This is a genomic window from Pseudomonas sp. NY15435, from assembly GCF_048068295.1.
Taxonomy (GTDB): Bacteria; Pseudomonadota; Gammaproteobacteria; order Pseudomonadales; family Pseudomonadaceae; genus Pseudomonas.
Map to the genome: position 1 here is coordinate 1 of NZ_JBLUQA010000017.1, position 55,550 is coordinate 55,550.

Below are 55,550 nucleotides of genomic sequence, written 5' to 3' on the forward strand. Positions count from 1 at the left end.
CGCCTCCAAGGTCGAAGTTGCTGGCGACAAGGTCAACGTCACCCGTGAAATCGACGGCGGCCTGCAGACCGTTGCCCTGAACCTGCCGGCAATCGTCACCACCGACCTGCGTCTGAACGAGCCGCGCTACGCGTCGCTGCCCAACATCATGAAGGCGAAGAAGAAGCCGCTGGAATTCCTTCCCCCTGACGCGCTGGGCATCTCCACGGCCTCAACCGTGAAGACCCTCAAGGTGGAAGCGCCCGCCGCACGTAGCGCCGGCGTCAAGGTGAAGTCGGTGGCTGAACTGGTCGAGAAACTGAAGAACGAAGCGAAGGTGGTCTGATGACTGTGCTGGTTGTTGCAGAACATTCCAATGGTGCGCTCAGCGCCGCGACGCTGAATACCGTCGCTGCCGCGCAAAAGATCGGCGGTGACATCGCTGTCCTGGTCGCTGGCCAGAACGTCGGTGGCGTAGCCGAAGCCGCTGCCAGGATCGCTGGTGTGGCCAAGGTGCTGGTCGCCGATAACGCTGCCTACGCTCACCAACTGCCGGAGAATGTGGCTCCGCTGATCGCCGCTGTCGTGAAAGAAAGTGGGTTCGGCCACGTGCTGGCCGCCGCCACCACCAACGGCAAGAACTTCCTGCCGCGCGTTGCCGCCCTGCTGGACGTCGACCAGATCTCCGAGATCATCGAAGTGGTCAGCGCCGACACCTTCAAGCGCCCGATCTACGCCGGTAACGCCATCGCTACCGTGCAGTCCTCGGCTGCCGTGAAAGTGATCACCGTGCGTGGCACCGGCTTCGACGCCGTCGCTGCCGAAGGTGGTTCCGCCGCTGTTGAAGCCGTTTCCGGCCCGGCCGATGCCGGCAAGTCCGCCTTTGTCGGTGAAGAACTGGCCAAGTCCGACCGTCCGGAACTGACCGCTGCCAAGATCGTCGTTTCCGGCGGCCGTGGCATGGGCAATGGCGACAACTTCAGCATCCTCTATTCCCTGGCTGACAAGCTGGGCGCTGCCGTCGGCGCTTCCCGCGCTGCCGTTGACGCCGGCTTCGTGCCGAACGACATGCAGGTCGGCCAGACCGGCAAGATCGTCGCTCCGCAGCTGTACGTGGCCGTCGGTATCTCCGGCGCCATCCAGCACCTGGCGGGCATGAAGGATTCGAAAGTGATCGTGGCGATCAACAAGGACGAAGAGGCGCCGATCTTCCAGGTCGCCGACTACGGTCTGGTTGGCGATCTGTTCGAAGCCGTACCGGAGCTGGAAAAGACTCTCTGACCCAGTTCTTCCCCTGGCCGGGCCTGCCTCATCGGCCCGGCGTTTTGCCAACACCCCAGTAGAAAGAAACAAGAACAATGAAAAATCGTCGTACCCCTGTGCTGGTCTCCGGACTGGCGCTGCTGCCCTCGTTCGCCCACGCGGATTTCCTCGCCGACAGCAAGGCCAGCATTGAAGCACGCAACTTCTACTTCAACCGCGACTACCGCCAGAGCGGCGCCGCCCAGTCGAAATCCGAAGAGTGGGCGCAGGGCTTCCTGCTGCGCTATGAATCGGGCTACACCGACGGCACCGTTGGCGTGGGCGTCGATGCCCTCGGCCTGCTGGGCCTGAAGCTGGACTCCAGCCCGGATCGTTCCGGTTCCGGCCTGCTGCCGTACTCGGCCAGCGACAAGCGCGCCGCCGACGACTACAGCGACCTCGGCCTGACCGCCAAGCTGCGCGTGTCCAAGAGCACGCTGAAGGTCGGCACGCTGCTGCCCAAGCTGCCGGTGGTGCAGTACAACGACACCCGCCTGCTGCCGCAGACCTTCCAGGGCGCGCTGGTGGAGTCCAAGGAGCTCGACGACCTCGACCTGCAGCTCGGCCAGCTGCGCGAGGTGAAGCAGCGCGATTCGTCCAACAACGAAGACCTGTCGATGACCCGCGGCAACAAGCGCAACATCGTCGCCGGCAGCCACCTCACCAGCGATCGCTTCAACATCGCCGGCGGCACCTACCGCTGGAACAGCCAGCTGAGCACCAGCTACCACTACGCGAACCTGGAAGACCTCTATCGCCAGCACTACGTGAGCCTGGTGCACACGCTGCCGATTGCCGAGGGCCAGTCGCTGAAGTCCGACATCCGCTGGGCACGCTCCACCGACGATGGCGGCAGCAACGTCGACAACCGTGCGCTCAACGCCATGTTCACCTACAAGCTGGGCAACCAGGCGTTCGGCCTTGGCCTGCAGCGCATGTCCGGCGACACCGGCTTCGCCTACCTGTCCGGCACCGACCCGTACCTGGTCAACTACGTGCAGATCGGCGACTTCGCCAACAAGGACGAACGCTCCTGGCAACTGCGCTACGACTTCAACTTCGCCTCCTATGGGCTGCCCGGCCTGAGCCTGATGACCCGCTACCTGCGCGGCGACAACATCGACCTGCTCAATGGCCAGGGCGACGGCAAGGAATGGGAGCGCGACACCGACGTTGGCTACGTGGTGCAGAGCGGCCCGATGAAGAACGTCGGCTTCAAGCTGCGCAACAGCACCTTCCGCAGCAGCTTCGGCAACGACATGGACGAGACCCGCTTCATCGTCAGCTACACCTTGCCGATCTGGTAAAGGGAGAGGAAGCCTTCCCGGTGCATGGCGCCTGGGGAGGCTTCGCTGCAAGGCTGTCGGGCGATTGGATAACCGGGCAGGAACCCATGTCAGCAGGTTCCTGGGACGAACGGCGCGAAAGCCCGTGCTTGAGCGAGTGAGGAGACATTTCCTACGTGCTGGCTGTCTCATCGGGCGAGGAAAAGTCTGGTCAGGGCCTGTGCCCTCGGCTTATAAAACCCCTTCGCCGCTGTAGACCCGCAGGGATGGCGGCCCCACGAGATCAAGGAACGATGATGCGACGAGTCACGATGATTCTGCTCGCTGCCGCCCTGTTGCAGGGCTGTGCGCACCAGAAGACCGGCAACCAGTGCGAAGACAACTTCAACACCGAAGGCGGCTTCATCGCCGGCAAGACCTTCACGTCCAATGTCCAGCTGGACATGCCTGTGTCCAAGGTCTTCGACCGGGCACAGAAGACGCTGGTGAAGGAAGGTTTCACCATCCAGAACGCCGACGAGAAGAGCGGCACCATCTCCGCCTACCAGGGCGTAATCCTGAGCAGCCGAAACGCACCGCTGAACGTCGTGGTGGAAAAGTCAGGCTCCGGCTCCAAGGTAAGCTATGTCTTCGTCACCCTGGGTGGCATGTACACCACCGAAAGCGCGGTGCGTGACGGCTTCTGCCGGTTCACCGACGGGATTCGGCAGTAAGTCGGCGGGGATTCCTGCCTGGACCACTGCGGGCGGATGGCGATCGCGGACGGAGTCCGCTCCTACCCAGGTATCAGGTTTCGTAGGAGCGGACTCCGTCCGCGATGTCCTATCGGCCGCTCCGTGGATGAGTTTGGCGCGTGGATCAGCCGATGGCGGAGGGATTCCGCTCCTACGCCTGAGTCAGCTTCTCGACGAGGCGGCGAGTGAGCGGGGCGATGACCAGCACCAGCGGGAAGCCGATGCTCCAGCTGGTGAGCCAGGCGCCGAGCCATAGCTGGACGAAGTCCGGCACCAGGCCGATGGCACGCCCGGTGGAAAGGCCGGAGACCAGCAAGGTCATCACGCCGGACAGAATCAGCGCGAACAATAGCGGAGCGTAGCGGCGCGGGATCATGCGTGGGCCTCCTGCGCGGGCTCGAGCTGTGGCTGCTGAAGGCGCCTGAGGGTTTCGGCGAAATGCTGGCCGAACACAAGCGCGGTCTTCAGGTCGCCGGAGCAGAAGTCCGGGGAGGTCTTGTCTGCCTGGGCCATCAGCCCGGACCAGGAGCCGAGGCGGTTGGCGGCTTCGTCGTAGGGCACGCCCAGGTGCTGTTCGGGGAGGATCGGGTTGCCGGCCCAGAGCATCCCGTGCTGCATGCAGAAGGTGAACAGCGAGATCAGCGTGGACTGCTTGTCGCCTGCCGGCAGCGCCGAGACGGTGAAGCCCGCGGCAAGTCGGCCGTGCAGCTTCTGCTGGCGCCACAATGGGCCGGTGCTGTCCATCAGGGCTTTCAGCGGCGCCGAAACGCCGCCCAGGTAGGTGGGTGAGCCGAGAATCAGGCCGTGGAAGGCGAGCAGTGCCTGTGGCCGTTCGATCAACGCCTGGGCCTGGAGCAGCTGCACATCGCAGCCGGGCACCCGGCGAGCGCCGTTGGCGATGGTCTGGGCGATACGTTCGGTGCGGCCGTTGGCGCTGTGGTAGACGATGGCGATGCTTTTCATGGAGTTCTCCTGTTTCTCACGCAAGGTCAAAGCCGCATCCGGTTGACCGTGAAGGGCTTTGGCGTGAACCTACAAGTTCAAGCGAACTTGAGGTCAAGAGGTGTTCCATGGATATCGCTGACGTGGCCAGGCGCTCCGGCGTGCCGGCATCGACCCTGCGTTTCTACGAGGAGAAGGGACTGATTGTTTCGCTCGCCAAGCCCGGCGCGCGCCGCCAGTTCGCCCCGCAGATTCTCGACCAACTGGCACTGATCACCCTGGGGCAGTCGGCAGGGTTCAGCCTGGAGGATATCCGCTCGATGTTCGCTGGCGACGGCGGGACGAATATCGACCGGCAGATGCTGGCGGCCAAGGCGGACGAGCTGGACGCCACGATCAGGCGCCTGCGGGCGATGAGCCGGGGATTGCGCCATGCGGCAGCCTGCCCGGCGCCCAGCCACGCCGAGTGCCCGACCTTCCAGCGATTGGTGAGGGCTGCGGCGAAGAGTGCGCTGGAGGGGAAGAAGGCGCGGGGTCGGTTGAGGAGGGGCGAGGGCGGTATCGCGGGATGATGGCGTGATCGGCTGGCCCAGCTTTTGTAGGGGCGAGCTTGCTCGCGAACAGTGTCGGCCGGTTAGATCGACGCTGGGCGGTTCGCGAGCAAGCTCGCTCCTACAGGGGCAGTGTGACTGGGGGCTGCCCGCAGAACCTTGACGCCCGACCATCGCGCCCGCGTTGCTGATGCCCCCGCAGCGACCAACTCGCCCGCGCTTCGAGATAGGGGCGTTCTTGTAGGAGCGAGCTTGCTCGCGAACAGTGTCGGCCGGTTACATCAACGTTGGGCGGTTCGCGAGCAAGCTCGCTCCTACAGGGGGAATTCCAGCGTGGCCGAGAGCCACTCGCAGAATCCCAGCGCCTGCGCATTCCGCTCGCTCTGCTGATGTACCAGCAGGGACCAGTTCGGCCCTCGCACGGTCTGCTCGCTGAGGGGCGTCAGCAGGCCATTCTGCCGTGCATCGCCGGCCAGCAGCTGGCTCACCAGTGCAACGCCCAGCCCCTGGCTGGCGGCATCCAGCAGCAGGCCGGGATCGGAGAAGTTCAGCCCTTCGCTGCGCTGGCCAACGTCCGCGCCGCCCTGCAGTTGCCAGTGCGCCCAGTCCATTTCCCGTTCGCCGTGCAGGGTGGTGCGTGCCGGTTCCGGCTGCTGCAGCAGCGCGGGGTGGCAAGCTGGATAGAGACGATCCTCCAGCAGCACGCGGAAGCGGCACTCGGCCTGGGCAGTGAGGTCGTCGCGCACAGCGATGTCGATGGTCTGGCTGGCCATGTCCGGAGTTTCGTCGGTGGTCAGCAGCCAGAGGTCGATCTGCGGGTGACGCGCGTGGAAGTCGCCCAGGCGCGGCACCAGCCAGTGGCGGGCGAAGGCCGGGGTGGTGTTGACCACCAGTTGGTTGGGCTTGCGGTACTGGTCCAGGCGACGGATGCCCACGGCCAGTTGCTGCAGCATGGATTGCGTGGTGCTGAGCAGGTCGGCGCCAGCGTCGGTGAGCGCTACCTTGCGCCCGGAACGATAGAACAGCGGCTGCTCGACGAAGCTTTCCAGGCTGCGGATCTGCTGGCTGATGGCCGACTGGGTGAGGTGCAACTCCTCGGCTGCCTTGTGAAAGCTGCCCAGGCGCGCGGCGGCTTCGAAGCCGCGCAGGGCGTTCAGGGGTGGCCAGTGTTTGAGCATGATCGATAAGTTCGTCTAATCAGATTTACGCAAAATCTATCGTTTGTTGTGACGTTTTTACAGGCCTAGCATTGTCATCAGGCGCCGCTGAACCCTTTCCTTCCGATAAAAATTCCTTACCAAAGGCTTGAGTATGCATCGCAACGACGACATGCAGAACGGCTGGCGCATGCCTGCCGAATGGGTCAACCACGCGGCGACCTGGATGGCTTTCCCGCACAACCGTCCGCTCTGGGAGGGCGGCTGGCGCGTCACGCTGGAGCAGGTGCAGGAAGACTTTGCCCGCGTCGCCAATGCCATCGCCCGTTTCGAGCCGGTGAAGCTGGTGGTGGACCCGTCCGCCGTGGCGCGCGCCGCCGAACTTTGCGGGCCGAATGTCGAGCTGGTGCCGCTGCCCATCGACGACAGCTGGTGCCGTGATTCCGGGCCGACCTTCGTCTGCCATCCGCAGTTTGGCGTGGCCGGCGTGAGCTGGCGCTTCAATGCCTGGGGCGGCAAGTCCGAGCACACTCTGGACGAAGGCCTGGGCCGGCGCATTCTTAACAGCCTCGGGCTCGACTGCTTCGGTACGCCGCTGTCCAATGAGGGCGGGGCGATCCATGTGGACGGCGAGGGCACGCTGATCACCACCGAGTCGGTGCTGCTCAACCCCAACCGCAACCCCGGCGTGAGCAAGCGCGAGATGGAGGAAATCTTCAGCCGCCTGTTGGGGGTAACCAAGACCATCTGGCTGCCGGGCGACCCGCAATATGTCACCGGCGACATGACCGACGGCCACGTCGACGGCGTGTGTGCCTTCGCCCGTCCCGGCGTGCTGCTGGTGGATGCGACCCACGACAGCTCCAGCGTCTACGCCCAGGTCGCGAAGGAAAACCGTCGCGCGCTGGAGCTGGCCACCGATGCCAAGGGCCGCTCCTTCGAGCTGATCGAACTGTTCGAAGCCAGCGCGGCGGTGGACCCGGAGGCCGAAGTCTTCTGCGCGTCCTACACCAACTTCTACCTGGCCAATGGCGCAGTGATCATGCCGGCCTACGGTATTGCCGCCGACGATGAAGCCGCGGCGGTGCTGGCCCGAGCCTTCCCCGGCCGCGAAGTGGTGCCGGTGCGCATCAACAACCTGGCCCACGGCGGTGGCGGTGTGCACTGCATCACCCAGCAGCAGCCGGCCTGGCCGCTCGGAGGCCTGTGATGAGCAAGTTGACCGTTGCTGTCCTGCAGTTTTCCTGCAGCTGGGATCTGCCGCGCAACCTCGCCGAAGCCGAGCGCCACGTGCGCGCGGCGGCGGCAGCGGGTGCCAAGCTGATCCTGCTGCCCGAGCTGTTCGCCACGCCGTATTTCTGCATCGAGCAGGACCATCGCCATCTGGCGCTGGCCCAGCCCTTCGACGACAGCCCGCTGCTGCAGCGCTTCGCCAGCCTGGCGGCAGAGCTCAACGTGGTGCTGCCCATCAGCTGGTTCGAGCGCGCCGGCAATGCCTACTTCAACTCCCTGACCGTGGCCGACGCTGATGGCAGCCTGCTTGGCGTGTACCGCAAGACGCACATCCCCAATGCCATCGGCTACCAGGAAAAGGAATACTTCAGCCCTGGCGATACCGGCTTCCGCGTCTGGGATACCGCCGTCGGACGCGTCGGCGTGGGCATCTGCTGGGACCAGTGGTTCCCCGAGACTGCCCGCTGCCTGGCGCTGCAGGGCGCGGAGATGCTGCTGTTCCCCACCGCCATCGGCTCCGAGCCGGGCGCCGAACAGCTGGATTCCCGCGACCACTGGCAGACCGCCCAGCGCGGCCACGCCGCCGCCAACCTGCTGCCGGTGCTGGCAGCCAACCGTATCGGTGAGGAAGTGGCGCCCAGTGATGACGCGCTGCGCATGCGCTTCTATGGCTCGTCCTTCATCACTGACCACAAGGGCGCGCTGCTGGCAGAAGCCGGCCGCAACGAAGCGGCCATGCTGGTGCAGGAGCTGGACCTGCAACTGGCTCGCGAAGAGCGCCTGACCTGGGGCGTCTACCGCGACCGTCGCCCGGAAATGTACGGCCCGCTGCTCGGCCTCGACGGCCGCCACCTGCACCCGCGCTGGCAAGGAGTCTGACCATGAACAAGCACCTGTTGATCGGCGCGCTGGGGTTGTCCCTGGCGTGCACCCTGCAACCGGCCACGGCCGAGGAGAAGGTCCTGCGCCTGTTCAACTGGGCGGATTACTTCGCCCCCGACACGCTGGCGAACTTCACCAAGGAAACCGGCATCCGCGTCATCTACGACGTGATGGACAGCAGCGAGACGCTGGAAGCCAAGATGATGGCCGGGCACAGCGGCTACGACCTGATCTTCCCCGGTGATACCGTTGCCGAGCGCCTGATGCGCGCCGGCGCCCTGCAGAAGCTTGACGAGAGCAAGCTGGAGCACCTGGGCGATATCGAGCCGGGCCTGCAGAGCCTGCAGACCAAGTACCCGTACTCGCGTCACGCCGTGGTGCCCTACACCTGGGGCAGCATCGGCCTGACCTTCAATCAGCAGAAGATCGAGCAGCGCATGCCCGGCGCGCCGGTGAACAGCCTCGACCTGATGTTCAAGCCGGAACTGGCCAAGCAGTTCGCCGACTGCGGCATCTCGATGATCGACTCGCCGGACGAAGTGCTCGCCGTGGTGCTCAACTACCTGGGCCGCGACCCGCGCAGCGGCAAGCCGCAGGACCTGGCCGAGGCCCTGGCGGTACTCAACGGCATTCGTCCATACATCCGCAAGTTCCAGTCCCAGCCAGTCACCCAACTGGTCAATGGCGACCTTTGCCTGTCGCTGGGCTACAGCGGCGACGTGATCCAGTCGCAACGTGCCGCTGACGAGGCTAAGAAGCCGGAGCGCTTCGAGTACCGCGTGCCACGCGAAGGCACTTCGGTATGGATGGACACCATGGCCATTCCCGCCGACGCGCCTCACCCGGAGTATGCCTATGCGCTGATCAACTACCTGATGCGCCCGGACGTGATGGCGGCCATCAGCAACGCCACCGGCTACCCGACGTCCAACGCCAAGGCGCGTCCGATGGTCGAGGCGAGCATGCGCGACAACCCGGACATCTATCTTGATGAGAAGGCATACGCGCGCTTGTTCCCTGGCAAGGACATCCCGCAGCGTGACATGCGTTCGCGGATGCGCACCTGGACCAGCTTCAAGACTGGCACTGGCGGTTGAGGAGACGAGGATGATGACACGCAGGAACCTGCTCGGCGCCGGCATGACGCTGGCGACGGGCCTCGGGCTCGGCCTGGGCCGCGTCGCCCTGGCGGCGAAGCCCTGGTACATGCCCGACGAGCACCGCAAGCAGGAGCGGGTGTTCGTTGCCTATGCGGCGAGCGCCGACGTGTGGGAAGACATCGCCCCTGACGTCAACGCCACGGTGGCGCGGCTGGCCCGCGCCATCGCCGAGTTCCAGCCGGTGACGGTGCTCTGCCGGCCGGAGCAACAGGCCGAGGCCAAGCGTGCCTGCGGTGGGCAGAACGTCGACTTCCTGCCGGTGCCGGTGGATGACATCTGGGTGCGCGACTACGGCGGCTGCTTCCTGGTCAACGACGCGCCGGGCGGCCTGGCGCTGGCCGACTTCAACTTCAACGGCTGGGGCGGCAAGCAGCACGCCGAGCGCGACCGCGAAGTGTCGGCGGCGCTCGCCGAGGAGCTGGAGGCGAAAGCCATCGTCAGCGAGCTGTGCGGGGAGGGCGGCGGTATCGAGGTGGACGGCCATGGCACGGCGATCTTCACCGAGAGTTGCTGGGTGAACGACAACCGCAATCCGGGCTGGACGCGCCCGCGTATCGAGGCCGAGCTCAAGCACATGCTGGGGCTGCGCAAGGTGATCTGGCTGCCGGGCATTCGCGGCAAGGACATCACCGATGCCCATGTGGATTTCTATGCGCGCTTCGTCGAGCCGGGCGTGGTGGTGGTCAACCTGGACAACGACAAGCGCTCCTATGACTACGAGGTCACTCGCCGGCACCTGGAGATTCTCAAGTCCGCGACCGACGCCGATGGGCGCAAGCTCGAACTGCACAGTCTGCCGCCGCCGATGAAACCCAAGCCCAGCGCCTACAACCGCGACAACCCGGACTTTGCCGCTGGCTACATCAATTACCTGCCGGTGAATGGCGGAGTGATTGCACCGAAGTTCGGCGATGCGGCGGCGGACGAGCATTGCCATGCTCTGCTCGGCGAACTGTACCCGGACCGGGAGATCGTGCAGCTGAATATCGACCCGATCGCCGCCGGCGGTGGTGGCATTCACTGCGTGACGTTGCAGATGCCGGCGGTATAGGGATTCGCCCCGATCGGCTCTTTGCAGGAGCGAGCTTGCTCGCGAACAGCGTTCCCCGATTGCACCGGTGTCAATCAGGTTCGCGAGCAAGCTCGCTCCTACGAAGTCGATGACATCGTGGACCCGGTGTGCAGCCCAGCCAGAAAGTAGGGCGCATAACCCATTCCGGGTTATGCGCCCTGCAGGGTGGCGGAATCAGCGCTCGGCAAAGGCCGCACTCAGCAGCGTCGGCAGTGTGGTGCCTGCCGCACTGGCGAGGGCGAAGTCACGTTCGCCGTGCAGCGGGCCGGGGGCGGGATTGACGTGGAGGACGGTGGCGCGAAGGCGCCAGGCGATCTCGGGAATTTCTGCCGCCGGGTAGACGACCCCGGATGTCCCGACGGAGATCAGCAGGTCGCACTGTTCGGCGGCCTGGAAGGCGTGGGTGATGGCGTCCGTCGGCAGGCTTTCGCCGAACCACACTACGCCGGGGCGCAGCGGGCCGCCGCAATGGACGCAGGCTGGCGGGGTGACGTGGCGCCCGGCTTGCGGCTCGTCCGGTACCGGTAGCGGTGCATCCGGTTCGCGCTGGCATTTGAAGCAGCGCGGGCGCTCCAACTGACCGTGCAGGTGGGTGACGTCCTGGCTGCCGGCGCGCTCGTGGAGGTCGTCGACGTTCTGGGTGACCAGCGTGAGCTTGGGCACCTTGCCCGCCAGGGCGGCAATGGCCAAGTGCGCGGGGTTGGGCTGGGCGCGATGGACGATACTGCGTCGCCATTCATACCAACCCCAGACCAGCGCCGGGTCGGCGCGGAAGGCCTCGGCAGTGGCCAGTGAGGCGGCGTCGAAACGTTCCCACAGTCCGGTAAGACGGTCGCGGAAGGTGGGAATGCCACTCTCGGCGGAAACGCCGGCACCCGTGAATACCACGACGTGGCGGGCACTGCGCAGTGCTTCGAGCAGTGTGGAGTCGAAGATCATTGCGGGGTTTCCTGCACGGTCGGTGCGCATTCCAGACGGTTGCGGCCGGCGGCCTTGGCGCGGTACAGCGCGCGGTCGGCGGACTCGATCAGGGCCTGCGGGCTGCTGTCGTTGCCACCGGGCAGGGTGGCAATGCCGATGCTCGCGGTGATGCGTCCCAGCGGGCTGCCGGCGTGGGTGAGGTTGGCCTGCTGCAGGCGTTGCATGAACTGCTCGGCCACGGCCAGGGCACCGTCGGGACCGGTGTTGGGCAGGATTACCGCCAGTTCCTCACCGCCGTAGCGCGCGGCAAGGTCGGCGGGGCGGCGCACACTGTCGGCGAGTACGCGGCCGATACGGCGCAGGCAATCATCGCCGGCCGGGTGGCCGTAGGTGTCATTGAAGCGCTTGAAGTGGTCCACATCGATCAGCAGCAGCGCCAGCGGCGCGCGCTCGCGATGCGCGCGGCGCAACTCGGCGATCAGGTGGTCGTCGAAGCTGCGGCGGTTCTCAAGCCCCGTGAGCGGGTCGCGCGAGGCGAGCACTTCCAGCTGGCGGTTGGCCTTGAGCAAGTCCTCGCGGGCATCGCGCAACAGGCGCTCGGTGCCGATGCGCCGCTGGATGGCGAGGATCAACAGGCTGCCGATCACCACCACGACCATCAGCAGGCCGAAGGCGATGGCTACCGTGCGCAGGGCGTCGGCGGCCCAGGCGTCGAGGGCTTCATCCTTGCCCAGGGCAACCGAGGTCACCAGCGGGTAGCGCTCGTTCTTGCGGAAGGCATAGATGCGCTCGATGCCGTCCAGCGACGAGGCGAAGGTGGCGCTGCCGACCGTGGCGCTCTCCAGGTACTGGGTGAAGATCGGCGAGCGCGAGAGCACCCGGCCCATGTCGCTCTCGCGGAACGGATAGCGCACCAGCACCTGGCCGTTGCTGGTGGCCACGCCGATGGCGCCGGTCTTGCCGATGTCGATCTTGCCGAACAGGCGCAGGAAGTCCTGCACACCGAGGGCGGCGACTATCACCCCGGCGAAGTTGCCCTGGGCGTCGTTGTAGCGGCGGCTGACGGTGATCACCCACACTCCCGTGGAGCGACTGTGGATCGGGCCGCCGATGTACGCCTCCAGCGATGGATTGTCGCGGTGGTGGATGAAATAGGCGCGGTCGGCGCTGTTGGAGCCTGGCGGGAAGGGCCCGGTGGAGGTCATCAGCCAGTTGCCCTGGGCGTCGTAGATGCCGACGCCATTGAGCTGGGCGAGGAGGTGTTGCTGGCGCTGCACCAGTTCATTGAGGCGTTGCAGTTGTTCAGCGCCGCGGCCTTCGTGCTCCAGGCGCTCGGCGAGGCCGAGCAGGAGCATGGAACTCTGGGTGACGATGCCTTCGACGTAGGTGTCCAGCGCCTGGGTGAGGTTGAGGTTGTGCGTGGTGGTTTCCGCCAGCGTGCGCTCGCGGGCCGACCACAGCTCCCATGCCGTGGCAGCGGCCACGGCGAGGCTGATGATCGACAGCAGGAGGATGGCAAGGCGGATGTCGCGTTTCACACTGGCCTCGTTGGGTCGTTCCCTGTGGCGGTCGCCACGCGCCCTGGGCATCGCCCGGCAGTAGAGCAGGGAGACGCCGGCCGCGCGTGCCGGGTTACGTGTCGTTCGTCAGACGCCAGGCATGCCGCTGAGTTGCACGCGGTTTCGACCTTTTTGCTTGGCGATGTACAGGTGCTGGTCGCAGCGCGCCAGCAGTTCGCGCGGTTCCCGCAGCCCGCTCTCGTTGGCCATCGCCGCACCCAGGCTGATGGTCAGGTGGCGCAGGCTGCCGGGCCGGTAGAGGTGCTCGATATCCAGCCTCGCCACCTGTTCGCGCAGCCGCTCGGCGACGCAGCGCAGGTCTTCGACGCTGGTAGCCTCCAGCAGGATGGCGAACTCCTCACCGCCATAACGATAGACGCTGGCCTGCCCGCCGCGCAGGGTGCCGACCAGGCTTTCGGCTACCTGGCACAGGCAACGGTCGCCGGCCTGGTGGCCGTAATGGTCGTTGTAGGGCTTGAAGTAGTCGATGTCGGCCATCAGCAGGGCAAAGGGGCGGCCATTGGTACGCATGCCGTGCCAGCTCTCGTTGAGCTGCAGGTCCAGGGCGCGGCGGTTGCCCACGCCCGTGAGGCCATCGGTGGCGGCCAGCTCCTGCAGGCGCAGGTTGAGGGCAGCGAGCTCCGTGCGCTGGCGGCGCTCCTCGAGGTCGGCGAGGAAGGCCTGGCGCACGCCCTTGATGTTGGTCCAGCTGATGAACAGGCTGAACAGTGCGATGGGCAGGTAGACCAGGGTGAAGATCAGCAGTGGCTTGGCCGCACCGTCGTGGATCAGCCAGACGTTGTAGAGAATGATCGCCGAGATGATCGCCGAGACCAGCGCGATGCCCTTGAAGGAGTAGCGCACGCCGAGGTTGCCGAGCAGCACGAACACCACTGAGGCATAGAGGAAGAAGGGTACGTCGGGCGAGGCGCTGCGCTTGAGCAGCTCGAACCAGGCGATGGTGGAGATGATGTCGTGCACCGGCATCAGCATATCCATCACCAGCACGCTGCGGCTGAAGCGGAACACCAGGAAGATGTTGAGCAGGCCTATCAGGCTCAGGCCCGTGCGCAGGAACAGCGATTCCCTGGCCATGTCCGGAATCAGCAGGGCATCAGCCAGTACGTAGGAATCATAGGCGGCCATGGCAATGAAGTTGATCGCCAACAGGAAGCGCCGGTAATGCTGGACCACGTACGCCTTGTAGGCATCCTGCAGGCGTGGCGGAATTCTCCCCTGGTACTGCTGCCGAGGAGGAACGGCGGGGAACTCGGGTACGGTCATCGAGAGTGGGAGCCTGTGTCTGCCATCCAGGGCGAATGCTGGCCAAGGGCTAGAGTAGGGTGGCGGCACCTTGCCGTCCAGCGGGGCGATGCATGGGGCGTACCAAATATTCGCTCGCCCCGGATTGGTCCTGTCGCCAGGGTTGCCAATGGATCTTTATTGGGTGCCAATGCGGCGGCATGATGACCGCCATCACCTGTTGTCGAGGCTTTTCATGTACGTACCTTCGCATTTCGAGGAAACCCGCCCGGACGAGCTGCATCGGCTGATCCGCGAGTACCCCCTGGGCATCCTGGTCACTGGCCACGACGGTCTGCTGGACGCCAACCACCTGCCGTTCGAGCTGGAGCTGTCGAGCGAGAAACCGCTGCTGCGCGCCCACGTGGCCCGCAGCAACCCGGTATGGCAGGAGGCCGACGGCGAGGAGGTGCTGGTGATCTTCCGTGGCGAGCACGCCTACGTCTCGCCCAACTGGTACCCGAGCAAGCACGAGGCGCACCGCCAGGTGCCGACCTGGAACTACCAGGTGGTGCACGTACGCGGACGCCTGAAGGTGATGGATGAGGAGCGCTTCGTGCGCGGCGTGGTCGGCCGCCTGACCCGCACCCACGAGGCCGGCGAGGAAAAACCGTGGAAGATGAGCGACTCCACCCCGGAGTTCATCAGCGGCATGCTGGCCAACATCGTCGGCATCGAGGTGGAAATCAGCGAGATCGTCGGCAAGTCCAAGCTCAGCCAGAACAAGGAAGATCGCGATCGGCTGGGCGCTGCCGCCGAGCTGCAGCAGCGCGGCAGCACCGAGCTGGCCGGGGCCATGGTCAGCTCGAAGGACGTTCCGCAATAGCCTGGACTCCAGGCCAGTTGTAGGAGCGAGCTTGCTCGCGAACCGCCTTGGCAGCAGAGCTACCGGGGGCATCGGTTCGCGAGCAAGCTCGCTCCTACAGGAGTTCCCCGAAACCTGGCACGGCTCAGAACCCGCCGAGCAGATCGTGGGAGTCGAGCAGGCGCCAGGCGATTTCCGGGTTCTTCTCCAGCCCTCGGCGGATCGCGGCTGGGATGGCCTGGCGAGTCTTGCGGCACAGGCCGGGTTGCTCGTCGAAGTCGAACTCGATGCCGCGCATGGTGCGCACTTCATTGAAGCCGGGCGCGATGTGCAGGCGGATGCCGAGTTGGTCGTAGAGCTTCTGTTGCAGACGCTGGAGGTCACCCAGGTCCTTGAGGTTTTCCAGGCGCTCCAGCAGGCGCTGTTCCTCGTGCCGGGTCAGCAGCAGGATGCGCAGGTCGGCGTTGGGGGTTTCCAGCAGGCGTTCCCGGTGGCAGTTGCAGGCGCCGGGCGGGCATTGCTGGCGGAGCGGGAGAGTGGTGGGCATGTCCCGATCATAGCGGGGGATCGGGGAATTGCGCAGGGGGACTGTTCTTGCTCTTTGTAGAAGCGAGCTTGCTCGCGAGCCTTGCGGCACTGGAGCCGCCGGCAAACTCGTTCGCGAGCGAGCTCGCTTCTACAAAAGAACCTTAGTGAGCCGGCTTGCGAATGGTCTTAAGCAGGTCTTCCGGGCTGATCTGCCCGACGATGTTGCTCACGCCCTCGCTGCCTGGCTGCGGCAGGCCGAGGATGTGGCCCTTGATCTTGCCGATCACGTGCATCTCGCACGGCTTGCAGTCGAACTTCAGGGTCAGCACTTCGTCGCCGTGGATCAGCTGCATCGGCTGCACCTTGGTGCGCACGCCGGTGACACCCTTGGCCTGTTTCGGGCACAGGTTGAAGGAGAAGCGCAGGCAGTGCTTGGTGATCATTACCGGCACTTCGCCCGTTTCCTCGTGGGCCTCGTAGGCCGCGTCGATCAGCTGTACGCCGTGGCGGTGGTAAAACGCGCGGGCCTTCTCGTTGTACACGTTGTACAGGAACGACAGGTGCGACTCCGGGTACACCGGCGGCGGGTTGGTCTCGGCCTTGCGGCCACCGCGCGGGTGCGCCTGTACGCGGGCTTCGGTGAGCGCCTCGATGGCCTCGCGGCGCAGCGATTTGAGCTGGGAATTGGGGATGAAGAACGCCTGCGGGGCGTCCAGCTCGATCTGGTCGGCGTGGTACTGGGTGGTGCCCAACTGGCCGAGCAGGTCGTGCAACTGGTCCAGCGCCTGTTCCGGCTTGTTGGCGACGCCGAACGGGCCGTCCAGGGCGACGCTGGCGCTGACGCCTTCCTCGCTGGTGGCGGTCAGTTCCAGGCGCTCTTCACGCAGCCTGGCGATCCAGGACAGGCCGACACGGCGCTCGGCGGACGTCTTCTGCAGCGCCTGCTGCCAGTTGTGGTCGAGGTTGCGCGACAGCGGATGGTTCGGGCGCAGGCGGTAGAGGCCTTCCGGCATCTCGTTGGGCTCGACGCGGTAGCGGTAGCGCTTCTCGCCGTCTTCTTCGAATTCGCCCTTGGGTTCTGCGATGTTGGCGCGGAAGCCGACCACTTCGCGCTTCACCAGCACGTTGAGGCCGTCGCCGTTGGAAAGCGGGTCCTTGGTTACCACCGTCATGTCGCGCTTGCCGACCTTTTCCACGGTGCCCACCGGCAGGCCGGTGAAGGTCGGCGAGTCGAAGGCGCCAATGTCGATCTTGCGGTCGCTGACGAAGTAGTCGGTGCTGCCGCGGTGGAAGGTCTTGTCCGGGTCCGGCACGAAGAAGTGGTCGGTGCGGCCGCTGGAGGCGCGGGCCAGGTCCGGGCGCTCGGCGAGAATGCCGTCCAGGCGCTGGCGGTAATAGGCGGTGATGTTCTTCACGTAGCCCATGTCCTTGTAGCGCCCTTCGATCTTGAAGGAGCGTACGCCAGCGTCCACCAGGGCGCTGAGGTTGGCGCTCTGGTTGTTGTCCTTCATCGACAGCAGGTGCTTCTCAAAGGCCACCACGCGGCCCTGGTCATCCTTCAGGGTGTAGGGCAGGCGGCACGCCTGGGAGCAGTCGCCGCGGTTGGCGCTGCGGCCGGTCTGGGCGTGGGAGATGTTGCACTGGCCGGAGAAGGCCACGCACAGCGCGCCGTGGATGAAGAATTCGATGGCGGCATCGGTCTCGTCGGCGATGGCGCGGATTTCCGCAAGGTTCAGCTCGCGGGCCAGCACCAGTTGGGAGAAGCCGGCCTGATCGAGGAACTTCGCCCGCTCCAGGGTGCGGATGTCGGTCTGGGTGCTGGCGTGCAGCTCGATTGGCGGGATGTCCAGCTCCATGATCCCGAGGTCCTGCACGATCAGCGCATCGACACCGGCGTCGTAGAGCTGGTGGATTAGCGCGCGGGCCGGCTCCAGCTCATTGTCGTGGAGGATGGTGTTGATCGTGGTGAACACCCGCGCGTGATAGCGATGGGCGAACTCCACCAACTGGGCGATATCGCTCACTTCGTTGCAGGCATTGTGCCGCGCGCCGAAGCTCGGGCCGCCGATGTAGACGGCGTCGGCGCCATGCAGGATGGCCTCGCGGGCGATATGCACATCGCGGGCAGGGCTGAGCAGTTCCAGATGGTGTTTGGGCAAGGACATGGTTTCTTCTTTATCAGGCGTGCTTATCAGGTGTGCTTTTCAGGTATGGCACGGGCAATCGCGCATTGTACCGGCCAAATGCCCCGCCGGCACCCGTGGCGTGCCGGACGGTGCGCCACGGCAGGCCTGATAGAACGGGGCGGCCGTTGCCAGCCGCCCCGGCGACTCAGTATTCGAACCGATAGCCGACGTTGGCGTGGTTCTGGTCGAAGTTGTCGCCATCGCGGTAGCCCACTTCCATGAACAGGCTGTGCCCTTCGGCAAGACGCGTGGAGACGCCCACCGCCGCTTCGCGCCAGCCGCCACTGAAGTCCGAACTCTGCTTGGGCGTGCCGTTGATCCGGTAGCCAATGTCATCGGCCATCAGTTCGCGCACATAGCCACCCTTCAGGTAAACCTCGGACTTGTGCTTGGCGTTGCTCAGCTCGTAGCCGACGATGCCACCGGCGCGGGCCAGCAGCGAGTCGTAGTCGTCGTAGTGGATCTTCAGGCCGTTGCTGGCGCGCGAGGAGAAGCCGCCCTGGTCGGTGTAGACCAGTTGCGCCTGGGGTTCGACGAACCACTGGCTGTCCTGCTCGTGGTGCAGGGTGAAGCGTTTGCCGGCTTCCAGCGAGGCGGAGTAGCCGTTGCTGCTGCCGGAGCTCTTCACGCGGTTGCCCTGGGTGTCGTTGACGCTGAAGTTGTTCTTCAGGTGTGCGGCCTTGAGCACGGCATCGAGGTAGAAGCCATTCTCGTGCAGCCAGGTGCCGTAGACGCCGATGTGCGTATTGCGCGCGCCGCCGCTGCCTTCATCGAAGCTCTGGTCGGCCTCGGTATGGCCGAGCATGGCGCCGACGAACAGGTCGCCGCTGCTGATCGGCACGCGGCGGTCCAGGCCGAGCTGGATGCCCTGGTAGCTCAGGCGGTAACCGTCGAAGTTGCCGCCAGCGAAGGAGTGCAGGCGGCCGCCGTTGGTGCGCAGCCAGACGTTGCCGTCGGTGTCGCGCTCGGTGTAGCGCAGCTCGCCCATGCGTTGCAGCAGAGTCTGCATGTCGAGGTAGGACAGCAGGTAGTTGGTGTGCACCTGCGCGTGGAAGGCGCGGGTGGTCGAAGTGCCGGGGCCTGGTCCCGGGCCGGGCGGGGTCGGCGCGACTGGATCGCCGGGCTCGCTCGGGCCTGGCGGTGTGGGATCGACCGGAGGCGTGGGGTCTACCGGCGGTATCGGGTCAACCGGAGGTACCGGATCAACTGGCGGCTGGGGATCAACCGGGCCAGGAGGTGTAGGGTCGATCGGATCGGGGGGACCCGGGTCTACCGGCGGCGCGGTGTAGCCATACAGTTCCCAGTTGTCATCCTCGTTCTTGCGCAGGGCATAGGTGTTGCCGCCCAGTTCCACCAGCGCACCTTCGTACAAGCCGAACTGGCCACTGCCGCCATTGGTTTCGATGACCTCGATGCGCTCGTCGCCCAGGGTGCTCTGCGAGCCATCGTTGGCGACCAGCACCGAATGGCTGCCGGTGCTGCCGCCGCTTTCGCTGATGGTCAGCTTGTCGGTCAGCTGGTTGACGATGTCGGTGTAGAAGTGGAACGCCCCGGCGCCGCTGAGCGAGCCTAGTTGCAGGCTGCCGTAATGCGCGGGCTGGTTGGCGGCGAAGCCGCTCTGCCAGGACTCGCGGCTGTTGAGGAAGACTTGCGAGTCGTCCTGCAGGTCCAGCGCGGTGAGGTTGGAGGCGGCGTAGTGATTGGCCTCGCTGCTGTTCTTGTCCAGCAGGTACCAGCGCGAGCCCTTGAGGTTGAGGGTGGCACTGCTGACGCTGCCGTCGGTCGCCAGGGTGCTGTCGGTCACCGCACGGCCTACCAGATCGCTGCCCTCGGCATTGAGCGTGAAGCTGCTGGCGAACACGTCGTCGGCACTGTTCTGGCTGGCGTTGATGTTGAGCAGGCTGCGCCCGTCCTGGGCGGTGGCGCTGCTGTTGGCCAGGTTCAGGGTGGCGTCCTTGACCGCATCGGCGACGTTCATGATGCCGGCGTTCTGGCCGTCGCTGGTACGCCCGACGAGGCCTCCAACCTCGATCAGGCCGGCGGTGCCGGTGGCGCCGTCGAGGTGCGCCATGTCGGTATCGGTCAGATTGATGACCTGGCCGCCTTCGAGGCGATCACCGTTGCTGGCGAGGCTGTAGCCATTGGCGAATGAATAGCGGATCGCACTGGCGGCGGAGTTGATGCTGTTGCGCACGCCGGCCACCAGCGGGGTGAGGGTGATCTGCGCGCCGTCGCCCATCACTCGCAGGCCGGCGGAGTCCTTGCCTTCGGTGGTGATGTCGGTCTTGCCGTACACCGTGACGTCGGAGTTGCCGTACTGCGAGCCGGCGTGGCCGGTGCTGTCGGTGGGGGCGCTGGCGTTGCCGCCACCCAGCGAGCCGGCGGCCAGGCCATGGGACTGTCCGCTGCCGGTGGTGTGGATCACCGTCTGGAAGTCCTGATGCTTCTCGCTGTTGATGGTCACCTGCGAGTTGCCGGTGGCCCAGGCGCCGATCTCGTTGTTGCCGGCGGTCTTGATCCGCAGGTGGCCACCGTCATAACCAGTAGCGGTGACGCTGGAGTGGTTCAGCGCGAACAGGGCGTTGGCGCCGTAGCGGCTGTTGCTGCCCTGGTTGAAATCGCCGCCCATGAAGGTAATCGACGAATTCTTCGTGGCATACAGGCCCACGCCGTTGCTGAAGCCGGTGCCGTTCATGTCCACCAGGTCGAGGGTCACGGTGCCGCCATTGTTGGCCTCCACCGATCGCTGGCTCGACTTGTTGGTGACCGCCAGCACATAGGGCGCGCCATCTTTCGAGGTCATGTCGATGGTCCCGCCGTTGGCGGCGAACAGGCCCTTGCCGCCGGCGATGGTCAGGTTGGCATTGCCGTTGAGCTCGGCGCTGGAGGTTGCGCCGTCCACGTACATCGCGCTTTTCGGGCTGTTGTAGCCCGAGCTGGTCGAGGTGGCGGTGAGGTTGCCGTTGAGCACGAAGCGCCCGCCAGCGGTCACGGCGATACCGTTGTAAACGTACTTGCTGTTGAGGTTGGTGTTGCTGCCGTAGTTGTAGGTGATGTCACCGTTGACGGTGACCAGGCTATTGGCACCCTTGATATCCAGGGTATTGCCGTCGACCTTGCCGCTGACGCCGGTCAGCACCAGGGGCGAACCGCTGGGCCCGGTCATGGTGATGATCGCGCCATTGCTCACGGCAAAGGTCTTGATGGTCCCGACCTGGGTGAAGTCTTCGTATTGGCCGCTCTGGTTGGCGGTGTAGCGCTGGTCGGTTTCGGTGACGCTGTTGGCCGCCGTTGCGGTGGCCACGGCCAGCGGGCTGGCCAGTAGAAGCATCAATGGGGTGTTCTTCATCACGGTTTCCTACCGCCTCTCGGCGGGATGGGTGAAGAGAACCCGGGTGCTCGTTTTCCGTGTGCCGCGCCAGCGAAATCCTGGCGAGAAGGGGTGGGAAGGTGGGTTTCAGTGGTGGTGTCCTGGCACTGTGAGTCGCTCACGGGGGTTGGTGTCGGGGCGATTGTCGACCGACGGGCCGGGAAGCACCGTTGAGTTATGTCAGAAGGATTTCGATTCCGGCATGGGTATTGAGAAACGTCATGAAAAGGCCAGATCCCACGTGACCTGCCTCAATACGCACCGGCCTTGAAGGTGCGCAAACCGCCGCCCATGCAGCACTGCACAGGGCAGCGCGATGCCCTTGCAGAACTGCAAAGTGACCCTGCAACCCTGTCTATTCCGCGCTTTGCAGGCATGGATCAAGATTCGTTCGTCCTCTCGGAATACCTCTCCCACTTTCAAGGAACCGAATCATGAACGCCAAGAAATCCCTGCTCGCCGCTTCCCTCGCACTGGCCATCGGCAATGCCTTCGCCGCCGGCAATCCCACCGTCGAACACAACACCCAGGCCTTCCTCGAGGCCCTGGAAGCGGGCAAGGGGCAGCCGCTGGAAACCCTTTCGCCCAAAGACGCTCGTGCCGTCCTGACCGGCGCACAGGCTTCGGTGAAGGTCGACCTCTCCGGCACCCAGGTCAGCGAGAAGACCGTGCAGACCGACGTCGGCCCGGTGAAGCTGACCATCGTTCGCCCGGCCGGCGTGAAGGGCACGCTGCCTGCGTTCATGTACTTCCATGGCGGCGGCTGGGTGCTGGGTGACTACCCAACCCACGCCCGCCTGATCCGCGACCTGGTGGTGAACTCCGGCGCAGTGGCGGTCTACGTCGACTACACCCCGTCCCCCGAGGCGCATTACCCGGTAGCGATCAACCAGGCGTATGCCGCCACCAAATGGGTGGCCGAGCATGGCAAGGAACTCAATGTCGACGGCAAGCGCCTGGCCGTGGCCGGCAACAGCGTGGGCGGCAACATGGCGGCGGTAGTCGCGCTGATGGCCAAGGACAAGAGCACGCCCAAGCTGCGCTTCCAGGCCCTGCTGTGGCCGGTGACTGACGCGAGCTTCGAGACCGGTTCCTACAACCAGTTCGCCCAAGGGCATTTCCTTACCAAGCCGATGATGCAGTGGTTCTGGGACAGCTACACCACCGACCCGAAACAGCGCGCCGAGATCTACGCTTCTCCATTGCGTGCCACGACCGACCAGCTCAAGGGGCTGCCGCCGACCCTGATCCAGACCGCCGAATCCGACGTGCTGCGTGACGAAGGCGAAGCCTACGGTCGCAAACTCGACGCCGCTGGTGTGGCTGTCACGTCCGTGCGCTACAACGGAATGATCCACGACTACGGTCTGCTCAACGTGGTGAGCAAAGTACCGGCCGTTCAAGCCGCCATGCGCCAGGCCGGCCAGGAACTGAAGGTCCACCTGCAGTAAGCCGCTTACCTCCCTCGCCGCCAGGCGGGGGAGGCCACTTCTCTGGAGGGAACCCACATGAGCCAGACTACGCAGCAAGAATCCGTCACCCTGATCATCCGCCACCGTGCCCGCCCCGACAGTGTCGCCGCCTATGAAGCCATCCTGCGCGAGCTGACCCGCGCCGCCAGCGAGTTCCCCGGCCACCAGGGGGTGGACGTGATGCGTCAGGGCGAGCACTTCACTTCGGTGTTGCGCTTCGCCAGCGCCAACGAACTGCAAGCCTGGCTGGACTCGCCGCAGCGCCGTGAGCTGATCGAACGCGCTGACCCGCACCTGCTCGAAGGCGAACAGAAGGAGCTGCACAAGGCCCACGAGTTCTGGTTCACCTCCCCGGAAAACACGCAGAAGCAACCGCCGCGCTGGAAGCAGGCTGCCGTCTCGTATCTGGTCATCCTGCCGCTGGTGATGCTGGTGCCGCAGCTCTGGCGCCCGCTGTTCACGCAAATCCCGCTGCTGGGCGGCTTCGTGCCGGCCAACATGCTTATCGTCGCGACCATCGTCCTGCTGGTGGTCTACGTTTTCATGCCACGGGCCACGCGCCTGTTCTCCGCCTGGCTCAATGCCCGCTGATCGAAAGAGGAACTTGCCCATGTACGCCGACCTGATCCTGACCAACGGCCGCTTCCACACCGTCGACCGCGAGAAACCCGAGGCCACCGCCGTGGCCATCGCCGACGGCAAATTCATCGCCGTGGGCACCGAGGCCGAAGCCATGGCCTTGCGCGCCGGCGCCACCCGCGTCATCGACCTCAAGGGGCGCACCGCGATTCCTGGCCTCAACGACTCGCACCTGCACCTGATCCGTGGCGGGCTGAACTACAACCTCGAACTGCGTTGGGAAGGCGTGCCGTCCCTGGCCGACGCCCTGCGCCTGCTCAAGGAGCAGGCCCTGCGCACGCCGTCGCCGCAGTGGGTGCGCGTGGTTGGTGGCTGGAACGAATTCCAGTTCGCCGAAAAGCGCATGCCGACCATCGAAGAGTTGAACCAGGCCGCGCCGGACACTCCGGTGTTCGTCCTGCACCTGTATGACCGCGCGCTGCTCAACCGCGCCGCGTTGCGCGTCGTCGGCTACACCAAGGACACACCCAACCCGCCCGGTGGCGAGATCGTCCGCGACAGCAACGGCGAGCCCACCGGCATGCTGGTGGCGCGGCCCAATGCGATGATCCTCTACGCGACCCTGGCCAAGGGGCCGAAGCTGCCCTTCGACTACCAGGTCAACTCCACCCGCCAGTTCATGCGCGAGCTGAACCGCCTGGGGGTCACCAGTGCCATCGACGCCGGCGGCGGCTTCCAGAATTACCCGGACGACTACCAGGTGATCGAGCAGCTGGAGAAAGACAACCAGCTCACGGTGCGCATCGCCTACAACCTGTTCACCCAGAAGCCCAAGGAAGAACTGGCCGACTTCAAGAACTGGACGTCCAGCGTCAAGTACGGCCAGGGCAGCGACTTCCTGCGGCACAACGGCGCCGGCGAGATGCTGGTGTTCTCGGCGGCCGACTTCGAGGACTTCCTCGAGCCGCGCCCGGACCTGCCCGGCAGCATGGAAGCCGAACTGGAACCGGTGGTGCGCCATCTGGTCGAGCAACGCTGGCCGTTCCGCCTCCACGCGACCTACGACGAATCCATCTCGCGGATGCTCGACGTGTTCGAGAAGGTCAACCAGGACATCCCGTTCAACGGCCTGCACTGGTTCTTCGACCACTGCGAGACCATCTCGCCGAAGAACATCGAGCGGGTGAGGGCGCTGGGCGGCGGCATCGCCATCCAGGACCGCATGGCTTTCCAGGGTGAGTACTTTGTCGACCGCTACGGCAAGCAAGCCGCCGAGGCGACTCCGCCGATCAAACGCATGCTGGCCGAAGGCGTCCCCGTAGGTGCCGGCACTGATGCCACCCGTGTTTCCAGCTACAACCCCTGGACTTCGTTGTACTGGATGGTCAGCGGCAAGACAGTCGGAGGCATGGAGCTTTATCCCGAAGGGCTGTCTCGCGCCACCGCCCTGCAGCTCTACACCCACGGCAGCGCCTGGTTCTCCAACGAGCAGGGCAAGAAAGGGATGATCAAGGTCGGGCAGATGGCCGACGTGGCCGTGCTCTCGGCGGACTACTTCAGCGTGCCGGAGGAAGAGATCAAGGTCATCGAATCGGTGCTGACCGTGGTGGACGGCCGTGTGGTGTTCGGTAGCGGCGACTTCGAGCGCCAGGCGCCGACGGCGATCCCAGTGCTGCCAGACTGGTCGCCGGTGGCCAAGGTCCCCGGCCACTGGCGCCCGCAAGGCCCGCTACAGCAGGCCGTGCACCAGTGCGCCGGCTCCTGCGGCGTGCATGGCCACAGCCACGACCGCGCGCGGCAATCCAGCGTGCCGGTGAGTGACTTCCAGGGTTTCTGGGGCGCTTTTGGTTGTTCCTGCTTCGCGTTCTGAAACTGGCGCAGCGGCCTACGCCGAAAGCTCTTGTGTAGGAGCGAGCTTGCTCGCGAACCCGCCTCACGCCGGATCGATAGGGTGCTGGGCACTTCGCGAGCAAGCTCGCTCCTACAGGTAGCTTCGGTGCGCTCCTTGTTCGCAAATCGCGAACAGAGTGCGTACTGACCGAGTCCGTTCCGCTAGAACCCCACCAACTGACCCACCGCCTGCGCTTGCGGATCATCGCTGCGGCTCACCAGTGCGTAGTTGTAGCCACCCTGGCTCCAGTAGCGCGCCAGCAGGTCGCCATCCGTGCGCTGCCCCTGTGGCAACATCTCGTGGCGCGGTCCTGGCGGACGGATGAAAAAGGTCAATCGCCGTCCCTGACCATCCTCGTAGATCACCAGCGCCGCCGCGCCCTGTTCGGTCGCGAGTAACCGCGCCCCGACTGTCTTCAAACCAACCTGCTCCAGCGAAGGCGGTGGCGGGGCATCTTTCAGGTAGCGGGCCAGCCAGCCGCGCAGGTCGCCGCCATCGCGCAGGTCCAGCCCGTTCTGGCTGGCATCGGCAAACAAACGGTAGGCCTGCACCGCGTCCTGCATCGGCAGCATGCCACGCAGCATCGCGTCGCCGCGCATCTGCCAGCCGCCCATGCCGCCGACACCCAGCGCCACCAGCAGCGCCGCCGCTGTAGCCAATCGCGAACGCCGCCGCTGCTGGACCTGCCGGCGAATCCGCGCCGGATCGAGCTGCTCCGGCACACCACGCGCCTGGCCGGCAAATGCCGCGCGCAGTTGCTGTGCATCCTGCCGCCAGCCTTCCACGCGGCGGGCGTCGTCCGGATGCGCGGCGAGCCAGGCCTCCACCCACTGGCGGCGCGCCGGGTCCAGCTGATCGTCGAGGTAGGCGTGCAGGTCCTGTTCCTGGGGAGTGCCGTCGGGAGTGCGTTCGTTCATTTCAGTACCCGCAAAGAAGGTGTCGCCGTCTGTCCTTCGCTCAGTGCGCGCAGCGCCGTGCGGGCGCGCGACAGGCGGGACATGACGGTGCCCATGGGAATATCCAGCGCCTCGGCCACCTCGCGGTAGCTCAGGCCTTCGACGCTGACCAGAGCCAGCAACGCGCGCTGCTCGGCCGGCAGTCGTTCAAAAGCTTCCAGTGTCGAGCGTGCGCTGACGATGTCCTCCGGCGATGCGCTGACTGCGCTGTCCGCGCCGAACAGGCTGAGGATGCGCGCATAACGGCGCGCACGGCGCTGCCCGTCGATGAAGTGCCGATAGAGGATCGAGAACAGCCAGGCGCGCAGGTCACCGTCGTCGCGGCGGCCGGTCCAGGCTGACAGCGCTTTCTCCAGGGTGGCCTGCACCAGGTCGTCAGCGCTGCTCGCGCTGCGCGTCAGCGATAGCGCGAAGCGCCGCAGCCGGGGCAGCAGTTCGCGCAGTGAATGGTCGTCCAGTGAATGCATCGGGGCGCCAGGAATGGGTGGGTTCGAGCGAGAAAGACGCTCCGCGCGGCAATCTATTCCCGCCAGGCGAAAAATAATTCTTTTGCAGTGGGTGGGAATAACGCTGCGCACGGTGCGTCGTACCGGCTCAACGCATTCAGCCTAAGCCTGAGGAGCTGGAAATGACAGAAACACCCACACCCAACGTGCCCCTGCGCCTGGCGGCCATCGGCGCCGTGGTACTCGGCGTGGCCGCCATCTTCGCCTACGTTGCCGGCTGGCTCGACCCGCAGCGGCTCACCCCGGACAAGGTCATCAATACCCTGGAGCACAACGGCGGCGTCTATCCCGGCTACCGGCGCAACCATGCCAAGGGCCTGTGCGTGATCGGCCACTTCGACAGCAACGGAGGCGTGGCCGATCTGTCTCGCGCCAGCCTGTTCTCGGTCGGTCGCGTACCGGTGGTCGGGCGACTTGCCATTCCCGGCGGCAACCCCAAGGCCAGTGACGGCGCCGCGCCGATCCGCAGCCTGGCGCTGCGCTTCCTGCCGGCAGATGGCCAGGAGTGGCGCACCGGCATGAATGCCATGCCGGTATTTGTCGTCCGCGACGTCGCCAGCTTCTTCGCCCTGCAAGAAGCCACAGCGCCGCAACCGGGCACCGGCAAACCCGACCCGGCCAAGGCCGGCGCCTTCTTCAAGGCTCACCCCGAGACCGGGCCCTTCCTGCAATGGGTGAAGTCCTCCACACCGTCCTCCAGCTACGCCAACAGCGCCTACTACGGCCTCAACGCCTTCTATCTGGTGAACAAGGACGGCAAGGAGCAGCCCGTGCGCTGGTCCGTGCAGCCCGAAGCACCGGTCGAGCCGTTGGCCGCGGACAAACGCGGCGACGCCGACTTCCTCGCCGCGGAACTGGCCCAGCGCATCGCCGCCGGCCCGCTGCGCTGGCGCCTGCAATTCACCCTGGGCGAACCCGGCGACAGTACCCGCGACGCCACCCAGGCCTGGCCCGACAGCCGCCGCAAGGTCGATGCCGGGGAACTGGTGATCGAACACCTGCAGCCGGAAATCGGCGGTGACTGCCGCGACGTCAACTACGACCCGCTGATCCTCCCCGATGGCATCCGTGCTTCCGACGACCCGCTGCTCAGCGCGCGCTCGGCCGCCTACTCGGAATCCTTCAACCGCCGCACCCGTGAGCAGGCCCAGGAGACCCACTGATGAAGCCGACTTACTTCCCGCTCTCCCTGCGTGTGCTGCACTGGCTCATGGCCGTGCTGGTGCTCGCCATGCTGCTGATCGGCCTGGGGATGGTCGCCAGCGTCTCGCCGCGCCATGCTGCCCTGGTCGCCATCCACAAACCGCTGGGTGCCGCGCTGCTGGTGCTCGTGCTGCTGCGCATCGTCGTGCGCCTGACCCACCGCATCCCCGCGTTGCCCAGTGACATGCCCGGCTGGCAGCGCAGCGCCGCACACCTTTCGCATCTCGCGCTCTATGGCCTGCTGCTGGCCCAGCCGCTGGTGGGCTGGACCATGCAATCCGCCGGCGGCTACCCCGTCGTGCTCTGGGGTGGCTTCGAACTGCCCGCGCTGGTCTCGCCCTCGGTGCAGCTCCACACCGTCCTGCGCAGCGCCCACACGGTCATCGCCTACGCGTTGCTGGCGACCATCCTCCTGCACCTTGCCGCCGCGCTGTTCCACGGCCTGATTCGCCGCGACGAAGTCCTCCCCAGCATGACCGGCGCGCCAATCCCGCGCGGTTCCACCGGAGAGCGGCCATGAAGCCCCGGTTCGCCATAGCTTGCCTTTTCACCTCCTGCGCGGCCCTCGCCGCGCAGGAGGTACCACCGGCGCAGGATTACCACTACGGCGAGAAGCTCGACATCAAGCACGTGGTGCAGGCACCCGACCTGGATTTCTGCGGGATTCGCGAGGTCGAAATGACCTACGAGGACAGCGCCGGGCAGCGGCATACGTTGCGGTATCCGGTGTGGGGGCAGGGGTGTGGGAATGAGAATTGAGAGGCGCGGTGTTCGAATGTGAGCCTCATGAAGAGGCTCACGCCACGTGACGGCTCATGTATTAGGGTTTCACGAGCTTGATATTACTTGCAGACTCGACGCACACGGACTGCATGGTGCCAGTGCGGCGAGGTGATAATTGGCAAACTAATAATTGCGCGTGAACGCTTTGCTCGAAACTGATTTCTTCCTTCAAGTCTTGCGGCATGATCTCGTTTTCGGCTGGGATAACCCCTAAGACCCGTTTGCTCTTGTCCAGGTGAATTCGGATGGAGGGAGTGCCGTTATGCAAAGCGATAGTTCCTTTGACTGATTTGCATTGACCGACCACCGCTGGATTTGCTTTGCATCCAGCGGAAGCGTTGATATCAGCGTGAGCCGAAAGTGGAATGGTAAATGCGACTAAAAGCGCTAATTTGTTGTTTGATTTCTTCATGGTTGCCTTGATGTTAAGTCATTGCGGTTAATGGTTAGCGCCCATAAGTGTTCGCGTAAACTCCGGAAGCCGGCAGGTCGTTCGTTGGGTAGCTGTTTTGAAGAGGTCCGATTTGAGTCTTTAATGGGATTCCATAGAAAGCTGCCCGGGAGTCATTTTTTCGGAAGTTGAAGTTTTTTTGCTCCGGAGGTTGGGTCTTCGTTATTTGCGCGCTGTGAAAACATTCTTTCGACTGCAACTTTGCATTGTGTGTATATGATCTCTTCTGCCGGCGGAACAGACGCATGTGCCGGGGCGGAAATGGGTCGTCGTCCGGGCGCTAAGTCCGCGTTAATAATCGCGTGTGCGACATTGATTCGGGCCTGCTGAATGTGGACTCCAGAAAGTGAGCGTGTCTCGTTAAAGACGATATTCGTTATTTGTGTGCGATTCAGTGCCATTGTCTTCTCTTTGGTTGATTAGAACGGAAAGGTGTTCTTGAGGGAGAGTCAATGGTGCCGATGGAGGTTCTGAATTGATGTAGGCGCTATGCTTGCGAGGCAGCGCTTAGCATATGGGTTGTTGAATGAATGTTCTGTGGCCAAAGAAGGAAATGCGTAGTGGGGATGTATAAATTTCTGAAAGACCTCAACTCGTTCGAGTACTACTGCTGGCTTGATGAGTACGCTTCTTTGTGCCGATTGCCATCCTTACCTTCCGCACTGTCTCCACAAACGGCGTAACGATCAGGCTCCACAGCGACGAATACTTCGCATCGTCATGTTCCCCCGCGCCGAACTGGATTGGTTCCGGCGCGCGCTGGGTGACGTAGAGCGTGCCGAACATCCAGTCCCACAGCGACAGGTTGATGCCGAAGTTTCGGTTGAAGTGGCGGGGCGCGTCGCTGTGGTGGATCTGGTGCTGGGCGGGGCTGTTGATCACGTGCTCGACCAGCGGCCCGAACGACAGCCACACATGGCTGTGGCGCAGGTTTGTCGCCAGCACATTGAACAGCAGGATCATGTAAGTCACGCCGAACAGCGTATAGGCGCTGATCTGCCCGCCGCAGAGGTACCAGAAGACGCCGGCGTAGGCGCCCAGCAGCACGGTCCCGGCCAGGTTCGCCGCCAGCTTCTCCACGAAGTGCACGCGGCTCGCCGTGATCGGCGTCAGCACCGCCGCCGAGTGATGCACCTTGTGGAACGCCCACAGCCAGCGCGAGTGAAAGGCACGGTGCACCCAGTAGTTCTTGAAGTCGCTGACCAGGAACACCCCCAGCCCATAGAGCAGCGACAGCCCAAGGTTCTCGCCCACCTGTGGCCGCGCGCCCCATAGGTGGGTGAAGAAGGCGATGTAGTCACCCGAGCGCAGGATGTACGGATCGACCAGCCCGACGATGGGCACCATCAACGCCACGTTGAGAATCCCGCGCACCAGGTAATAGCGGTAATCCAGCAGTGCCGAGCGATGCAGATTCACCCGGCTGCCGCCGATGAACTGCCAGAACGACGTCGCCTGCGTCAGCCCGCGCTGCTGGCGAAAGCGGAACAAGGCGTAGGCGATGGCATAGGAGCACAGCAGGAATACCACGCCGACGCGGCCGCTCAGGTCGAAAAGGCCGGAGAGCTGGTTGGCCACGGGCTCGAGGAAGAGGGTGGACAGGTGGTGGTGGAGGTGAAACAGGTCAGGCATGGAGAGTTACGCGCCGTTAAGTTCTGCGGCCAGAATATTCTTGCTCTAGCAGTTGCAAAAGGGGCGCGACAGTTCGTTTAGACAGGAGGGCGAATGGCGCTTGGGTGCAAATCCTGGCGGCTCGCGCCGGTGGGCACCGGACCTACGTGGCCGGTGTTGAGGGACCAGGGGCCGGGTAACGCGGGATTCGCGCAGCGGATGCAGGCCAAGGGGGCGGCCGCCGGGCGCTGGCGATGCCGTGGTTGATGGTGAGGAGCGGCGGGAGACAGGGTGGCGGAGGGCGTGATTGCCTGCGCTATGGGCGGCGGGGTAGGTTCGCGAGCAAGCTCGCTCCTACAAAGAGCGCTGTCGCAAAGGGGAGTATGGAGTTGGGTGTTGCCCTCTCCCCAGCCCTCTCCCTGAAGGGAGAGGGGGCCTTTCGGCATGAAGGGAGGGGATGCAGTCAGCCGGGGAGTGGTGTCCCCGGTTTGTCGTCACGCGGCCGGCGGCGTGCCTTCGGCATTGCCGACGACGGCGTCGATCTGGATCAGCGCGCCCTTGGGCAGCGCTGATACGCCGACGGTTCTGCGCGCCGGTGTGCCGCCGGGGAAGAAGGTCGCGTACACCTCATCGACGACGGCGATGTCGTCGATGTTCTTCAGGTACAGATTGACCTTCACCACATCGGCCAGGGCATGGTCGATGCTTTCGACGATGGCCTTGAGGTGCTTGAAGCACTGCGTGGCCTGTTCCTTCACGCCGCCTGCCACCAGTTCACCGGTCTTCACATCCAGCGGCAGCTGGGCGGAGATGTGGTTGTAGTGGGAGAAGGCGACGGTCTGGGTGGAGTACGGGCAGCGCGGTGCGGCGTCGGTGTTGCGGGCCTTGATGACGATGCCGTGGCGGTCTTCCACCGCTTGCGGCGGCGTGCCGTCACCGTGGGAGACCACGGCTTCGATCTGCACCAGGGCGTCCAGTGGCAGGGCTTTCGCCTGCACCACGGTGCGTGCGGGGAAGTAGCCGACGGCGCGGGCGATGGCGGAATCGGGGAAGAAGGTGGTGTAGACCTGGTTCACGGCTTCGACGTCGTTGAGGTTCTTCACGAAGACGGTGATCCGCACGATGTCATCGAAGGGCACGTCGATGCCTTCGAGGATGTTCTTGATGTTGCGCAGGCACTGCGCGGCCTGTTCCTTGATGCCGCCGGCGACCAGTTTGCCGCTGCGCGGGTCGATGGGCAGTTGCGCGGACAGGTTGTTGTAGTGGGAGAAGGCGACGGACTGGGTGGAGAGCGGGTTCAGCGGCGCGTTCTCGGTGCTGCCTTCGACCTTGATCAGGTCGCCGGCCTGCGGGGCGTTGGGGATGGTGCCTTCGCCGCAGGTGATGAGGGCTTCGACCTGTACCTTGGCGCCCAGCGGCAGTGCTGCCACGGCGACGCTGGTGAGGGTCGGCAGGTAGTCCGGGAAGAAGGCGGCGTGGACCTTGGCCACGGCTTCGGCGTCGCCGATGTCGGTGAGGAAGATCGAGATGCGGACGCTGTCGTCGAGCTTGTGGCCGATGCTTTCCACCACGGCCTTGAGGTTTCTGTAGCACTGCTCGGCCTGTTCCTTCGCACCGCCAGCGACCAGTTTGCCGGTGGCGGGGTCGACGGGGAGTTGCGCGGACAGGTTGTTGTAGTGGGAGAAGGCGACGGTCTGGGCATACGGGCCGATGCCCTGGGGTGCCTTGTCGGTGTTTCTCGCCAGTACTGCGTTGTAGCCACTCATAGGGTTGCTCCCTGGTTTGCTGGGAATCCGTGGGTTTCGTGGCAAAGGCTTACGTCGCTTCGCTATCGGTCGTTGCCACTGTTGGTCAGACGACGGATATCGAACTCGTCGAGAGGTGCGCAGACTATCGGGTCAAGGAGGGCGACCCCTTTGACTTAAGGCAAGGGTAGTGGGGTCTGTTTACCGGGTTGTTTCAATTGGCGATGGACGTTAGTCGGGATGGTTCGGCGGTGGGCCGTGAGCGGGAGCGGGTGCTTCCGTGGAAGATCGGTGCCAGAGCGTTTCCTTCTCCCCAGCCCTCTCCCTTACGGGAGAGGGAGCCGCCTGTGCCGGCTGACGTCGCAGTTTCGTCCTGCACGAACGGTCCCCTCTCCCGCTGCGGGAGAGGGTTAGGGTGAGGGGCTCTTGGCGCTCAACTCAGAAGATGTAATCGGTAGTCAGGAAGCTCGAATCGCGGTCGCGGATAATCTGGCTGATCAGCGCCTTGTTGGCGTCGGTGAAGCGTGTGGCGACCAGCGTGCGGATGGAGAAGGTACGCAGCGCATCATGGACGGAGAGAGTTCCTTCGGCGGAGTTCTTGCGGCCGTTGAAGGGGTAGCTGTCCGGGCCGCGCTGGCACTGGGCGTTGATGTTGATGCGGCCGACCTGATTGACGAAGGCGTCCACCAGCGGGCCGATCTGCTCCGGGTCGTCACCGAACAGACTGAGCTGCTGGCCGTAGTCGGACTGCAGGACGTAGTCGATCACCTCGTCCAGCTCGCGGTACGGCACTACCGGCACCAGCGGTCCGAACTGTTCCTCGTTGTACAGGCGCATGTCGGCGCGCACTGGACTGAGCAGCGCGGGATAGAAGAAGCTCTCGCGGCTTTCGCCGCCGCCGCTGTTGATGACCTTGGCGCCCTTGGCCAGGGCGTCCTGCAGCAGACCGTTCAGATAATCGACCTTGCCCGGCTCGGGCAGCGGCGTCAGCGCCACGCCGGGCTCCCAGGGCATGCCGGGCTTGAGTTCGGCGAGCTTGGCGCTGAACTTGTCGAGGAAACTGTCCAGCACGTCTTCGTGGACGAAGAGGATTTTCAGCGCGGTGCAGCGCTGGCCGTTGAAGGACAGGGCGCCGGTGATGGCCTCACTGACGGCGTTGTCGAGGTCGACGCTGGGCAGGACGATGCCGGGGTTCTTGGCGTCCAGCCCGAGGGCGGCCCGCAGGCGGTGCGGGCGCGGGTGGAGCTTCTTCAGGTCGGCGGCGCCGGAATGGGTGCCGATGAAGGCGAAGACGTCGACCTTGCCGCTGGCCATGAGCGCGCTGACGGTCTCGCGGCCGCGCCCGTAGATGACGTTGATCACGCCCGGCGGGAAGCTGTCGCGGAAGGCCTCCAGCAACGGGCGGATCAGCAGCACGCCGAACTTGGCGGGCTTGAAGACCACCGTGTTGCCCATGATCAGCGCCGGGATCAGGGTGGTGAAGGTCTCGTTCAGCGGGTAGTTGTACGGGCCCATGCACAGCGCCACGCCCAGCGGCACGCGGCGGATCTGCCCCAGGGTGCCCTGTTCCAGTTCGAAGCGGCTGGAGCGACGGTCCAGTTCCTTGAGCGCCTGGATGGTGTCGACGATGTAGTCGCAGGTGCGGTCGAACTCCTTCTCCGAATCCTTGAGGTTCTTGCCGATTTCCCACATCAGCAGCTTGACCACGGCGCTGCGCTGCTCGCGCATGCGGGCGAGGAAGCGTTCGACGTGGGCAATGCGTTCGGCCACGCGCAGGTTGGGCCATTCGCCCTGGCCGTTGTCGTAGGCGGCCACGGCGGCGTCCAGCGCAGCGAGGGCGGCGTCGGCGTCCAGCAGCGGCGTGCTGCCGAGGATCACCTGTTGGTCACCTTCGTCGGTGCTGAGGAATATCGGGCTGCGTACCGGCGCGAGCGGGCCGTCCCAGCGACGCAGTTCGCCGTTTACCAGGTAGTCGCGCTGCTCGACGGGCGCGTCGGGGCGCCAGGCGTCGGGGATGTCGGTGAGGCGGGGGAACAGATGGTCGAGCTTGTTGTTGTCGGGCATGACTCATCCCTCGGGGAAGGTGGGCGACTGGTCTGTGTAGGGCGCATGACGGTTCGCGGTCATGCGCCGATGTCCTCGTGTACTGTGCTGGTGGATGACGCTCATCGTGCCATGCACGCTGCGGAATGCTCTTGAGCCTAGTCCGGCCCCGTTTCGCAGGGCGTACAACGCTCCGCGTTGTACGCCGATTGACGGTGGTTCAGGGCGCCGCGAACCCACAGACAGGCAAGGTGAATCGGCGTACAACCGCGAACGGTTGTACGCCCTACGGGGGCGAGCGGGTTGGCTGTGGCGTTGGCGCGGGCTGCAGGAGTTCCTGCTGCTCGGCATAGCGGGCGCGGATGTCGAAATCGCGGGGCCAGGCGGGTTGGGCGGGGGCTTTCGGAGTTGCGGAGGAAGTCACGGGCGATACCTCGTTGCAGGAATCCGTTGGGCGGGCGGTTCGGAGCTCGCCGGGCGTTTTGGAGCGGGCCGTGATGGATATCGCTGCGCTCCACTCATCCTGCACACGAAGCTCAACGGGGCTCCCGCAGGATGGGTAGAGCGAAGCGATACCCATCGATCAGGGCATCAGACGAACAGTGACAGCAGCAGGATGAAGCCAAGGCCGACCACCGAGAGGATGGTTTCCATGGCCGTCCAGGTCTTGAAGGTCTCCATCACGCTCATGTTGAAGTACTGCTTCACCAGCCAGAAACCGGCGTCGTTGACGTGGGAAAGGATCAGCGAGCCGGCGCCGGTGGCGAGCACCAGCAGTTCGCGATTGACGCCGGGGATCAGGTCGATCACCGGCACCACGATGCCTGCGCCGGTGATGGTGGCGACGGTGGCGGAGCCGGTGGCGATGCGGATCACCGCGGCCACCAGCCAGGCCAGGAGGATCGGCGAAATCTGCGCATGCACCGCCATGTGGCCGATCACATCGCCAACGCCGCTGGCCACCAGCATCTGTTTGAAGCCGCCACCAGCACCGATGATCATCACGATGGCTGCGGTGGGCGCGAGGCTCTGGTCAAGCAGCTTGAGGATCTTCTTCGAGTCGAAGCCGCGGGCGTAGCCGAAGGTGTAGAGCGCCAGAAGCAGAGCCAGGAGCAGGGCGGTGATCGGGTGGCCGATCATGTCCAGCCAGGCGCGGACGATGTGGCCGTCTGCGAGCATGACGTCGGCGAAGGTCTTGAACAGCATCAGGAACACCGGCAGCAGCACGGTGAACAGGGTGACGCCGAAGCTGGGCAGGTTGCTGGTGTCCGGCTCGTGGGCGATCTGCGCGACCAGTTCTTCGTTGGGCTGCCCCGGGATCACCTTGGAGATCCAGGCGCCGAAGATCGGGCCCGCGATGGCGGCGGTCGGCAGGGCGACCAGCAGGCCGTAGAAGATGGTCTTGCCGATGTCCGCGCCGAACACGCCGATGGCCAGCAGCGGGCCCGGGTGCGGCGGCACCAGGCCGTGCACCGCAGAGAGCCCGGCGAGCAGCGGGATGCCGATCTTGATCAGCGACACACCGCTGCGGCGGGCGACGATGAACACCAGCGGTACCAGCAGGATGAAGCCGATCTCGAAGAACAGCGGGATGCCGACCAGAAAGGCGGCGAACATCATCGCCCAGTGCACGCGCTGCTTGCCGAAGGCCTGGATCAGCGTGCGGGCGATCTGATCGGCGCCGCCGGACTCCGCCATCATCTTGCCGAGCATGGTGCCCAGCGCAAGGATGATGCCGACGAAGCCAAGCACACTGCCGAAGCCGTCCTGGAAGGATTTGACGATGGTTGCCACGGGCATGCCGGAGGTGAGGCCGAGGAAGCCGGCGGCGATGATCAGGGCAATGAACGGGTGGATCTTGAACCGGGTGATCAGCAGGATCAGGCCGATGATGGTGACCACCGCATCCAGCAGCAGATAGGTCTCGTGGGACATGCCGAGCATGGGGCTCTCCTGTTGTTGTCGTTGTGTGCCGGAGCGGCTGTTCTCTAGGTTTAGAGAGATCGGTGAATTGAGATAGCGCTATCTTGAGCGGGCAGGCGCTATCAACTTCAGTCGCTGGAGTGCTGTCGCCACCACAGGTGCGCGGCTTCTGCCAGGTCTTCGACCGGGCGGGTGGCATCCAGGTGCAGGGTCAGGGGTTCGCTCAGCGGCGGTTCGAGGGCGGCGAACTGGCTGTCGATCAGGCTGGCCGGCATGAAGTGGCCGGGACGCGTGGCAACGCGGTTGGCGGCGGCATCGCGGGTCAGCTCCAGGAACACCACGCCCAGGCCGGGCACGGCCTGGCGCAGGCGGTCGCGGTAGATCAGCTTGAGCGCGGAACAGGTGAGCACCGGGCGCTGGCCGGCGGCGATGGCTTTCTGCAACTCGGCGGCGAGGGTGTCGAGCCAGCCGGCGCGGTCTTCATCGGTGAGCGGGATGCCGGCGCTCATCTTCTCGATGTTGGCGGCGGGGTGGAAGGAGTCACCTTCGATGGCATAGGCGCCGTTGCGCAGGCAGAGTGCCTCGCCGACGCTGGACTTGCCGCATCCGGAGACACCCATGATGAGGACGGCGTCGATGGAGGTGGTCATGCAGGGCCTCATTGCTGAGACAGCGCTATCTTTGTTGGGCGTAACGAAAAGCATCGGCTGCCTCCGTATTCTTGTCATTCTAGTCGGTCTGTCCCGGCGCTTCGGTGGGTGAGTTCCACCGGCGGGCGAGGGACCGGCGGGAGCCGGTCTCAGGCAATTGCCCTGGTTGCGAGACAGCGCTACCTTAGTGCCTCGATTTTTGTTTGGCAAGCCGCCCGATGACCGCCCGGAAGAACGACAAGAAAAACGACAGAAGCTCCCGCACCACCGGCAAACCCACCCTCAACGATGTGGCGCGCAGTGCCGGCGTCAGTCCCATCACCGCCTCGCGCGCCCTGCGCGGCGTGAGTACGGTGGCTGAGGATCTGGCGGAGAAGGTCCGCCAGGCCGCCGCGGATCTGGGCTACGTGGCCAACCCTGCCGCCCGCGCGCTGGCGTCCAAGCAGAGCCACAACATCGTGGTGCTGGTGCCTTCGTTGGCGAACCAGCTGTTCATCGAAACCCTCGAAGCCATCCATGCCGTCATGCATCCGCGCGGCCTGGAAGTGCTGATCGGCAACTACCACTACTCCCGCGACGAAGAAGAGAACCTGCTGCGCAACTACCTTGCGTATCAGCCGCGTGGCCTGTTGCTGACCGGCTTCGATCGCACCGAGAGCGCCCGCCGGATGATCGAGGCGAGTGGCGTGCCGGCGGTCTACATGATGGACCTGGACCCCGGCGCGGGGCTGCATTGCGTAGGCTTCTCGCAGATTCGTGCAGGGGAGGCGGCGGCCAAACACCTGCTCAAGAGTGGGCGCAAGCGCCTGGCCTACATCGGCGCGCAGCTGGACCAACGCACTCTGCTCCGTGGCGAGGGCTATCGCCGCGCGCTGCAGCAGGCCGGCTGCTATGACCCGGCGCTGGAAATCCTCACGCCGCGCCCGTCTTCGGTCGGCCTGGGCGGCGAGCTGTTCCGCCAGTTGCTGGCCAGCCACCCGCAGGTGGAGGGCATCTTCTTCGGCAACGACGACCTGGCCCATGGCGCGCTGCTGGAAGCCATGCGCCACGGCATCCGTATTCCCGAACAGGTGGCGGTGCTCGGCTTCAACGATCTGCCCAGTTCAGAGTTCATGGTCCCGCGCCTGTCCAGCATCCGCACCCCGCGCAAGGCCATCGGCAGCCATGCGGCCGAGCGACTGCTCGACCTGATCAACGACAAGCCGGTAAGCGAACCGGTGATGGACCTGGGCTTCGAGTTGATGGTGCGCGAGAGCAGCTGAGGCCTACGGCAATTCCGGAGCGCGGGTACCTTGTAGGAGCGAGCTTGCTCGCGAACCGCTTTGACGCCAGTGCAGCCGGGGAATCTGTTCGCGAGCAAGCTCGCTCCTACAAAAAGAGGTTCTCTGCACGAACATGTCGCGCATAAAAAAGCCCGCTGGAGCGGCGGGCATAATGCGGAGGCAAAAAAGGTGCGCGGAGGCAAATCTTCAGTAGGAGTCGCTCATCCCATCGGTGATGGTGATGCCCTGCTTGCGCATTTCCTGGATCAACCCGGCGCGGGTGCCCGGCAGGTTGAGCAGGGCCTGGTAGCGCGTGTCTTTCACTTCCTGCGCGGTGTAGGGCTTGAACTCGGCAGGCATGCTGTCGCCCGCCATGCCTTCCTTGCGCAGCAGCCAGTTGAGCAGGTCGGCCAGTTGCGCGTCGTTCAGCGCGGACTGGGACATGCCCGGTACGCGCACGAGGAATTGCCGGCCACCGTCCACCTTCAGGAAGTTACCGACGAAGCCGTGCAGGCGCGGCGTGTCGTTGGCCTTGCTGCCGCTGCCTTCGGTGAGATGGCAGCCGGCGCATTGCAGCTGGTAGTTGGTGGCCGGGGTGTAGCTTTGCTGGGAGATCGGCTTCTGCACCTCCTCGTTGCCGGGCGCCGGCCGCTGGTGCGGATCGGGGATCGCGCGGGCCTGGGCAAGGGGGGCGACCAGGCTGCAGAGCAGGGCGCCGACAACGAGACTGCGCATGGGCTTTTCTCCCGACTTCAGACCGCGACGCCGCGGATGATGGTGACGGTGCAGTTGTAGATGCGCGACTCCGCGCCCAGGCACCAGTTGACGTCGTTGTTGTTGAACGGACGGTACAGCGGTTCCTCACTCTCGTTGCGGGTACAGGCGCACTGGGAGCAGCTGTGCTTACCGCAGCAGTCGTTGTAGGAAATGATGTAGTCCTTGCCGTCCGCCGGGTTGCGGCAGGTGCCGATCCAGGTCACTTGCGAGGCATCGGTGCCGGGCGGGCAGGAAGTGGTGGTACCGCCACAGCAGGAGCAGAGGAAGCCGTCGATGGAGCAGTAGCGCCAGTAGTCGCAGCTGTTCGGGTCGCCCGGATCGCCGGCCTTCGGCGCCTCGGCGGCCAGCGCCTTGGAGGTACGATCGATCGGCAGGATGATCGGCAGCGCAGCGCCGGCCACCAGCAGCGAACCGAAGCGGCCCAGCAGCTTGCGCCGCGAAGTGACGTTGGCCACCTGGCGGGAGGAGCGCTCGAACAGGTTGTCGAGGAATTTCATTCTTGTTCTCTCCGTGATCAGTGGCTGTGGCCGTGGCTGGCGTCGTGGGTGTGCACGCCGTTGTGGCTGTGGCCATTCATGTACTGCTGCAGGGTGGCGCTGCCCAGGTGCTCGACCTCGAACAGGCTGTCCAGGTGTTCGCGGGAGTTCACCAGGCCCTTGGCACGCAGCACGCCCTTGCTGTCGATCAGCGCGGCGTAGGGCAGCTTGCCGATCTGGTAGGTCATGCCGACTTCCGGGCCGACCACGTAGGCGGCTTTCTCCAGGCCATGCTCGGCGATCAGCGCCTGCTGGGCGGCCATGTCGCCGTCGCTGACGTAGATCACCTCCAGCTCGCCGGCCTTGTCCTTGGCGATGGATTTGATCGCCGGCAGCAGCGATTTGCAGATCGGGCAGGTCGGCGAGAGGAAGAACAGCAGCTGGCCGCGCTCGCCTTCATAGCCGAAGTTGACCGGGCGACCGTGGCGGTCGGCGGCGGTGACTTTCGGGGCGGGCTCGTTGACGGCCACGCCCTTGTCGACCATCAGCGCGCCGGCCGGAGCGATGCGGCCGTGCAGGACGCCGATCTGGCGCACCAGCGCCATCACGGTGAAGGCGAGGGCGATGAGCAGCACCCAGAGAAGAATGTTGGAAACGATCAGGCCTTCCATTTGTTCACCTTCCGATGAGTTTGAGCAGACGGGGATGGTTCGCCAGCAGGCTGTCTGCCGCGGCGTACAGGAGCAGGGTGACGGCGCTGGCCGCGAGGATCACGAAGGCGTCGAACACGCCCAGCTCGCGAGCCTGCAGGCTGCTGGCGGCGAGCAGGCCGAGACCGGCGATGATCGCGTTGCGCAGCAGCAGCACCGGGCGCAGCGGTTGCATCTGGCCGGGGCCGGAGCAGCCGCAGTCGATGTCGCGACGACCGCGCCAGAGGTTGATGCCGATGGCGCCGGCATAGAACAGGATCAGCGCCGTGGCGGCCAGGGCCGCGACATGACGGCTCGCCGGCACCAGCAGGGCGAAGGCGATAACGCCCTCGACCACTGGCAGCACGCGGGCCACCGGGCCGACCAGCGAGGCTGGCAGCAGGCCGTAGTCTTCGACCTGGCGGGCGAAGCGCATCGGCGCGCGCAGCTTGTGGCTGGCGGCGCTGGCGAGCAGCACCGCGACGGCCACCGCACTGGCGATGATCAGGATCGGATCGGAAAACATTTCCGTACCTCTCGGTTGGCTTTCTTGAAAGGCTTAGTGGCTCAGGACCAGGATCGGGGTCTTGGCGATCTTGTCCATGGCGCCGTTGTACTTGCCGGTCTTCAGGTCGAAGATCTGCAGGCCGCCTTCGATGTCGGTGCCCAGCAACAGCGGCTTGTCGTCGGTGGTGGCGTGCAGGCTCCATACCGGCTTGGGCGCTTCCAGGGTGCCGATCTTCTTCTGCGTCTTCAGGTCGTAGACCCAGATGAACGGGCTCGGGTCTTCCCATTTGCCGGCGCTGTGCTCTTCATGCATCAGCACGTACATGCGGTTCAGCTTGGGCGCTACCGCCATCAACTGCCAGCCGCCAGTGCCCCAGCCTTTCTTGCGCTCTTCGTCGGTGGTCAGCGACCAGCTCGGCAGCATCTTCGGCTTGTCGCCGGAAACGTCCACCGGCTTGACCATGCCGTCTGTGGTCACGAAGAAGTAGGTTTCGCCCACGGCCAGGCCGCGTTCGTTGAGCTTCTCCTTGTTCGGGTCGAAGAACGGCGTCTGGCTGCGGCCGGTTTCCTTGCCGTCGTCGCCGATCTTGGTGATCTGCAACTGGCCGTCGCCGCACAGCGAGGCGAAGGCACGCTTGCCCACCGGGTAGTTGAGCACGCAGCCGCTGATGGCGATTTCGCTGGCGACCTTTTTCTCTTGCGTGTCGACCACGGTGACCGAGGTGGACGGGGTGAAGTTGTAGATGTAGACGAAGCGGTCGTCGGAGCTGGTGCCCAGGGCGTACTTCTGGGTCAGGATCGAGGCGCGCTTGGCCGGGATTTCCACTTCCCACTTCGGACGCAGGTTCGAGGTGTCCCAGGCGGTCAGCACATCGGTGCGCACACCGCGGGTACCACGGGAGTAGAAGGTATCGGCGGAGTACAGGGTCTTGGCGTCATGGCTCAGGGTGGACGGAGCGACGAAGCCGGTGCTGACCATGCCAAGCATCTTCTTCTGCTCGGGGTCGACCACGGTGACGCGGCCGGCGATGAAGTTCTCGAACTCCACGTCGACGATGTACGCACGGTGCGGCGAGGGCGGGAACGGCAAGACGGTCTCACCGATGCTCTCGGTCGGCAGCTCGGCTTGGGCTGCGCCCATCGCGAGGCAAGTTGCCAGCGCGAGGACCGATGGAGCGAGGAACCTGGCGACGCTCATTGGCGGGTACTCCCTTTTTCTTGTTGGCGGGCTATCTGTTGTTATCAGGCCGACCGCCAGGGGCGGACAGCGGACGGAACATTGAGGAGAGTCTGCCTGCGTCGGTGCGCGCCGGACTTGTTGTCCGTGCCATTTCCTTGTCTGGGGGTGACAGGGTGACGCAGGGAGAAAGTGCAGACCGCCGTTGCGTTTCGAGGCTGGAATTCCGCCGAACGGCACAGACATGGATCAAGGCTTTCGTCAGTTTTGGTGCGAAAAAGCTGCATCGTGCCCCGAAAATCCGCACAATGCACATTTGAGCTATCTTGAAACGCCGTTACACCCACCGGAAGTGTGCATTGTGAACAGTTCACAATGTTCGACATGCTCAAAATTTCCGCGTCGTTCCTGATTGGCTTTTCCGACCCGCTATTTGCGTTGGCCGGGAGTCCTCAACCAATCCTCGCGGAGATCCCCCCCTCGATGAGTTCCCCCAGTGAGTTCCCCCTGAGCGCGACGCCCAGGGAAGGGCGCAAAGGCCTGCTGCCCATCGCCATGGTCCTGTTCAGCTTCACCTTCTTCACCGGCACCATGTTCGCCGGCGGCAAGATCGGCATGGCCTTCGACTTCGTCGACATGCTCTGGGTCGCCTTCATCGGCAACGTGCTGCTGGCCATCTACGCCGCCGCCCTGGGCCTGATCGCCTCGCGCAGCGGCCTGAATACCGTGCTGATGGGGCGCTTCTGCTTCGGCGAGCGCGGCAGCAAGCTGTCCGACTTCCTCCTCGGCTTCGCCGAACTGGGCTGGTATGCCTGGGGTACCGCCACTGTGGCCATCGTGCTGGTCAAGATGCTCAGCCTGCCCGAGTGGCTGAACATCCCGCTGATGGTGGTGTTCGGCCTGCTGTTCTCGATCACCGCGATCATCGGCTTCAAGGGCCTGGACATCATGTCTCGCGTCTCGGTGCCGCTGATGTTCATCCTGCTGGTGGCATCGATGGTCATCGCCACCAACCATGCTGGCGGCTGGAGCGGCCTGCTGGCGAAGGAACCGAGCCAGACCCTGACTTTCTCCGCCGCCGTCACCATGGTCTTCGGCACCTTCGCCAGCGGCGCGACCCAGGCCACCAACTGGACCCGTATGGCCCGCAGCGGGCGCATCGCGGTGATCGCCAGCGTGGTTGCCTTCCTCGTCGGCAACGGCCTGATGATCGTCGCCGGCGCCTGGTGCGCGATCGTCTACCAGAACGCCGACATCGTCGAAGTGATGGTGCTGCAGGGCCTGTCCTTTGCCGCGGTGATCATGCTCTGCCTGAACCTGTGGACCATCCAGGGTCCGACCATCTACAACGTCTCCGCCGCCGCCTGCCACCTGGTGCGCAGCGAGCGTCGCCGCACCATGACCCTGCTGGCCGCTGGCGTCGGCATCATCCTCGCCATCGGCGGCATGTACGAATGGCTGATCCCGTTCCTGGTGCTGCTGGGTTCGATCATCCCGCCGCTGGGGGGCGTGATCATGGCCGACTACTGGTACCGCAACCGCGGCGAATACCCGGCGCTGGTGGGCACCCACATCCCGGCGTTCAACGTCTCGGGCCTCGCGTCCTACGCGGTCGGTGCGGGCCTGGCCTATGCCTCGCCGTGGATCGCACCGCTGGTGGGCATCGCCGCGTCGGCCATCTGCTACATCGTCCTCACCGAAGTCACCCGCGCCCGCGCGCCGGTGGCCGAGCCGCGCGCTTGAGCCTGAGCGTCGAGGAAATCCTCCGTCTGCCGGGGCTGGAAAGCCTCGCGCTGCGGGCCGGCGCGCGCAACCTGCATCGCAGCGTGCGCTGGTCCTACGTGGCGGAGAACGTCGGCATTGCCGACTGGGTGATGGGTGGCGAGCTGGTGTTCGTCACCGGCATCAACCACACCCGTGACGAAGCCAACCTGCTGCAGCTGGTGCGCGAAGGCGTTGCCAGCGGCATCGCCGGTATCGTCATCCTGACGGGCGACGAGTTCATCCGGCGGATTCCCGAGTCCGTGATTCATCTGGCCGAAGTGGAGGGCCTGCCGCTGATCGAGCAGCCCTATGCGCTGAAGATGGTCATCGTCACCCATCTGATCGGCACGGCGCTGGTGCAGATGACCCAGGTGAAGACCTCGCGTCGCGACATCCTTGGCCAATTGCTGAGCGGCGACTTCCCCAGCCTCGATATCGTCCGTCGCCGTGCGCAACACCTGGAATTGCCGCTGGAAGTCCCACGCCGTCTGGTGGCGCTGCGGGTGGCTGGCGTTGACACCTTGTTCCAGCAACACCAACCCGAGGAGGCCGAGCGGGCGCTGCAGCTGACTCGCCAGCGGTTGCTCGACCATCTGGAAAGCTGGCAGCAGGAACGCCGCGAGCGCTTGCCGGTGGTGATCCAGGGCGACCTGTTCGTGTTGTTGCTGGCTGATGCCGAGCGAGCCGAGCTGCACGCCCTGGCTTCGGAGCTGCAACTGGAACTGGCACCGCTGCGTGCTTATCTCGGGCTCTCGGCTCGCGCCGACAGTTGCGCGGAATATCCCCGCGCACTGCTCGAAGCCCGCCAGGCGCTGGATGTCGCCGAAGGCATGCAGGCGCCCGGTGGCTTCTGCGACTACCGTGAGCTGGGCGTGCTGCGCCTGCTGCGGGCGATCCCCGATCGCGCGGTGGTCGAGCAGTTCATGAAGGACACTCTCGGCCCGCTCAACGAAGCGGGTCGAAAACAGCCGCACCTGCTGATCGAGACGCTCGATGCGCTCGTCCAGGAGAACGGCAATGCGCTCAAGGCCGCACAGCGCCTGGGCATCCACCGCAACACCCTGAACCAGCGGATCGCGCGTATCGAGGCCCTGAGCGGCCAGTCCCTGGACGACGCGCAATTCCGCCTGAATACCTCCGTGGCGCTGCTCATCTGGCGCATGTCCAGCGCGCCGCGCCACGAATAGCCTGAAGAGGACCTTTGATCCCATGAAAATCATCAACGCCTCCCTGCGCAAGCAGACCGGCCTGTTCACCATCCGCTGCGAAGGCGACGTCATTGCCGAAGTCGTGCAGCAAACCGGCACCCTGGCCGCCAGCGGCGACGACATCGATGCCCGTGGCAACCTGGCGATCGCCCCGCTGGTGGAGCCGCACATCCACCTCGACGCGACCCTGACCGCCGGCGAGCCGGAATGGAACATGAGCGGCACGCTGTTCGAGGGCATCGAGCGCTGGGCCCAGCGCAAGGAAACCATCACCCACGAGGACACCAAGTCCCGCGCCCACACCACCATCCGCATGCTGGCCGCCCATGGCATCCAGCATGTGCGCACCCACGTCGATGTGACCGATCCGACCCTGGCCGCGCTCAAGGCCATGGTGGAAGTCCGTGAAGAGGCGCGCCACCTGGTGGATCTGCAGATCGTTGCATTCCCGCAGGAGGGCATCGAGTCCTACGAGGGCGGCCGCGAGCTGATGGAGGAGGCGATCCGCCTGGGCGCTGACGTCGTTGGTGGCATCCCGCACTTCGAGAACACCCGCGAGCAGGGCGTCAGCTCGATCAAGTTCCTCATGGACCTGGCCGAGCGCACCGGCTGCCTGGTGGACGTGCACTGCGACGAGACCGACGACCCGAACTCGCGCTTCCTCGAAGTGCTCGCCGAGGAAGCCCGCGTGCGCGGCATGGGCGGCCGCGTCACTGCCAGTCACACCACGGCCATGGGCTCCTACGACAACGCCTACTGCTCCAAGCTGTTCCGCCTGCTCAAGCGTTCGGGCATCAACTTCGTCTCCTGCCCGACCGAGAGCATCCACCTGCAGGGCCGCTTCGACACCTTCCCGAAACGCCGTGGTGTGACCCGCGTGGCCGAGATCGACCGGGCCGGTATGAACGTCTGCTTCGGCCAGGATTCGATCAAGGACCCGTGGTACCCGCTGGGCAATGGCAACATCCTGCGCGTGCTGGACGCCGGCCTGCACATCTGTCACATGATGGGCTTCGATGACCTGCAGCGCGCGCTGGACCTGGTCACCGACAACAGCGCCCGCGCGCTGAACCTGGGCGCGCGCTACGGCATCGCCGCCGGCCGTCCGGCGAGCCTGCTGGTACTGGGCGTGGACAGCGATTACGAAGCGGTGCGTCAGCAGACCAAGGCGCTGTACTCGATCCGCAATGGCCGCGTGCTGATGAAGCGCGAGCCGGAGAAGGTGGAGCTGGTCGAGAGCTGAAGTCGATGCAGGGCGGATAACCCGTTGCGGGTTATCCGCCCTACGTAATGACTGTAGGAGCGAGCTTGCTCGCGAACCTTGGCTGCGCTGCGTGGCCGTTCGCGAGCAAGCTCGCTCCTACAAGATCAAAGCCTCTCTCCCGTAAGAACTGTACGGCGGAGACTTAGTTCGTAGGATGGCGTGGAGCGAGCCGGATCGCTTGGCTCAGGGCACCATCGCCATGCCCACGCCGAAGCGGTTCCAGGCGTTGATGGTGGCGATGGCCAGGGTCAGGTTGGCGATCTCCGCGTCGCTGAAGTGCTCGCGCAGGGCGTCGAACTGATCCTGCGGGGCATGCTTCTCCGGCAGGCGGGTGAGGCTTTCCACCCAGGCCAGCGCGGCGCGTTCGCGCTCGGTGAAGAAGCGGGTTTCCTCCCAGACGCTCAGGGTCTGCAGGCGTGCCTCGGTTTCGCCGGCCTTGCGCGCGTCGTTGGCGTGCATGTTCACGCAGTAGGCGCAGCCGTTGATCTGCGAGGCGCGCAGGCGGATCAGTTCCAGCAGCGAGGTCTCCAGGCCGGACTTGGCCAGGGCCTGTTCCAGGCCGAGCATGGCCTTGTAGGCGTCGGGGGCGGCTTTGGCCCATTCGATACGTGCACTCATGGTGTCCTCCAGTGGGGCCCGCGGTAGTGCGGGGAATGGAGCTAAGGTAACGCCGGCGCTGCAACGTTCGAATAGCCAATTCCCGACAATACCGGCAGACCAATGGAGCCAATTCCGGCACTGTGTCCGGTGTCAGTCCCAGCCGCCCGGGCAGCCCTTGCAGCCCGCCATGTTGCTGCCCTGGAAATTACCGAAGCGCTGCCGACTACCGCGCAGATCGGCGTCTTCCAGATTGGCCTCGGCCAGCTTCACTTCCTGCAGGTTGGCGTCGCGCAGATCGGCGCCCTTGAGGTCGGCGCGGGACAACCAAGTCATTTCCAGGTCGGCCGCACGCAGGTTGGCCTGGTGCAGCTTGCCGCCGCTCAGGCGGGCGAATTCCAGGTAAGCGGCGGTCAGGTCGGCGCCTTGCCACTGCGCGCCCTGGGCGAAGAGGCCCCAGGCCTGGATGGCGACCAACTTGGCCCCACTCAGATCGGCGCCACGCAGATTGGCCTGTTGCAGGCTGGCGCGGGTCAGGTCGGCGCCGTTCAGGTGCGCCTGTTGCAGATTGGCCAGGTCCAGTGTGGCGTGGCGCAGGTCGGCTCCGGCGAGGTTGGCGCCGGACAGGTTCATCCGCGTCAGGTCCTGGTTGCGCAGGTCGGCGCCGCGCAGGTCGGCATTCGGGCATTGGCCGTCCGGCTCGATGCGGCAGCCGGCGATGACGGTGGGCGCATCGTCGTCCGCCTCCGGTGCAGGCTGGCTGGTGGCGAAGACGAGGGCGGAGAGTGGGAAGAGCAGGCAGGCGAGCAGGCGCATGGCGATCTCCTGGAAAAGTGAAAAAGGCCCGCGCCGGGGTCGGCGCGGGCCAGTACATCAACGGCTGGCGGTCTTGTTGTCCCAGCTGGGCAGCTTGAACACCCAGAAGGAACCGCCCTGGGCCACCGGTTTGGTCAGCTCGGCCATGTCACCGCCCCACAACGGCACTGCGCCGCCGTAGCCGACGGTCACGCCGATGTACTGCTCGCCGTCCTGCTCCCAGGTGATCGGCGGGGAGACGATGCCGCTGCCGGTCTGGAACTGCCACAGCTCCCTGCCGGTCCTGGCGTCGAAGGCCTTGAGGAAGCCCTCGCCGGTGCCGGTGAACACCAGGTTGCCGGCAGTGGCCAGCACGCCGGCCCACAGCGGCAGGTGGTCCTTGTATTCCCATTCCACCTTGCCGGTAGTGGGGTTCATCGCCCGCAGGGTGCCGACGTGGTCGTCATACATGCGCTTGATGCGGAAGCCCATGCCCAGGTAGGCGCTGCCCTTGGCGTAGTTCACTTCCTCGGTCCAGTAGTCCTCCTTCCAGTGGTTGGCGGGGACGTAGAACAGCCCGGTGTCCTGGCTGTAGGCCATGGGGTTCCAGTTCTTGCCGCCGAGGAACGGCGGCGAGACTTCCACGGCCTTGCCGTGCTTCTGCCCCGGTTCCGGCAGCGGTGGGCGTTGGCCTTCGTTCTCCACCGGGCGACCGGTCTTCAGGTCGATGTGGCTTGCCCAGGTGATGTTGTCGACGAAGGGGAAGGCGTTCTGCAGCTTGCCGTTGGTGCGGTCGACCACATAGAAGAAACCGTTGCGGTCGGCGTGGGCGGTGGCCTTAACGATCTTGCCGTCCTTGGCCTTGTAGTCGAACAGCACCAGTTCGTTGTTGCCGGAGAAGTCCCAGGCGTCGTTGGGCGTGTGCTGGTAGAACCATTTCACCTCGCCGGTGCTCGGGTCGACGCCGACCTGGCCGGAGGTGTAGAGGCTGTCGTAGTCGTGCGGGTTGCCCCCCTTGGCGGTGCGCGCCCAGGTGTTCCACGGGCCGGGGTTGCCGGCGCCGACGATGATGGTGTTGGTTTCGGCGTCGAAGCTCGCGCTCTGCCACGGGGCACCGCCGCCGTGGCTCCAGGCCTCGACCTTGCCGGTGGGGGAGTTCTTGTCCTCCGGCCACGACGGCGCCTTCACGTCGCCAGTGGGTGTGCTGTCCTTGCCGTTGAGGCGGCCCATGTGGCCTTCGACGAAGGGCCGCATCCACACCTCTTCACCGGTATCCGGGTCGCGGGCGAACAGACGGCCGACCACGCCGAACTCATCGCCCGAGCTGCCGTGGATCAGCAGCACCTTGCCGGTCTTGCCGTCCTTCACGATGGTCGGCGCGCCGGTCATGGTGTAGCCGGCGCCGTGGTCGCCGAACTTCTTCTTCCAGACCACCTTGCCGGTCTTCTTGTTCAGCGCCACGACGGAGGCATCGAGGGTGCCGAAGTAGATCTTGTCGCCATAGATGGCGGCGCCGCGGTTGACCACGTCGCAGCACGGGCGGATGTCGTCGGGCAGGCGGTGGTTGTAGGTCCACAGGCGCTTGCCGGTCTTCGCGTCGAGGGCGAACAGTCGCGAGTAGGAGGCGGTGACGTAGACCACGCCGTCACTGACGATGGCCTGGGATTCCTGGCCGCGCTGCTTTTCGTCGCCGAAGGAGTAGGACCAGGCCGGGGTCAGCTTGAACACGTTGCCTGCGTTGACCTGCTTGAGCGGGCTCCAGCGCTGGGCGTTGGTGCCCATGCCGTACTGCAGCACGTCGCCGGTGGTGGTGTGGTCGTTGGCGATATCGTCCCAGGTCACGTCTTTCGCCAGGGCTGAGCCGCCGGCGGTGAGGGCGATGGCGCAGGCGAGGCTGCTGAAAGTGAGGTGCAGGGGGGCGAGGCGCAGGGGGGCTGTTGTTGTTCTCATGGTGGTTTCCCGTGATGGATGGCGGCAGGGCCGCTGCACGTGCCGCGGCGAATCCATGGTGGGAGGAGGGCTGCCTGAGGGGGAACGGAAATAGTCCCGGCAATGCCGGGACTATTTCCCGAGCCGGGCATGAATTGGACTTGCTGCCAAAGCGCCGTCGATGGCCGACCGCGGTTCTAGTACGAAGGGAGTAGGCGGGAGCATCCAAAGCAGGATTCGGCCGCAAGGCGTGCGTTCTTAACATCGTCATCACTGGCGTCTTTCCGGGCGCCGTGCCTTGCCAAGCATCTCGATGAGAGGATGAAGTGATGAACAACAAGAACGTGCTGTGTGGCCTGATGTTGGTGGCCGGCCTGGGTGTTTCGGGTCTGGCCCTGTCCCACGGCAATGTGACGCCCCAGGCAGTGGATACCACGGGGCTGGAACCGCTGGGCAAGGAATGGCGCGAGACCAACCCCTACCGCGAGCCCTACGCCAACCACGCCAAGGCGGTGGAGATCGGCGCTTCGGCCTACAACCAGAACTGCGCGCGCTGCCACGGCCTGGAAGCCAAGTCCGGCGGCATCGCCCCCGACCTGCGCATGCTCGACGTGGGCGCCGAGGGTGACGAGTGGTTCAAGGAGCGGGTGATCAACGGCGCGGTGCGCGACGGTGCGGTGTACATGCCGAAGATGGCCGACTTCATCAGCCAGGAAGGCCTCTGGGCGATCCGCACCTACCTGGACAGCGTGCACGTGGACGAGTGACCGCCATGCGCCTGTTCGCCTGGTTGTTCGGCCTGTGCCTGCTGATTGGGCAAGCGCAGGCTGGAGTCCGTCCCTACGAGGATATGGTCTCCAGCGGTGTGTTGCGGGTGGCTGTGTACGAGAACTTCCCGCCCTACAGCTTCATGCAGGACGGGCAGCCGCGCGGGGTCGACGTCGACCTTGCGCAGCGCCTGGCCAGCGGGCTGGGCCTGCGTGCGGAATTCCTCTGGGTCACGCCCGGCGAGCGCCTGGACGACGACCTGCGCAACTTCATCTGGAAGGGGCATTACTTGCGCCCCGGCGTGGTCGCCGACGTGATGCTGCGCGTGCCCTACGACCGCCAGTACGCCAACCGGCGCAACGACGTCGGCGAGTTCGCCAATGAGCAGGTGGTGATGTTCGGTCCTTACCAGCGCGAGCGCTGGCAGGTGGTCAGCGATGACCGGCGCCTGCCCGAGGTGGACACCATCGCCGCCTTCCGCGAACACCCCATCGGCGTCGAGCTGGACAGCGTGCCGTCGTTCTACCTGACCTCGGTGCTGGGCGGCCAGCTCAGCCGCATGACCGTGCATTTCCCGAGCACGCAGGCAGCCTTCGACGGCATGCGCGCGGGCAAGGTGGATGCAGTAATGGCGCTGCGCGGCGAGCTGGACTGGATGCGCGCCCAGGCCGCCGATGAGCACCTGAAGAACGCCGAAAATACCTACCCCAACCTCGGCCAGCCCGAGTGGGACATCGGCATGGCGGTGCATGAAAGCAATCGCCAGCTCTCCAACGCCCTGGACGGCGAACTGGAGGAACTGGTGCGCAGCGGCGAGATGGAAAAGCTCTACGCGGCCTACGGCATGCGCTATGAACTGCCGGGGCTCTATCAGGACGTGCAGTGAGGGATTGAGGATGCACCGGCGCGAATTGCTGCTCGGGATCTGTGCGCTGCCGTTGCTGGCAGCGGCGGTGGAGGGCGACCCAATGCCCTCGGTGATGTGGGAGTACCACCACAAGCGCCTGTTGAACGGCGAGCCCTACGTCTTCGATGAGCGGGTGAGGCTGGGGGTGCCGCCGTTCGCCGAAGATTCCCGCCAGGTGCCGGTGGAAGTCGACGCCCGCGCCTTGCCGGGGCGTTTCGATCGCCTGCTGCTGTGGGCCGAACTGAACCCGATTCCCCATGTGCTGACGCTCTATCCGGGCGAACATCTGGAGCCGCTGCTGGCGGTGCGTATCCGCATCGAACAGGCCACGCCGATCCGCGCCGCGCTGCGCGACGAGAAGGGCGTCTGGCATGTGGGCTCGGCCTGGATCGACGCCGCCGGTGGTGGTTGCACGGCGCCCAGTGTGGTGCGCGCGCAACCGGGCTGGGAGGACCGGCTCGGCCAGGTCCACGGCGAGTCCTATCCCAAGGGTGAATACAGCCGCGTGCGCTTGTCGGTGTCGCACCCGATGGACAACGGCCTGGTCGGCGGCATCCCCGAGTTCTACCTCGACCATGCCGAGCTGCGTGGGCCCGATGGTGAGGTCTTCGCCCGACTGGACCTGTTCCCGGCGGTCAGCGAAAACCCGACTTTCACCTTTGAGGTGCGCGGCCATCCGCACACCGAACTCTGGCTGCACGACAACAACGGAAACGAATTCCAGGCCGCTCTGCGCTGACGCCGCACTGCGCCGTTATAGCGCTGCACTAACGAGGTGCCCATGCGTTTTCTCCTGATCGCCCTCGCGTGCCTGTGCTTGCCGGCACTGGCCGACCTGCAGTACCACCTCCAGCCCCGGCAGATCGCCGAGGGCACCTGGGTGGTGGAAGGCAGCACCGACAATTTCGCCAAGGACAACGGCGGCGCCATCGTCAACGTCGCCTTCATCGACACCGGCGACGGGGTGCTGCTGATCGACACCGGCCCGTCGAAGCGCTACGGCGAAGCCCTGCGTACGCTGATCCAGCAGACCACCGGCAAGCCGGTGGGTCGGGTGTTGCTGACCCATCACCACCCTGACCATGTGCTGGGCAACCAGGCTTTTACCGACGTACCCATCGGCGCGCTGGCTGGCACCACAAAACTGCTGAAAGAGCAGGGCAACGCCATGGCGGAGAACATGTACCGCCTGGTCGGCGACTGGATGCGCGGCACGGAAGTGGTGTTGCCCAGCGAGACAGTGGCGCCGGGTGAATTGACGATGGGCAGCCACCGGTTCCGGTTGGTCGGCCTGCGCGGGCATACCGGCGCGGACCTGGCGATCCTCGACGAGACCACCGGCGTGCTGTTCGCCGGCGACATCGTGTTCTACCAGCGCGCACTGACCACGCCGAACAGTCCGGGGCTCGACGTCTGGCTGGCTGACCTGGATACGCTGCAGCAGCTGCCGTGGAAGCAGATCGTCCCTGGCCACGGCCCCATCGCCAGTGATGTCGCACCCTTCGTGCAGATGCGCGACTACCTCAGCTGGCTCGACAGCGTAATGCGCGACGGCGTCGCCCAGGGGGCGGACATGAACGACCTACTGCGCACGCCCATCCCCGAACGTTTCGCCGGCGTCAGCCTGACGCGCTACGAGCTGATCCGCAGTGTCAGCCATCTCTATCCGCGCTATGAGCAGAAGGCGCTGCCGCGCGTCGACGAGCAGTAGCTCTTTCTGCGGAAGTTTCGGTGCGCGGACATGCCCTCACCCCAACCCTCTCCCAGAGGGAGAGGGGCTGTCCGGAGCCGCTTTGCTCTTCCTGTAGGAGCGAGCTTGCTCGCGAACCTTCCGACCGGATGAACGCCTGTGTCCGCATCGCGCCGAACGGCTCCCTCTCCCTCCGGGAGAGGGCTGTCTGGAGCGGCCTTGCTCGCCGCTCCGACCTGCTCTGCCTGTAGGAGCGAGCTTGCTCGCGAACCTTCCGACCGGATGAACGCCTGTGTCCGCCTATCGCGCCGAACAGCTCCCTCTCCCTCCGGGAGAGGGCTGGGGTGAGGGGCTCGGATCCCCGCTCAGGCAACGCAGTCGCCGGGACATCTGGTTCGCGAGCAAGCTCGCTCCTACAGGGATTGGGCTCGGCCTCCCGGCCCGTGAGAGCTCCCGAATTTCACGCCGCCGCAACCCGGTATTGCTACCAAGGAACTAGGAAAATCGGCACTGCGTTCAATTGTTGCCCCAGCCCGCCAAACCAAGAATCTGCGACAGACCGGGAAATTTTCCCGGGTACAACAACAATCGCAGAGGCGCATCGCCATGAGACAGCTTCAACCTTTCGCCCGCACCGTGCTGTTCACCGCCGTCAGCCTGGCCAGCCTGGGCGCCCAAGCCGGGGTGACCGACCAGGACATCAGTGATTCCGCCAAGCGCACCGACCAGATCGTGGTCAACGGGATCAACCAGCAGGGCCAGCGCTTCAGCCCGCTGAACACCCTGAACAGCGATAACGTGAAGGAACTGCGGCCGGTCTGGGCGCTGTCCTTCGGTGGCGAGAAGCAGCGCGGCCAACAGGCGCAACCGTTGATCAAGGACGGCGTGATGTACGTCACCGCCTCCTACTCGCGAGTGTTCGCCGCCGATGCGCGCACGGGTCGCAAGCTCTGGCAATACGACGCGCGCCTGCCCGACGGCATCATGCCCTGCTGCGATGTGATCAACCGTGGTGTGGCCCTGTACGGCGACCTGGTGATCTTCGGCACCCTCGACGCCAAGCTGGTCGCCCTGAACAAGGACACTGGCAAGGTGGTGTGGAAAAAGACCGTGGCCGACTACAAGGCCGGCTACTCCATCTCCGCCGCACCGCTGATCGCCAAGGGCAAGCTGATTACCGGCGTGGCCGGCGGCGAGTTCGGCGTGGTCGGCAAGATCGAGGCCTACAACCCCACCAACGGCGAGCTGCTGTGGAGCCGCCCGACCGTGGAAGGCCACATGGGCTACGTCTACAAGGACGGCAAGGCCGTGGAGAACGGCATCTCCGGCGGCGAAGCGGGCAAGACCTGGCCGGGCGACCTGTGGAAGACCGGCGGCGCCGCGCCCTGGCTGGGCGGCTACTACGACCCGAGCACCGACTCGCTGTTCATCGGCACCGGCAACCCGTCGCCGTGGAACTCGCACCTGCGCCCTGGTGACAACCTGTACTCCTCCTCGCGCCTGGCGCTGAACCCCGACGACGGCTCGATCAAGTGGCACTTCCAGACCACCCCGCACGACGGCTGGGACTTCGACGGTGTGAACGAGCTGGTGTCCTTCGACTACAAGGACGGCAGCAAGACCGTGCAGGCGGCTGCCACCGCCGACCGCAACGGCTTCTTCTACGTGCTCGATCGCACCAACGGCAAGTTCATCCGTGGCTTCCCCTTCGTCGACAAGGTGACCTGGGCCAAGGGCCTGGATAAGGACGGCCGGCCGATCTATGACGACGCCCACCGTCCGGGTGCGCCGGGTGAGGGCGGCGAGAAGGGCAGCTCAGTGTTCGTTGCGCCGTCCTTCCTCGGCGGCAAGAACTGGATGCCCATGGCCTACAGCCAGGACACCGGGCTGTTCTACGTGCCGTCCAACGAGTGGGGCATGGACATGTGGAACGAGAACATCGCCTACAAGAAGGGCGCGGCTTACCTCGGCGCGGGCTTCACCATCAAGCCGCTGAACGAAAAGTACATCGGCGTGCTGCGCGCCATCGATCCGAAGACCGGCAAGCAGGTCTGGCGCTACGAGAACTACGCGCCGCTGTGGGGCGGCGTGCTGGCGACCCACGGCAACCTGGTGTTCACCGGCAACCCCGAGGGCTATCTGATGGCCTTCGACGCCAAGACCGGCAAGAAACTTTACGAGTTCAACACCGGCTCGGGCGTGATCGCCTCGCCGATCACCTGGGAGATGGATGGCGAGCAGTACGTCACCGTGCTCTCCGGCTGGGGCGGCGCGGTGCCGCTGTGGGGTGGCGAGGTGGCCAAGCGCATCAAGGACCTCGACCAGGGCGGGATGATCTGGACCTTCAAGCTGCCCAAGGATCTCGTCGCCAAGAAGTGATGCTTCTGTGAGGTGAGCAGAGGGCCGGCCATTGAGCCGGCCCTTTGTTTTTTAGTGGATGTGGCTCGCTTTTGTAGGAGCGGACTCTGCCCGCGAAGTTTTTCGTAGGGTGAATAACGTCTTTAGCGTCATCCGCCGTCTTTTTCAGTGTTTTTGCGCCGCCTCGGCGCGCTTGGATGTTTTCTTGTTTCTCCCCCTCGGGCGACCGACTTTGGCAAACGCCTCCAGCGTAGGCAAAGGTCTCGTCCCGACATCAGGGTCCGGTATCGCTCCGAGGGAGCGTACAAGGGCCATCCCTGCTCCTCTAAATCCCTCGCGGCATCGATGGCCCCGCTGCTTGGCGTCCTGACGGGACTCTGCGCGTGCCTGCGACTCTGGTGCGTGAGCGCAGGGCTGCTTTTTGTAGGAGCGAGCTTGCTCGCGAACCGCTTGACGCCGATGCGGCCGGGTAATTCTGTTCGCGAGCAAGCTCGCTCCTACAAAGGCGGATAACGTTTCGCGTTATCCGCCCTGCGGGTGTTCATCCTGCAACGTGGGTGCAGTGGTGAGCATTCGCGGACAAGGTCCGCTCCTACGAAA

Annotated in this window: 50 protein-coding genes; 25 read left to right on the top strand and 25 right to left on the bottom strand. The window is 65.1% G+C overall.

From position 1 onward, the window contains the following. The 4 genes from ACNFH5_RS27860 to ACNFH5_RS27875 form a co-directional block, all read left to right on the top strand. On the top strand, positions 1-325 hold a 325-nt coding region (locus ACNFH5_RS27860; RefSeq protein ID WP_416751717.1), incomplete at its 5' end, for an electron transfer flavoprotein subunit beta/FixA family protein. Further along, a complete protein-coding gene (locus ACNFH5_RS27865) occupies positions 325-1,260 on the top strand; it encodes an electron transfer flavoprotein subunit alpha/FixB family protein (protein WP_416751719.1) in 936 nt (311 codons plus the stop codon). The genes ACNFH5_RS27860 and ACNFH5_RS27865, both read left to right, overlap by 1 nt. A 77-nt stretch (positions 1,261-1,337) precedes the next feature. Beyond that, on the top strand, positions 1,338-2,588 hold the full coding sequence (locus tag ACNFH5_RS27870) for an OprD family porin (protein ID WP_416751721.1): 1,251 nt from the start codon (positions 1,338-1,340) through the stop codon (positions 2,586-2,588). Between the two features lie 290 nt (positions 2,589-2,878). Continuing rightward, entirely contained in the window at positions 2,879-3,280 is a 402-nt protein-coding gene (locus ACNFH5_RS27875) for a hypothetical protein (protein ID WP_416751723.1), read from the top strand. A 172-nt stretch (positions 3,281-3,452) separates the two neighbouring features. Here the strand turns inward: ACNFH5_RS27875 and ACNFH5_RS27880 are convergent, their stop codons facing one another. Together ACNFH5_RS27880 and ACNFH5_RS27885 are read right to left on the bottom strand one after the other, a co-directional pair. Further along, entirely contained in the window at positions 3,453-3,677 is a 225-nt protein-coding gene (locus tag ACNFH5_RS27880) for a DUF2798 domain-containing protein (RefSeq protein WP_416751725.1), read from the bottom strand. Next, positions 3,674-4,264: a flavodoxin family protein gene (locus ACNFH5_RS27885; protein ID WP_416751726.1), complete on the bottom strand. Its 591-nt coding sequence runs from the start codon at positions 4,262-4,264 to the stop codon at positions 3,674-3,676. Before ACNFH5_RS27885 ends, ACNFH5_RS27880 begins: the two co-directional genes overlap by 4 nt. A 107-nt stretch (positions 4,265-4,371) precedes the next feature. Between ACNFH5_RS27885 and ACNFH5_RS27890 the strand changes: the two genes are divergently transcribed. Beyond that, complete coding sequence (locus ACNFH5_RS27890; protein WP_416751728.1) at positions 4,372-4,815, top strand: helix-turn-helix domain-containing protein; 444 nt, start codon at positions 4,372-4,374, stop codon at positions 4,813-4,815. A gap of 293 nt (positions 4,816-5,108) precedes the next feature. Here the strand turns inward: ACNFH5_RS27890 and ACNFH5_RS27895 are convergent, their stop codons facing one another. Then, positions 5,109-5,972, bottom strand: coding sequence for a LysR substrate-binding domain-containing protein (locus tag ACNFH5_RS27895; protein WP_416751730.1), 864 nt, complete (start codon positions 5,970-5,972; stop codon positions 5,109-5,111). A 133-nt stretch (positions 5,973-6,105) separates the two neighbouring features. Here ACNFH5_RS27895 and ACNFH5_RS27900 point away from each other — a divergent pair, with 133 nt between their 5' ends. From ACNFH5_RS27900 to ACNFH5_RS27915, 4 genes are read left to right on the top strand one after another with little or no spacing between them, the layout of a single operon-like run. After that, entirely contained in the window at positions 6,106-7,161 is a 1,056-nt protein-coding gene (locus ACNFH5_RS27900; protein WP_416751732.1) for an agmatine deiminase family protein, read from the top strand. Then, a complete protein-coding gene (aguB, locus tag ACNFH5_RS27905) occupies positions 7,161-8,063 on the top strand; it encodes an N-carbamoylputrescine amidase (protein WP_416751734.1) in 903 nt (300 codons plus the stop codon). The genes ACNFH5_RS27900 and aguB overlap by 1 nt, the downstream gene beginning before the upstream one ends. 2 nt (positions 8,064-8,065) lie before the next feature. After that, a complete protein-coding gene (locus ACNFH5_RS27910) occupies positions 8,066-9,163 on the top strand; it encodes a polyamine ABC transporter substrate-binding protein (protein WP_416751735.1) in 1,098 nt (365 codons plus the stop codon). Positions 9,164-9,173: 10 nt separating this feature from the next. Continuing rightward, complete coding sequence (locus ACNFH5_RS27915) at positions 9,174-10,277, top strand: agmatine deiminase family protein (RefSeq protein WP_416751737.1); 1,104 nt, start codon at positions 9,174-9,176, stop codon at positions 10,275-10,277. A gap of 195 nt (positions 10,278-10,472) precedes the next feature. On the opposite strand, the gene ACNFH5_RS27920 is transcribed toward ACNFH5_RS27915, so the two are convergent. From ACNFH5_RS27920 to ACNFH5_RS27930, 3 genes are all read right to left on the bottom strand, one after another. After that, entirely contained in the window at positions 10,473-11,237 is a 765-nt protein-coding gene (locus ACNFH5_RS27920; protein ID WP_416751739.1) for an SIR2 family NAD-dependent protein deacylase, read from the bottom strand. After that, on the bottom strand, positions 11,234-12,757 hold the full coding sequence (locus ACNFH5_RS27925; RefSeq protein ID WP_416751741.1) for a diguanylate cyclase: 1,524 nt from the start codon (positions 12,755-12,757) through the stop codon (positions 11,234-11,236). The genes ACNFH5_RS27920 and ACNFH5_RS27925 overlap by 4 nt, the downstream gene beginning before the upstream one ends. A 108-nt stretch (positions 12,758-12,865) precedes the next feature. Further along, a complete protein-coding gene (locus ACNFH5_RS27930; protein WP_416751743.1) occupies positions 12,866-14,062 on the bottom strand; it encodes a GGDEF domain-containing protein in 1,197 nt (398 codons plus the stop codon). A gap of 214 nt (positions 14,063-14,276) precedes the next feature. Between ACNFH5_RS27930 and ACNFH5_RS27935 the strand changes: the two genes are divergently transcribed. Next, positions 14,277-14,906: an FMN-binding negative transcriptional regulator gene (locus ACNFH5_RS27935; protein ID WP_416751745.1), complete on the top strand. Its 630-nt coding sequence runs from the start codon at positions 14,277-14,279 to the stop codon at positions 14,904-14,906. Positions 14,907-15,030: 124 nt separating this feature from the next. Here the strand turns inward: ACNFH5_RS27935 and ACNFH5_RS27940 are convergent, their stop codons facing one another. From ACNFH5_RS27940 to ACNFH5_RS27950, 3 genes are all read right to left on the bottom strand, one after another. Continuing rightward, positions 15,031-15,432, bottom strand: a complete 402-nt coding sequence (locus ACNFH5_RS27940) for a hypothetical protein (RefSeq protein WP_416751747.1) — start codon at positions 15,430-15,432, stop codon at positions 15,031-15,033. 142 nt (positions 15,433-15,574) lie between these two features. Beyond that, positions 15,575-17,578: a peptidase U32 family protein gene (locus ACNFH5_RS27945; RefSeq protein ID WP_416751749.1), complete on the bottom strand. Its 2,004-nt coding sequence runs from the start codon at positions 17,576-17,578 to the stop codon at positions 15,575-15,577. Between the two features lie 166 nt (positions 17,579-17,744). Then, complete coding sequence (locus ACNFH5_RS27950) at positions 17,745-20,948, bottom strand: autotransporter outer membrane beta-barrel domain-containing protein (RefSeq protein ID WP_416751751.1); 3,204 nt, start codon at positions 20,946-20,948, stop codon at positions 17,745-17,747. 455 nt (positions 20,949-21,403) lie between these two features. On the opposite strand from ACNFH5_RS27950, the gene ACNFH5_RS27955 reads away from it, so the two are divergent. Genes ACNFH5_RS27955 through ACNFH5_RS27965 form a run of 3 tightly spaced genes read left to right on the top strand, consistent with a single transcriptional unit; the run spans position 21,404 to position 24,890 of the window. Continuing rightward, entirely contained in the window at positions 21,404-22,420 is a 1,017-nt protein-coding gene (locus tag ACNFH5_RS27955) for an alpha/beta hydrolase (RefSeq protein WP_416751753.1), read from the top strand. Positions 22,421-22,477: 57 nt separating this feature from the next. Next, positions 22,478-23,032 carry an antibiotic biosynthesis monooxygenase gene (locus tag ACNFH5_RS27960; protein WP_416751755.1) on the top strand — a complete coding sequence of 185 codons (555 nt, stop codon included), beginning with the start codon at positions 22,478-22,480 and terminating at the stop codon, positions 23,030-23,032. Positions 23,033-23,051: 19 nt separating this feature from the next. Then, positions 23,052-24,890, top strand: a complete 1,839-nt coding sequence (locus ACNFH5_RS27965; RefSeq protein ID WP_416751757.1) for an amidohydrolase — start codon at positions 23,052-23,054, stop codon at positions 24,888-24,890. Positions 24,891-25,072: 182 nt separating this feature from the next. Here the strand turns inward: ACNFH5_RS27965 and ACNFH5_RS27970 are convergent, their stop codons facing one another. Beyond that, positions 25,073-25,828, bottom strand: a complete 756-nt coding sequence (locus tag ACNFH5_RS27970; protein WP_416751759.1) for an anti-sigma factor family protein — start codon at positions 25,826-25,828, stop codon at positions 25,073-25,075. Then, on the bottom strand, positions 25,825-26,334 hold the full coding sequence (locus ACNFH5_RS27975; RefSeq protein ID WP_416751761.1) for a sigma-70 family RNA polymerase sigma factor: 510 nt from the start codon (positions 26,332-26,334) through the stop codon (positions 25,825-25,827). The genes ACNFH5_RS27970 and ACNFH5_RS27975 overlap by 4 nt, the downstream gene beginning before the upstream one ends. 161 nt (positions 26,335-26,495) lie before the next feature. Here ACNFH5_RS27975 and ACNFH5_RS27980 point away from each other — a divergent pair, with 161 nt between their 5' ends. Genes ACNFH5_RS27980 through ACNFH5_RS27990 form a run of 3 tightly spaced genes read left to right on the top strand, consistent with a single transcriptional unit; the run spans position 26,496 to position 28,335 of the window. Continuing rightward, positions 26,496-27,536, top strand: coding sequence for a catalase family peroxidase (locus ACNFH5_RS27980; RefSeq protein ID WP_416751763.1), 1,041 nt, complete (start codon positions 26,496-26,498; stop codon positions 27,534-27,536). Continuing rightward, positions 27,536-28,096: a cytochrome b gene (locus tag ACNFH5_RS27985; RefSeq protein ID WP_416751765.1), complete on the top strand. Its 561-nt coding sequence runs from the start codon at positions 27,536-27,538 to the stop codon at positions 28,094-28,096. Before ACNFH5_RS27980 ends, ACNFH5_RS27985 begins: the two co-directional genes overlap by 1 nt. After that, positions 28,093-28,335: a DUF2790 domain-containing protein gene (locus tag ACNFH5_RS27990; protein WP_416751767.1), complete on the top strand. Its 243-nt coding sequence runs from the start codon at positions 28,093-28,095 to the stop codon at positions 28,333-28,335. The genes ACNFH5_RS27985 and ACNFH5_RS27990 overlap by 4 nt, the downstream gene beginning before the upstream one ends. Positions 28,336-28,396: 61 nt before the next feature. Here ACNFH5_RS27990 and ACNFH5_RS27995 read toward each other — a convergent pair whose 3' ends face one another. The 6 genes from ACNFH5_RS27995 to ACNFH5_RS28020 all read right to left on the bottom strand — a co-directional run bounded on the left by ACNFH5_RS27995 (position 28,397) and on the right by ACNFH5_RS28020 (position 36,782). Next, complete coding sequence (locus tag ACNFH5_RS27995) at positions 28,397-28,771, bottom strand: hypothetical protein (RefSeq protein WP_416751769.1); 375 nt, start codon at positions 28,769-28,771, stop codon at positions 28,397-28,399. A 627-nt stretch (positions 28,772-29,398) separates the two neighbouring features. After that, on the bottom strand, positions 29,399-30,442 hold the full coding sequence (locus ACNFH5_RS28000) for a sterol desaturase family protein (RefSeq protein WP_416751771.1): 1,044 nt from the start codon (positions 30,440-30,442) through the stop codon (positions 29,399-29,401). 473 nt (positions 30,443-30,915) lie between these two features. Then, a complete protein-coding gene (locus ACNFH5_RS28005; protein WP_416751773.1) occupies positions 30,916-32,187 on the bottom strand; it encodes a Rid family hydrolase in 1,272 nt (423 codons plus the stop codon). A gap of 417 nt (positions 32,188-32,604) precedes the next feature. Continuing rightward, entirely contained in the window at positions 32,605-34,230 is a 1,626-nt protein-coding gene (locus ACNFH5_RS28010) for an NADP-dependent glyceraldehyde-3-phosphate dehydrogenase (protein WP_416751775.1), read from the bottom strand. Positions 34,231-34,800: 570 nt separating this feature from the next. Next, entirely contained in the window at positions 34,801-36,153 is a 1,353-nt protein-coding gene (locus tag ACNFH5_RS28015) for a GntP family permease (RefSeq protein WP_416751777.1), read from the bottom strand. A 107-nt stretch (positions 36,154-36,260) separates the two neighbouring features. Further along, on the bottom strand, positions 36,261-36,782 hold the full coding sequence (locus tag ACNFH5_RS28020) for a gluconokinase (protein ID WP_416751779.1): 522 nt from the start codon (positions 36,780-36,782) through the stop codon (positions 36,261-36,263). 218 nt (positions 36,783-37,000) lie between these two features. Between ACNFH5_RS28020 and ACNFH5_RS28025 the strand changes: the two genes are divergently transcribed. Continuing rightward, positions 37,001-38,044 (top strand): LacI family DNA-binding transcriptional regulator, encoded by a 1,044-nt coding sequence (locus ACNFH5_RS28025; protein ID WP_416751781.1) that lies wholly within the window; start codon positions 37,001-37,003, stop codon positions 38,042-38,044. 207 nt (positions 38,045-38,251) lie between these two features. Here ACNFH5_RS28025 and ACNFH5_RS28030 read toward each other — a convergent pair whose 3' ends face one another. The 5 genes from ACNFH5_RS28030 to ACNFH5_RS28050 are packed head-to-tail and all read right to left on the bottom strand — an operon-like array spanning position 38,252 to position 41,634. Then, entirely contained in the window at positions 38,252-38,779 is a 528-nt protein-coding gene (locus ACNFH5_RS28030) for a c-type cytochrome (protein WP_416751783.1), read from the bottom strand. Positions 38,780-38,796: 17 nt separating this feature from the next. Further along, on the bottom strand, positions 38,797-39,318 hold the full coding sequence (locus tag ACNFH5_RS28035) for a methylamine dehydrogenase light chain (RefSeq protein ID WP_017518360.1): 522 nt from the start codon (positions 39,316-39,318) through the stop codon (positions 38,797-38,799). A gap of 17 nt (positions 39,319-39,335) precedes the next feature. Continuing rightward, positions 39,336-39,968, bottom strand: coding sequence for a methylamine dehydrogenase accessory protein MauD (mauD, locus tag ACNFH5_RS28040; protein ID WP_054910258.1), 633 nt, complete (start codon positions 39,966-39,968; stop codon positions 39,336-39,338). 4 nt (positions 39,969-39,972) lie between these two features. Next, the gene (locus ACNFH5_RS28045) at positions 39,973-40,512 is read right to left on the bottom strand and encodes a MauE/DoxX family redox-associated membrane protein (protein WP_416751786.1); all 540 of its coding nucleotides are present in this window, start codon (positions 40,510-40,512) and stop codon (positions 39,973-39,975) included. A 33-nt stretch (positions 40,513-40,545) separates the two neighbouring features. Then, on the bottom strand, positions 40,546-41,634 hold the full coding sequence (locus ACNFH5_RS28050; protein ID WP_416751897.1) for an amine dehydrogenase large subunit: 1,089 nt from the start codon (positions 41,632-41,634) through the stop codon (positions 40,546-40,548). 519 nt (positions 41,635-42,153) lie between these two features. Between ACNFH5_RS28050 and codB the strand changes: the two genes are divergently transcribed. The 3 genes from codB to codA are packed head-to-tail and all read left to right on the top strand — an operon-like array spanning position 42,154 to position 45,885. Further along, complete coding sequence (codB, locus tag ACNFH5_RS28055) at positions 42,154-43,413, top strand: cytosine permease (protein ID WP_416751788.1); 1,260 nt, start codon at positions 42,154-42,156, stop codon at positions 43,411-43,413. After that, the gene (locus ACNFH5_RS28060) at positions 43,410-44,621 is read left to right on the top strand and encodes a PucR family transcriptional regulator (protein WP_416751790.1); all 1,212 of its coding nucleotides are present in this window, start codon (positions 43,410-43,412) and stop codon (positions 44,619-44,621) included. Before codB ends, ACNFH5_RS28060 begins: the two co-directional genes overlap by 4 nt. Positions 44,622-44,643: 22 nt before the next feature. Next, the gene (gene codA / locus ACNFH5_RS28065; RefSeq protein ID WP_416751792.1) at positions 44,644-45,885 is read left to right on the top strand and encodes a cytosine deaminase; all 1,242 of its coding nucleotides are present in this window, start codon (positions 44,644-44,646) and stop codon (positions 45,883-45,885) included. A 204-nt stretch (positions 45,886-46,089) separates the two neighbouring features. Here the strand turns inward: codA and ACNFH5_RS28070 are convergent, their stop codons facing one another. The 3 genes from ACNFH5_RS28070 to exaA all read right to left on the bottom strand — a co-directional run bounded on the left by ACNFH5_RS28070 (position 46,090) and on the right by exaA (position 49,248). Further along, positions 46,090-46,524: a carboxymuconolactone decarboxylase family protein gene (locus ACNFH5_RS28070; protein ID WP_401086877.1), complete on the bottom strand. Its 435-nt coding sequence runs from the start codon at positions 46,522-46,524 to the stop codon at positions 46,090-46,092. Positions 46,525-46,656: 132 nt separating this feature from the next. Further along, a complete protein-coding gene (locus ACNFH5_RS28075) occupies positions 46,657-47,319 on the bottom strand; it encodes a pentapeptide repeat-containing protein (protein ID WP_416751795.1) in 663 nt (220 codons plus the stop codon). 57 nt (positions 47,320-47,376) lie between these two features. Beyond that, positions 47,377-49,248 (bottom strand): quinoprotein ethanol dehydrogenase, encoded by a 1,872-nt coding sequence (exaA, locus tag ACNFH5_RS28080; protein WP_416751797.1) that lies wholly within the window; start codon positions 49,246-49,248, stop codon positions 47,377-47,379. A gap of 308 nt (positions 49,249-49,556) precedes the next feature. Between exaA and pedF the strand changes: the two genes are divergently transcribed. From pedF to ACNFH5_RS28105, 5 genes are all read left to right on the top strand, one after another. After that, complete coding sequence (gene pedF, locus ACNFH5_RS28085; RefSeq protein ID WP_138523765.1) at positions 49,557-49,994, top strand: cytochrome c-550 PedF; 438 nt, start codon at positions 49,557-49,559, stop codon at positions 49,992-49,994. Between the two features lie 5 nt (positions 49,995-49,999). Next, positions 50,000-50,881 (top strand): substrate-binding periplasmic protein, encoded by an 882-nt coding sequence (locus ACNFH5_RS28090; protein ID WP_416751800.1) that lies wholly within the window; start codon positions 50,000-50,002, stop codon positions 50,879-50,881. Between the two features lie 10 nt (positions 50,882-50,891). Beyond that, positions 50,892-51,641 carry a quinoprotein dehydrogenase-associated SoxYZ-like carrier gene (locus ACNFH5_RS28095; RefSeq protein ID WP_416751802.1) on the top strand — a complete coding sequence of 250 codons (750 nt, stop codon included), beginning with the start codon at positions 50,892-50,894 and terminating at the stop codon, positions 51,639-51,641. A gap of 42 nt (positions 51,642-51,683) precedes the next feature. After that, entirely contained in the window at positions 51,684-52,613 is a 930-nt protein-coding gene (locus tag ACNFH5_RS28100; RefSeq protein WP_416751804.1) for a quinoprotein relay system zinc metallohydrolase 1, read from the top strand. Between the two features lie 585 nt (positions 52,614-53,198). Next, positions 53,199-54,971: a methanol/ethanol family PQQ-dependent dehydrogenase gene (locus ACNFH5_RS28105; RefSeq protein ID WP_416751806.1), complete on the top strand. Its 1,773-nt coding sequence runs from the start codon at positions 53,199-53,201 to the stop codon at positions 54,969-54,971. Positions 54,972-55,550 lie beyond the last annotated feature (579 nt).

Excerpts from the sequence above, each read along its gene's own strand:
- ACNFH5_RS27865 (WP_416751719.1), top strand. The coding sequence starts at position 325 with ATGACTGTGCTGGTTGTTGCAGAACATTCCAATGGTGCGCTCAGCGCC.
- ACNFH5_RS27870 (WP_416751721.1), top strand. The coding sequence starts at position 1,338 with ATGAAAAATCGTCGTACCCCTGTGCTGGTCTCCGGACTGGCGCTGCTG.
- ACNFH5_RS27875 (WP_416751723.1), top strand. The coding sequence starts at position 2,879 with ATGATTCTGCTCGCTGCCGCCCTGTTGCAGGGCTGTGCGCACCAGAAG.
- ACNFH5_RS27880 (WP_416751725.1), bottom strand. The coding sequence starts at position 3,677 with ATGATCCCGCGCCGCTACGCTCCGCTATTGTTCGCGCTGATTCTGTCC.
- ACNFH5_RS27885 (WP_416751726.1), bottom strand. The coding sequence starts at position 4,264 with ATGAAAAGCATCGCCATCGTCTACCACAGCGCCAACGGCCGCACCGAA.
- ACNFH5_RS27890 (WP_416751728.1), top strand. The coding sequence starts at position 4,372 with ATGGATATCGCTGACGTGGCCAGGCGCTCCGGCGTGCCGGCATCGACC.
- ACNFH5_RS27895 (WP_416751730.1), bottom strand. The coding sequence starts at position 5,972 with ATGCTCAAACACTGGCCACCCCTGAACGCCCTGCGCGGCTTCGAAGCC.
- ACNFH5_RS27900 (WP_416751732.1), top strand. The coding sequence starts at position 6,106 with ATGCATCGCAACGACGACATGCAGAACGGCTGGCGCATGCCTGCCGAA.
- aguB (WP_416751734.1), top strand. The coding sequence starts at position 7,161 with ATGAGCAAGTTGACCGTTGCTGTCCTGCAGTTTTCCTGCAGCTGGGAT.
- ACNFH5_RS27910 (WP_416751735.1), top strand. The coding sequence starts at position 8,066 with ATGAACAAGCACCTGTTGATCGGCGCGCTGGGGTTGTCCCTGGCGTGC.
- ACNFH5_RS27915 (WP_416751737.1), top strand. The coding sequence starts at position 9,174 with ATGATGACACGCAGGAACCTGCTCGGCGCCGGCATGACGCTGGCGACG.
- ACNFH5_RS27920 (WP_416751739.1), bottom strand. The coding sequence starts at position 11,237 with ATGATCTTCGACTCCACACTGCTCGAAGCACTGCGCAGTGCCCGCCAC.
- ACNFH5_RS27930 (WP_416751743.1), bottom strand. The coding sequence starts at position 14,062 with ATGACCGTACCCGAGTTCCCCGCCGTTCCTCCTCGGCAGCAGTACCAG.
- ACNFH5_RS27935 (WP_416751745.1), top strand. The coding sequence starts at position 14,277 with ATGTACGTACCTTCGCATTTCGAGGAAACCCGCCCGGACGAGCTGCAT.
- ACNFH5_RS27940 (WP_416751747.1), bottom strand. The coding sequence starts at position 15,432 with ATGCCCACCACTCTCCCGCTCCGCCAGCAATGCCCGCCCGGCGCCTGC.
- ACNFH5_RS27945 (WP_416751749.1), bottom strand. The coding sequence starts at position 17,578 with ATGTCCTTGCCCAAACACCATCTGGAACTGCTCAGCCCTGCCCGCGAT.
- ACNFH5_RS27950 (WP_416751751.1), bottom strand. The coding sequence starts at position 20,948 with ATGAAGAACACCCCATTGATGCTTCTACTGGCCAGCCCGCTGGCCGTG.
- ACNFH5_RS27955 (WP_416751753.1), top strand. The coding sequence starts at position 21,404 with ATGAACGCCAAGAAATCCCTGCTCGCCGCTTCCCTCGCACTGGCCATC.
- ACNFH5_RS27960 (WP_416751755.1), top strand. The coding sequence starts at position 22,478 with ATGAGCCAGACTACGCAGCAAGAATCCGTCACCCTGATCATCCGCCAC.
- ACNFH5_RS27965 (WP_416751757.1), top strand. The coding sequence starts at position 23,052 with ATGTACGCCGACCTGATCCTGACCAACGGCCGCTTCCACACCGTCGAC.
- ACNFH5_RS27970 (WP_416751759.1), bottom strand. The coding sequence starts at position 25,828 with ATGAACGAACGCACTCCCGACGGCACTCCCCAGGAACAGGACCTGCAC.
- ACNFH5_RS27975 (WP_416751761.1), bottom strand. The coding sequence starts at position 26,334 with ATGCATTCACTGGACGACCATTCACTGCGCGAACTGCTGCCCCGGCTG.
- ACNFH5_RS27980 (WP_416751763.1), top strand. The coding sequence starts at position 26,496 with ATGACAGAAACACCCACACCCAACGTGCCCCTGCGCCTGGCGGCCATC.
- ACNFH5_RS27985 (WP_416751765.1), top strand. The coding sequence starts at position 27,536 with ATGAAGCCGACTTACTTCCCGCTCTCCCTGCGTGTGCTGCACTGGCTC.
- ACNFH5_RS27990 (WP_416751767.1), top strand. The coding sequence starts at position 28,093 with ATGAAGCCCCGGTTCGCCATAGCTTGCCTTTTCACCTCCTGCGCGGCC.
- ACNFH5_RS27995 (WP_416751769.1), bottom strand. The coding sequence starts at position 28,771 with ATGAAGAAATCAAACAACAAATTAGCGCTTTTAGTCGCATTTACCATT.
- ACNFH5_RS28000 (WP_416751771.1), bottom strand. The coding sequence starts at position 30,442 with ATGCCTGACCTGTTTCACCTCCACCACCACCTGTCCACCCTCTTCCTC.
- ACNFH5_RS28005 (WP_416751773.1), bottom strand. The coding sequence starts at position 32,187 with ATGAGTGGCTACAACGCAGTACTGGCGAGAAACACCGACAAGGCACCC.
- ACNFH5_RS28010 (WP_416751775.1), bottom strand. The coding sequence starts at position 34,230 with ATGCCCGACAACAACAAGCTCGACCATCTGTTCCCCCGCCTCACCGAC.
- ACNFH5_RS28015 (WP_416751777.1), bottom strand. The coding sequence starts at position 36,153 with ATGCTCGGCATGTCCCACGAGACCTATCTGCTGCTGGATGCGGTGGTC.
- ACNFH5_RS28020 (WP_416751779.1), bottom strand. The coding sequence starts at position 36,782 with ATGACCACCTCCATCGACGCCGTCCTCATCATGGGTGTCTCCGGATGC.
- ACNFH5_RS28025 (WP_416751781.1), top strand. The coding sequence starts at position 37,001 with ATGACCGCCCGGAAGAACGACAAGAAAAACGACAGAAGCTCCCGCACC.
- ACNFH5_RS28030 (WP_416751783.1), bottom strand. The coding sequence starts at position 38,779 with ATGCGCAGTCTCGTTGTCGGCGCCCTGCTCTGCAGCCTGGTCGCCCCC.
- ACNFH5_RS28035 (WP_017518360.1), bottom strand. The coding sequence starts at position 39,318 with ATGAAATTCCTCGACAACCTGTTCGAGCGCTCCTCCCGCCAGGTGGCC.
- mauD (WP_054910258.1), bottom strand. The coding sequence starts at position 39,968 with ATGGAAGGCCTGATCGTTTCCAACATTCTTCTCTGGGTGCTGCTCATC.
- ACNFH5_RS28045 (WP_416751786.1), bottom strand. The coding sequence starts at position 40,512 with ATGTTTTCCGATCCGATCCTGATCATCGCCAGTGCGGTGGCCGTCGCG.
- ACNFH5_RS28050 (WP_416751897.1), bottom strand. The coding sequence starts at position 41,634 with ATGGGCGCAGCCCAAGCCGAGCTGCCGACCGAGAGCATCGGTGAGACC.
- codB (WP_416751788.1), top strand. The coding sequence starts at position 42,154 with ATGAGTTCCCCCAGTGAGTTCCCCCTGAGCGCGACGCCCAGGGAAGGG.
- codA (WP_416751792.1), top strand. The coding sequence starts at position 44,644 with ATGAAAATCATCAACGCCTCCCTGCGCAAGCAGACCGGCCTGTTCACC.
- ACNFH5_RS28070 (WP_401086877.1), bottom strand. The coding sequence starts at position 46,524 with ATGAGTGCACGTATCGAATGGGCCAAAGCCGCCCCCGACGCCTACAAG.
- ACNFH5_RS28075 (WP_416751795.1), bottom strand. The coding sequence starts at position 47,319 with ATGCGCCTGCTCGCCTGCCTGCTCTTCCCACTCTCCGCCCTCGTCTTC.
- exaA (WP_416751797.1), bottom strand. The coding sequence starts at position 49,248 with ATGAGAACAACAACAGCCCCCCTGCGCCTCGCCCCCCTGCACCTCACT.
- pedF (WP_138523765.1), top strand. The coding sequence starts at position 49,557 with ATGAACAACAAGAACGTGCTGTGTGGCCTGATGTTGGTGGCCGGCCTG.
- ACNFH5_RS28090 (WP_416751800.1), top strand. The coding sequence starts at position 50,000 with ATGCGCCTGTTCGCCTGGTTGTTCGGCCTGTGCCTGCTGATTGGGCAA.
- ACNFH5_RS28095 (WP_416751802.1), top strand. The coding sequence starts at position 50,892 with ATGCACCGGCGCGAATTGCTGCTCGGGATCTGTGCGCTGCCGTTGCTG.
- ACNFH5_RS28100 (WP_416751804.1), top strand. The coding sequence starts at position 51,684 with ATGCGTTTTCTCCTGATCGCCCTCGCGTGCCTGTGCTTGCCGGCACTG.
- ACNFH5_RS28105 (WP_416751806.1), top strand. The coding sequence starts at position 53,199 with ATGAGACAGCTTCAACCTTTCGCCCGCACCGTGCTGTTCACCGCCGTC.